The organism is Ruegeria sp. CDSA221 (genome assembly GCF_059611825.1).
The window spans coordinates 1-56,799 of the sequence record NZ_JBXWPK010000007.1 but is presented as its reverse complement, the minus strand read 5'-3'; the positions used below and the strand labels follow the sequence as shown (position 1 = coordinate 56,799).

Here is a 56,799-nt window from a genome sequence, read left to right as displayed (position 1 = left end):
AACTGCGATAACGCCTACGACACCGAACACGAGCAGGCCCCAGGTTCTTAGGAAGGCATAGATTGTCACGGCGCGGTGTGGGCCAAAAATGGCAGACAGTATGTTCAGCATCAGAGTCTCGTCAAAAAAGCCCCGGCCAGTTTGACCGGGGCTGTCTGCGTATCAGAAACGCGGATCGCTTTCGTCTTCATCCTCGGCCTCGCCTTTGGGCAAGTTGAAGAAACTGTCGGCGTCGATGATCGGCTCTTCTTTCTCCTCGGGGGAGTCATCAGACAACGAGAAGGTCTCGAGACCCTCGATCGCCGTTGGAATTTTGGGCGCTGCGTCCATTTCCAGTGACTGCTCGGTCGAAACCAGCTTGCGGCGTTCATCATCGCTCATGACGCCACCTTCAGCAGCTTTCTTGGCGGCGGCTTTCTGCACGATTGCGTCCAGCTCGGACTGTTTACACAAGCCCAGAGCGACGGGGTCAATCGGTTGCATGTTCGAGATGTTCCAGTGCGTCCGTTCGCGGATCGACTGGATGGTCGGCTTGGTGGTGCCAACCAGCTTGGCAATCTGACCGTCGCTGAGTTCGGGGTGGAACTTGACCAGCCACAGGATCGAGTTCGGACGGTCCTGACGCTTGGACAGCGGGGTATAGCGCGGGCCACGACGTTTTTCCTCGCCACTGGCAGCGGGGTTGAACTTGAGCTTCAGCTTGTGCAGCGGGTTGCCCTGCGCCACGTCAATCTCTTCCTGCGTAAGCTGGTTGTTGGCGATCGGGTCGAACCCTTTGACGCCAGCGGCCACATCGCCATCGGCGATGCCCTGCACTTCCAACTCGTGCATTCCTACGAAATCCGCGATCTGCTTGAAGCTGATCGTTGTGTTGTCTACTAGCCATACGGCTGTTGCCTTGGCCATAAGCGGTTTTGCCATCAGCCCGTCTCCTATGCATACATCTTTCCCGTCGCCGGAATTCGGCGGCCCCGTGATCTTGGGGCAGGTTTCCGTTGTCGGGGAACTTGGGCTGTATATAGTCGCGGCAGGGCAAGAAGGGAAGAGGCGAATGCGCTGGCTGGTTCTATGGGTTTTTAGTGCAATGACGGCGCTGGCCGAGGGTGAAAAACCGGGCGCGTTCGACTACTATGTCCTGGCGCTGAGCTGGTCGCCGAACTGGTGCGCGCGCGAAGGCGACGCGCGTGGGTCGGATCAGTGTGATGTACGGCATGATCACGGCTGGATTCTACACGGGCTTTGGCCGCAATTCCATCAGGGCTGGCCATCTTATTGCCGCACGGCCGAGGCCTCGCCGACGCGGACTATGACCCGTGAAATGGAAGATATTCAAGGCAGTTCCGGCCTTGCCTGGCATCAATGGAAGAAGCACGGCACCTGCTCGGGCCTAAGCGCTTCGGACTATTACACCTTGTCGCGGCAGGCCTATGGGTCGGTCGAGCGTCCAAAGGTGTTCCGCCAGTTGGACGCATCTGTGAAACTGCCCGCATCTGTCGTGGAAGAAGCGTTTCTAAAGGTCAATCCGGGGCTGGAGCGCGACATGATCACCGTCACCTGCAAACAAGGCTATATCGAAGAGGTGCGCCTGTGCCTGTCCCGCGATCTTGAACCGGTGCCTTGTGGCCGGGATGTGATCAAGGACTGCGCGGCCAAAGACGCGCTTTTTGATCCGATTCGTTAGAGGGTCCGGATGGCAGTCGCGGTACCAAAGCTGCACGTCTTGAAAACAGGGTCACGTCCAGCGTGTCATAACCGCTGAGCACCGCCGAAGGGCCCAGATGCACAGTCCGGGTCAGGTACATGTTGTCGAGCGTGGGGACCATTTTGAGGTTCCTGACGTTGAGATCGCCCTAGTCGTTACGTTCCTGCAAATTGCGGCGGTTGAAGGTCCAAATTCATGAAAATGTTGCTGACTATATTTCTGAGCTTAGTTGCCTACGCGACTACGGCAAAGCTGTTGTTTGGAAGCTCACTCCAGCCAATTGCCCTGATAACGCTCTGGAACGACAGGCTTGGCGCACCGTTTTGGCCGATATTGCTGTAGTTCGGTACCGCGACGAGCTATTTGGTTGCCGCCTTCTTAGCAAAGAAGGGCTTGAAGGAACTTCTCTCGGTTCCGATTTTTTTGGCCTTGTCGATGAGTTTTTCTACGGTGTTTGTTGCAACATATGCTGAGTTGTTGCGCGCAATAGCCACCAGAAGCTTTAATGCAGATGTGGAAATTCAGAACTCATTCTACCAATCACTTAAACATGCGCTCCAAGAGGGGCAGTTCTTTTTGCACGGCGCGGCTCTTAAAGATTGCGTTCCATTTGCGTGGAGCTATAGGCGGGTGTCGTATTTTCAATTGCCTAACAACGTTGCAGTGAATGTCCTTCCATCGGAATGGTTGGTAAGCTGCAATATCATCGGAGATTGAGTTTCGAACTCCTTTTGAAGCGCGTCATGGGCTACACTACAGCTCTTTCCGCGCCCTAAGCGCCGCTGTGATCGTCCCGTCATCCAAATAGTCCAGCTCGCCGCCAATCGGCACACCTTGCGCCAGCGAGGTCAGGCGCACCTGCCCGTCCAGTTGATCGGCGATATAGTGCGCGGTGGTCTGGCCATCGACGGTGGCGTTCAGGGCCAGAATGACCTCGGTGATCTCCTCTGCGGTGACCCGGTCCTTGAGGCGGGGGATGCGCAGCTCATCCGGGCCTATCCCGTCCAGAGCCGACAAGGTGCCGCCCAGTACGTGATAGCGGCCTTTGAAAACTGCGGCGCGTTCCATCGCCCAAAGGTCGGCGACGTCTTCGACGACGCACAGCTCTCCGGTCGCGCGGACTTCGCTATCGCAGATGTCGCAGATATCCGAAGTGCCTACATTGCCGCAATTCAGGCACTCACGGGCAGTGATGGCAACCTGTTGCATCGCGTCCGCAAGCGGTGTCAGCAGAAGGGCGCGTTTGCGGATCAAATGCAGCACTGCGCGACGGGCCGAACGTGGGCCGAGGCCCGGCAGTTTGGCCATCAGGTCGATCAGATTGTCGATATCGCTGTTCGAACTCACTGCGCTTGCTCCTGCATAAGGGCCGGGCAGTTGGGCCCGGCCGGTATTTCGTCAGGAGTGCCTATCAGAACGGCAGCTTGATGTCTGCGGGCAGGCCCATGCCTTCGGTCAGCTTAGCCATCTCAGCCTGCGACCGTTCTGCGGCCTTGGCCTGAGCATCTTTGACGGCGGCCAGGATCAGATCTTCGACCACTTCCTTGTCGTCGCCGTTAAAGATTGACGGGTCGATATCGAGACCTTTCAGCTCTCCCTTGGCCGTGGCTGTTGCCTTGACCAGCCCTGCACCGGATTCGCCGACAACCATGATGGTATTCAGCTCTTCCTGCATATCCGTCATCTTGGTCTGTAGATCCTGTGCGGATTTCATCATCTTGGCCATGTCACCCAGGCCGCCGAGTCCTTTGAGCATCGGTATTCTCCTAATATCCGGTTTGACGCCTAAATACGGGCGCGGTCGGCGCGGCACAAGGGCCGAGCTGGCTCCTGCCCGTCGTCAAGGCCTTTGGCCAGACCTTTCCTCCCGTTGGGCGCGGGAGGTTTCCAGTTGGGTAAGATGGGACGGTTTCAGTCTTCCTCGAACGGGTCCCATTCGTCTTCGACCTCGGGCAGCGCCTCGGTTTCCACTTTGGCGGCACGTTCTTCCGGTGTTTCAATCCGCTTGATGCGTGCCTTCGGAAATTGCATGAGCACCGCCTGAACCAACGGGTGTTTCTCAGCCTCTGCTTTCAACGCCAGCTCGGCGGCGTCTCGAATCTCGGCGATGGTCGCAACCTCACCATCGGCCACAATCGACACAGCCCAGCGGTTGCCAGTCCATCGTTGCAGCGACGAACCCAGTCTCGCCGCCAGATCTGTGGGTGCGTTCTGTGTCGGGGTGAATTCGATCCGCCCCGGTTGGTAAGAAACCAGCCGCACCCCGTTTTCGACCTCGACCAGAAGTTTCACATCCCGATTGGTGCGGATCAATTCAACCACGTGGTCAAAACTCGGATACCGTGCCAGCGCCGATTGGATATCATGGGCCAGAGCGGCCGACGGCGCGCCGGCGGGGCTGCTGGTTGCGGACACGTAAGAAGATGATGCCGCTGGTACCGGAGCCTGAGAGGGCACGGCCATACCACCGCCCGGACCACCATTCGGAGGCGGTGGCGGGTTGTCCTGCAGGCGCTTGATCAGCTCTTCGGGGCTGGGCAAGTCGGCAACATGGGTCAGGCGGATAACGGCCATTTCAGCAGCCATCATGGCATTTGGCGCGGCCGATACCTCTTCCAGCGCTTTCAGCAACATCTGCCACATCCGGGTCAAAACGCGCATTGGCAGGGCCTCGGCCATTTGCTGACCACGAGCACGTTCATCAGGGGAAACCGTCGGGTCCTCGGCTGCGTCTGGCGTGATCTTTACAACCGAAACCCAGTGCGTGATTTCGGCCAGGTCACGCAGCACGGATAGCGGATCGGCCCCTTCGGCATATTGCCCGCCCAATTCAGTCAGCGCGCTTGCTGCATCCCCTCGCAGGATCATTTCCATCAAGTCCAATACCCGGCCCCGGTCGGCCAGACCCAGCATCGCGCGCACTTGATCTGCGCTGGTTTCACCGGCCCCATGGCTGATTGCCTGATCCAGCAGCGATGTTGCGTCGCGCGCCGACCCCTCGGCCGCGCGGGTGATCAGCGCCAGGGCATCATCCGCGATCTGTGCCTTCTCAGCCGCTGCGATCTTATTGAGCAGGCCAATCATGTCCTCGGGTTCGATCCGGCGCAGGTCAAATCGTTGGCACCGCGACAGAACAGTCACCGGGACTTTGCGGATTTCGGTCGTGGCAAAGATGAACTTCACATGCGCAGGAGGTTCTTCCAACGTCTTGAGCAGCGCGTTGAACGCGCTGGTCGAAAGCATGTGAACCTCGTCGATAATGTAGATCTTATAGCGTGCACTGGCGGCGCGGTATCGGACCGAGTCGATGATTTCGCGGATATCATTCACGCCGGTTCGGCTGGCGGCGTCCATTTCCATCACGTCGACATGGCGACCTTCCATGATGGCGACGCAATGTTCGCACTGGCCGCAAGGCTCGGTCGTGGGCTTGCCTTGCCCATCAGGACCGATGCAGTTCATGCCCTTGGCGATGATCCGGGCCGTGGTTGTCTTACCGGTGCCGCGGATGCCAGTCATGATGAAGGCTTGTGCAATCCGGTCGGCCTCGAACGCGTTTTTCAGCGTGCGCACCATTGCGTTCTGACCGACGAGGTCAGCAAAAGTTTCCGGGCGGTATTTCCGCGCGAGAACCTGATAGGCGGGGCTGGGCGTGTCGGTCATGTCTGCTCTGTTGGATTCGTGTCAGGTTTGCAGCGTAGAGACCCCCGCCGTCCGCGTCCACCGCGCGCGAAAAGGAATTTCGTTTTGGCAAGTTGTATCAGAGCCGGTAAATCATGAGGGGCTTTAGCCCCATGTGGTGATGCAGGAAAAGGAGCTGTGTTGGAGAGTTTTGCAATTCACCCTCTTGGATTGGGCAAAGGGCAGATCGCTCTGTGCCCACTGCCGGGTGTCACGGGCGATTATGCTGGGGATTTCGCAGTAATCCGGGATTGGGCGCCGGACCTAATCATCTCGATGACTACTCTGGATGAGTTCCAGCATTCCGGCGCGCGTTCATTCGAGGCGGACCTGCAGTGCGAACGGATTGCCTGGGTCCACCTTCCGGTCTCCGATTTCGGCGCCCCCACGCCTGAGGTTGAGGCGCTTTGGCCGCAAGCCAGCGCAGCCGTCCGACATGTCCTTGCCAGTGGCGGCAAGGTGCTGGTGCATTGCCGCGGTGGGTGCGGACGCTCGGGGATGGTTGTGATGCGGCTAATGGTGGAATGCGGCGAAGCGCCTGACCAAGCGCTTCGGCGGTTGCGTGCGGTTCGGCCCTGCGCGGTGGAAACCGACGCGCAAAAGGACTGGGCCGGGTTGCCGGCCCGAACCCTTCCCTGAATCAGGCAGACACTTGATACGGAATACTGTCGCTGCGCGGCGGCAGGGTCGAAACGTCGAGCATCGCACAGGGTGGTTCTGACAGAAAACCAGCGGATTTCTGGGTGAACTCCGGCCCGAACATCATGTCGCCATAGGCGTCCAGCTTTTCTGTCGGCGTGTCCGTGCTGGTGCCGCAATAGACTCTGATCTGTTCTGATTGTGCCCGAAAACGGGCCGTGCAGCCTTCGGTGCAATGGGTCAGATCGCTGGTACCTTCGACCTCGAATGTTTTGGATGTCGCAGGCCTTGCCGTCGCCATCGCCTCGGCCATGGCGCGTGCCATTCGGGCAAGGGCGGGGCAGGGTTTCCCGGTCCTCTGACAGACGGTTGCGGTGAATTCGTGTGTTTTTGTCTTCCAGATCATAATGCGCCCTCCGCGCGCAGGACGAAGGGTGAGGATCAGGTTTGACAGCGCGCTGACGACCTGCCCGGACACCCCGCCCGAGTTTCGGTTTCGATACGATGGCAGGTCTCCTGACTTGCGGGTCGTCGCTTTGCCGACCTTCCCAGCCCTGGGGCCAGTGGTATTTCGGCATTGCTCACCGCTTACAGTTGCGGGGGCAGTCGCGGAGTTGGCCCTTTCCGGCATCGCCGGGGCAGACCGCACCGTGTTCCCTTTTCATCCCGCCCCAATTCCGGGGCAAGAACCATCACCACATCGCTAGCGGCTATGCAAACCCCGAGTCAAGCCACCTGTTGGGGTGAAAACCGGACGTTTGGTCATCTTGATGAAATCTTGACTCTGGTGGCCGAAATCGGGCCGATTGTTGAGTGAACCGAGTAGTTCAGAATTTGTTGGAAGCGCCATGCTTGATACCACGCCCTGCGTCCAGACTAAGGACTTTGACTTTGCCTCAGGCTCTGCCAGCCTGTCGGCACGGCTGTATCTGCCTGCAACCGAGCCGAAGACCGCCGTGGTGATTCACAGCGCAACTGCAGTGCCGCGCGAATATTACCAGCATTTTGCCCGTTGGCTGGCCGCCGAACAGGGTATTGCCTGTCTGACCTATGACTACAGCGATTTCGGGCATTCGCTGCGCGACAAACTCAAAACCTCCGAGGTGACCATGGCGGATTGGGCCTTGGTCGACATGCCCGCCGCACGGGCTGAGATGCGCAGGCGGTTCCCGGACGCTTTGCAGTGGAGCATCGGTCATTCCCTTGGCGGCTTGCTGGGGCCGGTGCAGCCAGACATTGATCAGATCGACCGGATGATCTGTGTATGTTCGGGGCTGGTTACTCTGTCCGACCATCCCTGGCCCTATCGCGGGCTGGCGTGGTTGTTCTGGCACGGCCACGGGCGTCTGGCAGTGAATGCACTGGGGTATCTGCCGGGCAAAGCTGTGGGGATCGGTGCCGATTTGCCGGGCCCGGTCTATTGGCAATGGCGCAGCTGGTGCACGGCGCCGCAGAATTATGTGCCGCAGATCGGTGACGCTCTGCCCGAAGCGAGATGGGCGCAATCGAATACGCCGGTGGACCTGTTCGCCTTCGAGGACGACCAGATGGTGCCGCCAGACGCAGTCTGGCGGCTTGCCGATCTGTATGGGCCGAAGGCGCGGCGACATCTGTTGTCTCCGAATGAATTCGGAGCGCCTGAGATCGGTCATATTGGCGCTTTTGCCCGCAGAAACCGGGCGGTTTGGCCCCGGTTGATTGCCTGAAAACGAGGCGCCTTTTTGTCACGCTTAGTGTCTGCTGCGGGACTTTTTGTCGTGCATGACGGATCGCACCATTTTGCCAAAGGCTTTGTCACGTGCCCGTGACTGCGCGAGGGTCTCGGAATTCCTCTGATCTTCGCGCCGAAGCTTGTGCCAGCGCGCCAGCCGGTCGGGCTCAATCACGCCATTGGCAATCGCCTCCTGCACAGCGCAACCGGGTTCGGCCTGGTGCTGGCAATCTGAGAACCGGCACGTTGCAGCCAATTCCAGAAGGTCTGAGAAAACCTCATCCACGCCGTCTTGGGCATCCATCAAACGCAGGGCGCGCATTCCTGGCGTATCAATCAGCCACCCCCCGTTTTGCATCGGGTGAAGCGCACGGTGGGTCGTGGTGTGGCGACCCCGTGCGTCATCCTCGCGGATCCCCGCCGTTGTCCCGGCTTGACCAGTCATGGCGTTCGCCAATGTGGTTTTGCCAACACCGGATGAGCCGATCAAAGCCGCGGTTTGCCCGGCAGGGCACCAGGACAGGATCGGATCAATCTCTGACGGCTCCAGCGCGTTGACTGTCATTACGGTCAAAAACCGGGCCAGCGCACTGGCCTGACTGGCATAGCTCTCTGGGTCAGGGCAGCTGTCGGCCTTGGTCAGGACAACAACCGGATAGCATCCGGCCTGATGCGCCAGCGCCAGATAACGCTCAAGCCGTGCCAGATTGAAATCGGCATTGCAGGAACTGACGATATACAGCACGTCCACATTCGCCGCGATCAGCTGAACCTGCGCACCGGTGCCTGCGGCCCGGCGTTGCAAGAGGCTTTTGCGCTCCAAAAGATGCCGAATGCGGTTTTGATCATCCGCAAGGACCCAATCGCCAACCGCAAATTCGCCGGTTGATCGGTCAGGGGTCAGATCAGATGTGCCGCCAAGCGCATTCAGTCCGATCAGGCGATCACGATGGACGGCGTTGATGCGATGCGGTGTGCAGGTAGGGTTCACAGCATGTTGGGCTGCAAAATGAGAGGACCATCCCAGGTCCGAAAGTGTTTTGGACATTGTTCTGCCTGTGTTCAGATACAGGAAACCATCAGGGTGGCAGGCGCGCACCCATCGGTAACGTGTTCAGGCAAAAGCGGGGGTTAGTCCCGGAAACGCTCTGCCCGAAGGGTCATTGCTACAATCATAAAGTCCCTCCTGCGGCAGTCGTTGCGCGTAAGTGAGAGGTTGGACATCGACCCAAGCGGGGCTCGTTGTGGCTGCTTCCTTCCGGATCTGACCAGGTTGGCGAGGCGCTCGCCCGCGCCAACCTCTCGAGGGTGGATATAGGCAGTTGGCCGGAAAAACACAACCCGTCAGAAGGTCAGAAGAATCCGTAAAAAGCCATTTTCGTCGGTTCCAAGGACTTGTGGATCAAATTCCTGAATGTCCTGCAGATGTCGGTGGGCATTTGGACCGGTGCGTAAGATCGCCTGCGTACCCGTGTTACTGGTGATTCTGAAGGGTTCCTGGGCCTCTTCCAGCGGATCGCTGACCAAGGTGCCTGACAGATAATCCAGCAGGGCTTGCTGGACCGGCAGGATGGGCATGTCGATACGTTGCGCATTACCCGCAAATGGGAAATGCCCGCCCCCGCTGGCGCGATAATTGTTAAGCGCGACGGCAAATTGCTGATCCGGTGCAATGGGGGTGGCACCGACCAGAACCTCTGAAACACGCCGGTTTTCGGCATTGATCAAGGTGCCCATATCGTCGAAACGCGGAGGTTGTGTCAGATCAATTCTGCAGGACAGCCCGTATAGCACATCAAAGTTGTGACCCACCCGATTTTCGCAAATAAGTTCGGATGCAGATCCGGTCGAAATCTGGTTGAAAACAGCTGCGGACATCTCAAGCCAGTCCACGATTTGGTCACCGGATACAATGACACCCTGCAATTCGTTTGGAAAAACATGCAGGTCAACCACGTTACGCAGGAATATCTCGCCAGGCTTAACATCCGTATAGAATCGCGGCCCGGCCCGACCGCCGAATTTCGAAGGTGAAACCGCCGATAAAATCGGAATATCTGCCAGGTCGGTATCGGACATACACAGACGTAACGCGGCAGCCTGGGCGGCGGCGACCAGCCTCAGCCCACGGTCCTCGGTGCAAAAGCTGAAATAGCTGTGCAGATGGTGCGGGGTGCGGCCGACCGGCTGGCCCGCTCGCCTGCGGGTTTCGGCATGACCAGAGGAAAACAGATGCAACAATTCCGGATCTTCGGGCGCCAGTGATACCATTTCGTCGGGACGCCCCGCAGATATCGGTCGTAGCGCCGCCCGGGCTTCGCCAACGGTCCAGCCGCCGCGCTCTGCCGAGTGAAGTTTCAGGTCGACCACCCCCAGATGTGATCCGGCCGTTCCGGGTAAGACAACTGGTTTGCCATGCACCAGAGTGTTTTCAGAGCCGGCCTTGGCGGGATAGGTCAAATGGGAATGACCAGCAATTATTGCGTCGATACCTTCGATTTCGGCCAGCGGAATAATCGCGTTTTCCATATTCCGTTGTGACGTGTCCGGTCCGAAACCGGTATGGGCCAACGCGATGATCAGGTCGCAATTTTCGTCTTGGAGCTTTCTGACTTTGTTTGCCGCACAAGTCAGGATGTCCTGAGTGGTAAGGGTGTCGTGCAGCTTGTGCGCCTCCCATTGCGCTGTCTGAGGGGGGAGGACCGAAAAAACACCAATTTTCAAGGCCATAGGTGTCGGCGAGCCAGGGATCTCTTTGTGCAAAATGACATGATCTTGCCAGATCTGTGGCCCATTCGTGCGCAAGGCATTGCTGCTGAGCACAGGGCAGGGGGCGTCAGAGATAACGTGCTGTAAGAATTGAAGCCCGAATCCGAAGTCGTGGTTTCCCAGGCCAATCGCATCATATCCCAGGCTGCCGAAGGCCTGCATCAGGATGTGCGGCGCATTGGCGGGATCGGCAGCCCAATCCCCCAACGGTGTACCCTGCAGAGCGTCTCCGTTGTCGAAGAGCAAGACGATGTCTCCGTCTGCCTCGGCCTCGTTCCGCGCCTGCCGGATCAGGCTGGCCGTTCGGGTCAATCCGATCGTAGGTTCGTCTTGATCCGCGTAATAATCAAAACTGCACAGGTTCATGTGCAGATCGGTGGTCGCCAAAATCCGGATACCTACAGACTGATCAGACAAATGCGAAATTGTTTTCAATACTCTACTTTTGTCAGTTTTATGAATAACAACTTCAACAAAAAGCATAGTAAGTGCAAATTTTTTTATGCACTTGCGGTAATTTGACAGGATCGCCTCGGTTTTCGGTCGTGGAATTGTCGTTGCAACACCGAAGCTGTCATGGCAGCCCTGTGCAGGCGAACCAGAGGAATTTAAATGAAGAACGCGGAACAGGTAACGTTTGGTGGATCAGGGCTGGATCGTGCCGCACATCTTCGTGGAGACGTCGACGCGATGGCAGCAGCGCGAGCACATCCGAAAGCGAAATGCCTGTTGCTGTGGCGCGGAAAGCTGCTGGTTCAAGGAGAGGCCCTTGATCAACTCTGCTTGTTACCTGTCTTGCATGAGCTGATCGCAAATGGTCCCGGTGGGATCGTCCCAGCGCCAGTATTGCTTGGTCTCTCGGATGAGGTTCCGGTTTTTTCCTTTGATATATCCGATTGGATGCCCGAGGGCGTTGATCTGTCCGAGCTTGGGGCATTCTTTGACCGATCAGAGCAACAGCACCCGGATTTGCCTGAAGGTCAGGTTTTTGTCGAATTGCGCCGCCTCATGGCGCGCCTTTCCCCACGTGATGCCGAACTTTCAGCTTCCGCCAAGGCGGTAATCGCCTGGCATGAAACCCATAGGTTTTGCGCCCGTTGCGGCGCCGCCAGCGAGATGTCGCAAGCAGGATGGCAACGCAGTTGCCCGTCGTGTGGGGGGCAGCATTTCCCACGCACCGACCCGGTGGTCATCATGTTGATCACATATAGGAATTCGGTGCTGATGGGGCGATCCCCGGGATGGCCTGAAGGGATGTATTCGCTACTGGCCGGATTTGTCGAACCCGGAGAAACGCTGGAAGCGGCGGTGCGCAGAGAGGTGATGGAAGAGGCCGGTGTCCCCGTCGGGCAAGTAACCTATCTTTCCAGCCAGCCCTGGCCCTTTCCGGCGTCACTGATGTTTGGCTGTGCAGGCGAGGCATTGTCGCAAGAAATCACTATAGACCCGGTTGAAATCGAAGACGCGATATGGGTGAATAAGGCTGAAATGATGCAGGTCTTTGCTGGGGAACATCCCAGCCTTCTGCCAGCGCGCAAAGGCGCGATTGCGCATTTTCTGCTGCAAAACTGGCTTGCAGATACGCTCGACTGACAAAATACTGGGCGAATAGGCAAGAGAACGATAACCCACCATGCAATTCTCCGCACGTGAAGATATTCAGGCCCCCGTCAACGCAGTGTTCGAAATGTTTGCGGATTTCGAACGGTTCGAGCGGATGGCAATGCGCCGCGGGATCGAGGTCCGGCGTTTGTCAGGGCATATGGGCGTTGTGCCCGGTACATCCTGGGAGACCGAGTTCCGTATGCGCGGAAAGCCCCGGCGCGTGGAAATCAATATGGCCGAATGTGATCCACCGACCCATATGCGGTTCGAGGCGGCAAGCAAGGGAATGAATGGCTCAACCAGGGTCGAGTTTCTGGCCCTGTCGCAACGTAGAACCCGGCTGACCGTGGATATGTCGCTATCGGCCAAATCCCTGCCTGCACGGCTGTTGCTGCAATCGCTCAGATTGGGTCAGTCGCGGTTCCGGCGACAGTTTCAGGCCCGCCTCAGCGAATTCGCGCGGGAAATGGAAGAACGTCATCTGCACGGTTCTTGAGAATTCCGAGACAAGAGGCCCTGAATGTCTGATGTGATATTGCGCAGCGCTGTTGTGGATGACGCCAAAGGTATTTCCGAGGTCCTGCAAGAGATCGTGACCGCCGGTAAGCGCACCAAACCCAGCGATGAGGGTTTTGCCAAAGAGCATTACATCAGCCACCACGGCAGCATCCAATGCACCGTGGCGGTGCAGGGTTCACAGGTATTGGGCTTTCAGGCGCTGAAACTGGCCGTCGACGGAAACCCTTATGGCGTAACAGCCGGTTGGGGCATCATCGGAACACATATACGTCCATCAGCCGCGCGCATGGGGGTCGGGCGGGCCCTATTTCAGGAAACGCTGCTGGCGGCCCGCGTCGCAGGTCTGCCTGCAATAGACGCGACCATTGGCGCGCAAAATGCCGAAGGCCTGGCCTATTACGCGGCCATGGGATTTGTCGATTACCGCTCACATGAAGGGGCGATGTGCAAGAAATACCGGCTGGGTTGAGCTAGCCGCGCGGCTGGACTGCCGGATAGACGCCCAGAATCTCGACATTGGTGGTAAAATGTTCCAGCTCTTCCAGGGCCAGTTGCACATTGCGATCGTCCGGGTGCCCGACAATATCCGCATAGAACTGAGTGGCCGTGAACGACCCGTCGACCATATAGCTTTCCAGCTTGGTCATGTTGACACCATTGGTGGCGAACCCGCCCATCGCTTTATACAGCGCGGCCGGGATGTTGCGGACCTGAAACACAAAACTGGTGATCATCCCATGCGCCCCGCGCCGCGACAGATCCGCGTCGCGTGACATGATCAAAAAGCGCGTGGTGTTGTCGTCGCTGTCCTCGATATGGCGGGCCAGGACGTTCAGGTTATAGATCTCTCCGGCCAACTCGCTGGCCAGCGCAGCAGAATGCAGTTCGGCGGCCTCGGAAACCTCGCGCGCGGCACGTGCATTGTCCGGGCTCACGCGTCCCTGAATGCCGTGCTGCTTCAGGAACCCAGCGCATTGTGGCAGCAGCACCAGATGCGAATGCGCTTCGGTGATGTCGCTCAGCTTGGCGCCGGGGACGGCCAACAAATTGATGTGTACGCGAACAAAAGCTTCATCGATGATATGCAATCCGCTATGGGGCAGCAGGCGGTGAATATCGGCCACCCGCCCATAGGTCGTATTTTCGACCGGAAGCATCGCCAGGTCTGCTTTGCCGGACCGAACTGATTCGATCACATCCTCAAATGTGCGGCAGGGCAGGGCCTCCATATCGGGACGAGCGTTTCGGCATGCCTCGTGGCTATAGGCACCGGGTTCTCCCTGAAATGCGATACGTTTTGTCATTTGGTCGATTCCGTGCAACAAGTTCCAGAATTGGGCGTTTAGTCGCGGTGTCTATACCTTGCCTCTTGTAAGGGGAAGCCTTAGACACCCCGCAGACAGCTGAAATGGACTCGCGATCAATGTTCGACACGATGACAGTTACCAAGGCCGCAGCAGGCCTGTTTGGCACCTTCCTGGTGCTGCTTCTGGCCAAATGGGCCGCAGAAGAGCTTTACCACGCCGATGCCCATGGCGAGACGGCTTCGTACATCATCGAAACCGAAAGCGCAGGCGAAAGCGCCAACGGTGAAGAGGTAGTATTTGAAGAGCTTCTGGCCGCCGCCGACGTTGAAAAAGGCGCCAAAGTTTTCCGCAAGTGTACCGCGTGTCACAAGCTGGAAGACGGTGCAAACGGCACAGGCCCCTATCTGTATGGTGTCGTTGACCGCCCTGTCGCAACGGCCAGCGGTTTTACCGGCTATTCGCCACCGATGCAGGCCCATGGCGGCAACTGGACACCCGAAGCACTGGATGCCTTCCTGACCAAGCCAAGCAGCTATATCTCGGGCACATCCATGAGTTTTGCTGGCCTGAAAAAACCGCAGGACCGTGCCGATCTGATTGCCTATCTGCAGACAATCGGCAACTGATGCCAGACCGGCACATCTGAAATTCAAAGCCGCTGCCCCGTGCAGCGGCTTTTTTTGTATGAAGAAACCTTCACAATGCGCTCACGCATTCTAAACTTGAATCAGTCAACGCTGGACCTTTAGCTTCGTTCAGGCGCAAGACTATAAGAAGTGACGCAACAGGGGATGAGCCAAATGGAATCCAACCGACAGATTGTTCAGGCACGTGCATTGGATTTCAGAGGTTGGTTGACCATACCGATTACCGGCTTTTTGCTGCTTGCGCTCATGACCTCTCAACTGTTTGCCGAAGAGACCATCATCAAAAGCCACGGATTCTCGGAATTTGGCGATTTGAAATACCCTGAAGGGTTTGCCCATTTCGACTATGTAAATCCTGATGCGCCGCGCGGCGGAGAGTTGTCTTATGCAGCGCAAGGGACATTTGACAGTTTCAACCCCTACACGCGGCAGGGCCGCGCGGGTGCGCGTTCTGCGGATCAGTATGAATCCCTCATGGTCGCGTCCTATGATGAAACGGCCACTTACTACGGTCTGCTGGCAGAAAGCCTTGAATACCCGGAAAGCCAGGATTGGGTCATCTTCAACATGCGACCTGAGGCGCGGTTTTCCGATGGAACCCCGGTGACTGCCGAAGATGTTGTGTTTTCGCATAATCTGCTGCTGGAACAGGGGTTAAAATCCTATGCCGACGCCGTCCGCGAGATGATTCCGCGTGCCGAAGCGCTGGATGATCATCGGGTTAAATTCTACTTCGCACCGGATATCCCGCGCCGTGGCCTAATAAGTCAGGTTGCCGGGACATCTGTGTTTTCCAAGGCCTGGTTTGAGGCAGACCCCGAAAACCGGCGGCTCGACAAATCCCGGCTTGAGCCCGGTATCGGATCCGGACCTTATGTTTTGGACAGCTATGACATCAACCGGCGCATCGTCTACAAGCGCAACCCGGACTATTGGGGCGACCACGTTAATGTGAATGTTGGCCGCAACAACTATGACTCCATCCGGATCGAATATTTCGCGGACTCGATTGCTGCGATGGAAGGGTTCAAGGCGGGCACGTTCACACTGCGCCAGGAAAACAATTCAAAAAGCTGGGCAACGGCCTATGATTTTCCTGCCATAGCAAACGGGACAGTGGTTCGGGTAGAGCTGGAAGACGGGGATGTCCCCAACGCTTCGGGCTTTGTCATGAACCTGGACCGACCGCAATTTCAGGATCCCAAGGTGCGCGAAGCCGTCCAGTTAGGGTTCAACTTCGAATGGACGAATGAAAGCTTGCAATATGGCCTGTTTCAGCAGCGCAACTCATTCTGGCAGGGAACTCACCTAGAAGCGACGGGGCTGCCCGAGGGGCGTGAACTGGAGGTTCTGCAAAGCCTGGGCGATGCGCTGGACCCTGCGGTACTGACCGACCAACCGGTCGTTGCCCATGAATCCCGCGCCGAGCGTCAGAATGATCGCCGCAATCTGCGCGCCGCGATGAAGCTGCTGGATGAGGCGGGTTGGCAGGTGGGCGAAGACGGTATCCGCCGCAATCAAAACGGTGAAGTACTGGCCATAGAATTTCTGTCAGACCAGCCGACTCTTGATCGTATCATCCAGCCATTTGTCGCTAACCTGAGGACGATGGGCATAGATGCGACCTACAATCGTGTAGACAATGCGCAATTCACCCTGCGCCGCCGTGACCGGGATTTCGACATGATTTTCGGCGGGTACCCAAGTTCGCTGCAACCTTCGACGGGACTGTACCAGCAATTCGGAACCGAGGCGGCCTCGTATTCCGTATTCAACCCGTCCGGTGCGTATGGCCCGGATATTGAACCGCTGATCGACAACATCGTAGCAGCGACCAACAGCGAAGAGTTGTTTGCCAATGTTCGCGCCCTGGACCGTGTTTTGCGGGCCAAGCGGATCATGGTGCCCACTTGGTATTTGGGCAAATACTGGGTTGCCTATTGGGACATGTATGAATACCCGGAAAACCTGCCGCCTTATTCATTGGGTGTCGAAGACCTGTGGTGGATCAACGCCGAGCAGGAAGCCCAGTTGAAATCCTCCGGCGCCTTGAGGTAATCCGCCCAAATGGGAGCATATATTCTAAGACGCCTGCTGCTGGTCATTCCCACACTGCTGGGAATCATGATCGTCAACTTCACCCTTGTGCAGTTTGTGCCAGGCGGCCCGATTGAACAGATCATCGCCCAGATGGAGGGTGGTGGAGATGTATTTGAAGGTATCGCTGGCGGTGGTGGCGATATCGAACAGCAGACCGGCGGCACAAATGACCGCTATATCGGCGGGCGTGGCTTGCCGCCTGAATTCATCGAAGAACTGGAAAAAGAATTCGGGTTCGACAAACCGCCCTTGGAACGGTTTCTGAATATGATGGGTAATTACCTGACTCTGGATTTTGGCGAGAGCTATTTCCGGTCGATCAGTGTGACCGATCTGGTGCTGGAAAAGATGCCGGTGTCTATTTCGCTAGGGCTTTGGTCGACGCTGATTGCCTATCTGGTGTCGATCCCTCTGGGTATTCGCAAGGCGATCAGGGACGGATCAAGCTTTGACACCTGGACCAGTGGTGCCATCATCGTGGCCTACGCCATCCCGGGATTTCTGTTCGCCATTTTGCTGCTGGTGCTATTTGCCGGTGGGTCCTATTGGCAGATCTTTCCGCTGCGGGGGCTTACCTCGGACAACTGGGACAGCCTGAGTGTATTTGGCAAGATTGCCGATTACTTCTGGCATATCGCGTTGCCGATCCTGGCGCTGACCATCTCTGCCTTCGCAACGCTCACCTTGCTGACCAAAAACTCGTTTCTGGACGAGATTAAAAAGCAATATGTCATGACCGCCCGCGCCAAGGGCCTGAGCGAAAGCCGGGTGCTGTACGGCCACGTATTCCGCAATGCGATGCTGATCGTAATCGCGGGTTTTCCGGCCGTCTTCATCGGTGTGTTTTTCGGAGGGTCAATCATCATCGAAACCATCTTTTCGCTGGATGGATTGGGCCGGTTGGGCTTCGAGGCCGCCGTGGCGCGGGATTACCCGGTTATTTTCGGGACCCTGTTTATCTTTGGCCTAATGGGTCTGGTGGTCGGCATCATCAGTGATCTGATGTATGTGTTGGTTGATCCGCGCATCGACTTTGAAAAGCGGGAGGGGTAAATGGCGCTTTCCCCCCTGAATCAGCGCCGGTGGCGCAACTTCCGTCGCAATGGCCGGGCGTTCTGGTCGCTGATCATCTTCTCGATCCTGTTCGGCCTGTCGCTATTTGCTGAATTTATCGCAAATGACAAACCGATCCTCGTGAAATACCGCGGTGAGCTTTATACGCCGATCTTCAATTTCTACCCAGAGACCGAGTTTGGCGGTGATTTCCAAACCGAAGCAATCTATCGCGACCCCGAAGTGCGTTGTCTGATAGACAGTGGCGGTTTGGATCAGTGCTTTGACGATCCTGACGGCATTATCGAGCAGATCGAGGCCGGATCCTTTGCCGCCGACGGGTTCGAGCGCGGCTGGGCCATCTGGCCGCTGATCCCATACTCTTTCAAAACCAGCGTTGATCGGCCGGGCGCCGCCCCGCTGCCGCCCAATGGTCAGAACCTGTTGGGCACCGATGACACCAAGCGCGATGTGCTTGCACGGGTGATCTATGGGTTCCGTCTGTCCATTCTGTTCACGCTGATGGTCACAGGTGTTGCCAGCCTGATCGGTATCTTCGCAGGCGCCATTCAGGGCTTTTTTGGCGGCTGGCTGGATTTGATCTTTCAACGGATCATCGAGATTTGGTCGGCCACCCCATCGCTTTATGTGATCATCATCATGTTCGCTATTCTAGGGCGCAGTTTCTGGTTGCTGGTGTTGCTTATGATCCTGTTCAGCTGGACCGGATTGGTTGGCGTTGTCCGAGCTGAGTTCCTGCGGGCGCGAAACCTTGAATATGTCCGGGCCGCGCGGGCGTTGGGCGTCAGCAACAGGACGATCATGTTCCGCCACATGCTGCCCAATGCAATGGTCGCCACGCTGACCTTCATGCCCTTCATCGTCACCGGCACGATTGGCGGACTTGCCTCGCTGGATTTTCTGGGCTTCGGCCTGCCGTCCTCGGCCCCGTCACTTGGCGAGCTGACCTTGCAGGCAAAACAGAACTTGCAGGCCCCTTGGCTGGCCTTTACCGCCTTTTTCACCTTTGCCATCATGCTGTCGCTTCTGGTCTTCATTTTCGAAGGCGTCCGCGATGCGTTTGATCCCAGAAAGACCTTCTCATGAGCCTGCTGGATGTAAACAACCTCAAGGTTTCGTTCCGGCAGGACGGGCAGGTCAGTGCGGCGGTCAAGGGCGTGTCCTTCGCCGTGGATCGTGGGGAAACCGTGGCTTTGGTAGGGGAATCCGGGTCCGGAAAATCTGTGACCGCCTTGTCGACCGTCTCGCTGTTGGGCGACAGCGCGATTGTCGAAGGTTCGGTGAAATATGACGGGCAAGAGATGATCGGGACGTCCGAGCAACATCTGATGGATGTGCGCGGCAACGACATCAGCTTCATCTTTCAAGAACCGATGACATCGTTGAACCCGTTGCACACGATCCAGAAGCAGATGGCAGAGTCGCTGGCGCTGCATCAGGGGGTGGTGGGCGACGCGGCCCGTGATCGGATTGTCGAGTTGCTGACGAAGGTTGGTATCCGGGACCCGAAGGATCGGTTGGACAGCTATCCGCACCAACTTTCGGGCGGACAACGGCAGCGCGTCATGATCGCCATGGCGCTTGCCAATAAGCCGGACATACTGATCGCAGATGAACCGACCACGGCGCTGGACGTGACCATTCAGGCACAGATACTCGAGTTGCTGGCAGACCTGCAGAAAGCCGAAAACATGGGGATGCTGTTCATCACCCATGACCTTGGCATCGTGCGCCGGATCGCCGATCGAGTTTGCGTCATGAAGGACGGAGAGATTGTCGAAGCCGGTGCAACCGCGGACATCTTCGAGAACCCTCAGCATCCCTATACCCGGAAATTGCTGGCGGCCGAACCGTCGGGCCAACCCGATCCGGTCGCCGCGGATGCAGAAGAGGTCGCCCGCACTGATCATCTGAAAGTCTGGTTCCCGATCCAGCGCGGCTTTCTCAAGCGAACTGTCGGCCATGTTAAGGCGGTGAATGACGCCAGCCTCAGCGTGCGCGCCGGCGAAACCGTGGGGATCGTGGGCGAAAGCGGGTCGGGCAAGACCACGTTGGCGCTGGCCATCATGCGGCTGATCGCGTCCGAGGGTGGTATCACCTTTCGCGACCAGGATGTGCGCCGTTGGTCCACACGCGAATTGCGCCGTTTGCGCAAGGATATGCAGATTGTGTTTCAGGACCCGTTTGGCAGCCTGAGCCCGCGCATGACCTGTATGCAAATCATCGCCGAGGGTCTGGCAATCCACAAGGTTGATCCACACCGCTCCCCGCGTGATCTGGTGGCGGATGTGATGACCGAAGTGGGGTTGGACCCGGCGTCGATGGACCGGTATCCGCACGAGTTCTCGGGCGGGCAGCGGCAGCGTATCGCCATCGCACGGGCGATGGTGCTCCGTCCCAAACTTCTGGTGCTGGATGAGCCGACAAGCGCGCTGGACATGACGGTTCAGGTGCAGATCGTAGACTTGCTGCGAGATCTGCAGCGGAAATACGGGTTGGCATATCTGTTCATCAGCCATGACCTAAAAGTGGTCCGGGCGATGTCACATAATGTCATCGTTATGCGGAACGGTGACGTGATTGAAATGGGCGCTGCCGAAGACCTGTTCGAAAACGCGCAGACAGATTACACCCGCGAATTGATTGCGGCAGCGGGCTGAAGCCCGCTCGCCGTGTTTTTCACGCGTTTGCGGTTTCCCGTGTTGCCGCTTTCGGTATCGGGCCGCGCAGTTCTTCATAGTGATCAAAGCTTAACTTTACCCAACCGGTGCCGCGCGTGGCGCTGGCCAGGGTGCGATGCAACTCATCCTCGGCCACGGCAGGAAGTTGGGCTTTGAAAATCTCCCAGCCCGAAGCGTTGGGGTTGCCTTCGAATCCCAGCACTTGACCCTGTAAGGAACTGATCGTGGGGACAAGGTCGCCGACGAAATCGGATGGCAGGTGAATCTCTGCGTTCAGAATGGGTTGCAGGACCACCGGTTTGGCCTGAGGCAGCGCCTCGCGTACGGCGTTCTTGCCTGCGGTTCGGAAAGCATAGTCGGAACTGTCCACATTGTGGTGTTTGCCGTCACTCAGCGTGATTTTGACATCAACAACAGGGAAGCCCTCAGGCCCCTGCTCCAGCGCGTCCTTGGCCCCGTGTTCAACTGAGGGAATATAGTTGCGCGGCACCGAACCGCCTTTCACGATCTCTTCGAACTGAAACCCTGATCCTCGCGGCATGGGCGTGACCGAGATCACGACATCTGCAAACTGACCCGCACCACCGGATTGCTTGCGGTGACGGTGGCGGTGTTCGATGGGCGCACGGATGGTTTCTCGATAGGCGGTCTCGATCGGGTCGGCCACGATTTCGATCCCGAAATCTTCGGCCAGTTTGGCGGTGATCCGGCGCATGTGCTGCGGGCCTTGAGAGCCCAGCACCGCATGGCCGGTCAGCTCATCCTGTTCCAGATGGAGACCGGGGTCGATCTCGACCAGACGGGTCAGAGCGTTCGACAGGCGCACGTCATCTCGCTCATGCGCGGGTGATACGATCTGACGTTGGGCGACTGGATGTGATGATGCCCATTCCGGCAACGGAGATTCGGATTTGCTGTCGTAAATATTGCCGGGGATCAGGTGATCGGATTTCACGGCCAGCCCGATCTGACCTGCCTCCAGCCCGGAAATCTGGGTCTTGGCGTCAAGTGTCGTCAGATTGCCGACCGTCTCACCTCCCAAAGCTTCATGCGCATGCACGCCATCTCCCAGGCCACGAAGGACGATGATCTTGCCGATATGTTTCTTCACGTCCGCGAATCCCGCAATGGCGCGGGCAGTCTCGGTGGCCTCATCGCGGTTGGCGGCAATGTTGAACTCAGGGGCTTCGTGCCGCAGGGCTTTCATCAGGCGGGTCAGGCCATTGCCATGGCTGGCCGCGCCCAGACAGGCGGGGATCAACTGGTGGTTCTGCAAAACCTGCGCGGCCAGATCGTAGATCTCGGCACTTGCGGGCTGTTTGTCTTCGATCAGCTGCTCCAACAGGTGATCGTCAAAATCCGACAGCGTCTCTAGCAGCTCGGTGCGGGCTTCTTGTTCGCGGTCCTCGACCGAGTGCGGCAGTTCGATCAGGGCCGAGGGCTGGCCTTCCTGATATTTCCAAGCCCGCTCCGAGATCAGGTCGACCGCGCCGACTATTGTCTCACCGTCGCGAATAGGGACCTGACGTAGGGCGATGTGGTGGGTGCAGTAGGTCTGTAGCGCGGCGATGATATCCCGGATACGGCCATTTGGGGCATCCATCCGATTGATGAACAGGAAACAGGGAATGCCCGCCTCTTCAACCAGCCGCAGATAGGGCGCGCACAAGACAGCCGCGTCTGGGTCCGGCGGGACAACCACAACCGCCGCATCCGAAATCGCCATGGCTGGTCCGACATAACCCAGATTGTCGCTGCCCCCGTCCACATCGATCGCGCACCAGGGCTCGTCCAAGTAAGAAAAACCGTGCAATTGCACGGTTCCGGAGACATCGAATGTGGTGGGTCGGTTGTCGAGGCGGCTTATGGCCTCGACCAGGGTTGTCTTGCCAGATTGGCTGGGGCCGAGGACGGTGAATACGCGCATGAGTGATGTCCCTCTTTTCAGGTTGCAGTAATACCTGCACGAAAAGGGCCGACCCACACGGCTGCGTGGGCGAGGACTGACTGCGAATTCACCTGCCTCAGGGTTCGGATCGTTCCGCCCAAGTGTGAAGACAACCAGAGGCTCGCGTCAAGCCCCTGTACTGGTATCTAAGCGGCAGGCCGCACAACCGGGCCCACCTGTAAGCAATCAGATCGCTGAGCTGTGGCCTGCCTTGCTCAGGTCATAGGCGTCAAAGCTGCGGGCAATCATTCGGGTCAGCGGCCGGGCCTCGGGTGGGATGAAGAGGCCATCCTTGGTGACGTGTAGCAGATTGTTGAAGTCGGCATTGGCCCTCTGGTACATCTCGTTCAGCTCTTGGGCGGATATGTTGTGGTCACGCAGAATCTCTGCCGAATTGATTTGAAAATCACACATCAGCGCTTCGATCAGACGTGCGCGCAGAATGTCCTGCCCCTTGAACAAATGCCCGCGCGAGGTCGAAAAGCAGCCCTCGCGGATGGCCCTTGTATAGGCGGATGTCGCCGGGGCGTTCTGGGCATAGCCCTGCGGAAACCGCGAGATCGAGCTTGCGCCCACACCGATCAGCACCTCGGCCTGATCATCCGTATAGCCCTGAAAGTTCCGTTTCAGCCGCCCGGCCCTGAGCGCATGTGTCAGACCATCATCTTGCGTGGCAAAGTGGTCGATTCCAATCTCGGCGTAGTCATCCCAGAGGAACAGGCGACGGGCTGTATCGAACAGCTCCAGACGTTGCTCGGGCGTGGGCAATGCGTCCGAAGGAATCAACTGTTGCCGTTTGGCCATCCACGGCACGTGGGCGTATCCATACAGCGCAACGCGGTCGGGGTTCAGTGACAGCAGTTTCTGTACGCTTTCTGTCATCCTTGATTTGGTCTGATGCGGCAGACCGTACAGGATATCAGCGTTCAGGCTGGTAATGCCGCGGGCACGGATCATGTCCACAGCTGCGCGCGTGGTGTCATAGCTTTGGACGCGACCGATAGTTTTCTGAATCTCATCGTCGAAATCCTGCACGCCGATCGAGGCACGGTTCATGCCCGCTTCGGCCAACGCGTCCAGTCGGGCTTGGTCAATCTCGTTCGGGTCGATTTCGACCGAGAATTCAGCACCCGGGCCCAGCGGTACAACATCCAGAATGCGTGTGGCCAGATCCCGCATCAGATCGGGATTCAACAGCGTTGGTGTGCCACCGCCCCAGTGCAGACGCGACAGGGTGACGCCTTGAGGCAGGCGCGCGGCCAGCAGATCAAGCTCGGCCTTGAGGACGTCGACATAGGCGATGACCGGGTTGTCAGTTTGCGTCCCCTGTGTTCTGCAGGCACAAAACCAACACAGCCTGCGGCAGAAGGGCACGTGTATGTACAACGAGACGGAGCTGCCGGGTTTGATGCCGGTAATCCAGTCTTCGTAAAGGTTTACCCCCACATCATTGCTGAAGTGAGGGGCTGTTGGATAGCTTGTGTAGCGCGGTACTTTCGCGTCAAATAGTCCAAGCTTTGCAAGTTGTGGTTTAACTATCATGGCGATACCGTTAGAGGACGGCACGCCTAGCAACCTTGATAGAGATCAAGTGGGAACGCGCATGACACAGATTTTCAAAATCGATCATACAAACTGTGAAGATTGTCCAATCCGCCACAGAGCAGTCTGCGCGCATTGCGATGTTCATGAGCTGGAGCTTCTTGAAGGTATTAAATATTATCGCAGCTTCGAGGCTGGGCAGACAATCATCTGGTCCGGTGATCAGATGAATTTCGTGGGCTCGGTCGTGTCGGGGATCGCTTCTTTGACTCAGACCATGGAAGATGGGCGCACGCAGATGGTTGGCCTTTTGCTGCCCAGCGATTTCGTCGGTCGTCCCGGTCGAGATTCAGCGCCTTACGACGTCGTGGCAACGACTGACATTGTCATGTGCTGTTTCCGTAAGAAGCCGTTCGAAGAACTGATGGGTGCTACTCCGCATATCGCGCATCGTTTGCTTCAGATGACATTGGATGAGCTGGACGCTGCCCGTGAATGGATGCTTGTGCTGGGACGCAAGACTGCGCGCGAAAAAATCGCAAGCCTGTTGTCCATCATTGCGCGCCGGGATGCGTCGATTGGGCAGAACGGAAGTTCCAGCCCAATCGTTTTTGATCTTCCGCTGACGCGCGAGGCGATGGCAGACTACCTTGGCCTTACACTGGAAACCGTCAGCCGTCAGATATCCGCCTTGAAGAAAGACGAGATCATCTTGCTAGAAGGCAAGCGCCGTGTATCTGTTCCGGATATGGGCCGGTTGATGGAAGAGGCAGGCGACGATTCCGATGGCGGATATCTGGTGTGATTCACATACGGCGTGACCCGTTGTCTTAACCGTGGTTTAGTGGGACCAGTGAAACTGCGTCAGGAGTAAGTCATGGGATTCAGCAGCCTTTTGGCCATGCTGCTTATTGGTGCCATCGCGGGATGGTTGTCCGGAAAGATCATGGAAGGCCGGGGATTCGGCTTGATTGGTAACATCATCGTTGGCGTTGTCGGGGCATTTCTGGCCGGGCTAATTTTCCCAGCCCTTGGTTTTGCCGTTGGCGGCGGTCTGGTCTCGTCCATTATTTTCGCCACCATCGGGGCGATCATTCTGCTTTTCCTGATCGGCCTTGTGAAACGCGGGTAAAAGCCGCCCGCTGGGCGGCTCTGCCGTTTCAATGTGCCATGAACACCGGAACAGTCGATTGTTCCAGCATATTGCGTGTCGCGCCGCCCAGGATGGCTTCTCGGAATCGGGAATGCCCATAGGCGCCCATGACGATCATATCTGTTTCGGTATCCGTCGCATGGCGGTTCAGGATGTCCGATACACGCGACATTGTTTTGCTGAGCACGTCGATTTCGCACTTAACTCCGTGGCGTGACAGCATCTGGGACAACAACCCACCGGGGTCCGAGCGATCCGGCCCATGCGTTGGTGGGTCGATCACCACGATCCGCACCTGATCGGCCTCGATCAGGAAGGGTAGGGCGCAGCGAATGGCGCGCATGGCCTCGACGCTTTCGTTCCAGCCGACCAAGACAGTACCGGGCTTGTCAAAAGGCGTCGTGTTTTCGGGTATGACCAGAACCGGAGCGTGACCTTCGAACATGGCTGCCTCGACGATAGGCTCTGCTTCGACGCTGCGGTCTTTTCCGTAAGGTTGCGGCAAAATAACAAGGTCCGAGAACCGCGCCCGATGGGCAACGTGGCGACCAATATCGGCAATCTGGGCCACGCCGCTTTCCGCAGACCAGCGTACGCCGGAACTGTTCAGATAGGTCTCTGCATAGTGCAGGGTGTCCTCGGCCTCTGCTTTGGCGCGGGACAGGGTCTCCTGCAGAATCAGCGCGTTGGCGCCAGCATAGTAATAGCCGGTCTGACTGCGATCGACCCCCAGGCACAGGGCTTCGGCATGCGCATCCTGGGCTGTGGCCAGGGCTGCCATCTGTGCCAGCGCCGGGGCCGATTGTTCCGTTTCCGTTAGAACGGTGAGAAGGGACTTATACGCCATCTTAACCTCTTGCCTCCAGGGCCGTTCCGTCCGCGACATTCCGGCCAAATCATTTCTGTAGCCTTGTCATAATATTCGCTATTCTGTCTTGATACAGATCAAAGCAGTTTGGGCTGTCCTCGGACAAAACAACAACCAGTCAAATGGGTTCCGCGACAAAAAAGAATCGCGCGGAGCATGGCAAAGGGACGCAATATGTCAAATTACATCAAGCTGATCGTGCTTGGTCTGATCGTGCTGTTTGCAGCGATCGGGACCAATTATGCACGCGATTTGGCGTATCAGGTGCATGCAATTCTGGTGATGTTGATCGCCGCGGGATTGTTCATCTGGACGCTTAGAAACACGGATGAGCCAGATATCCTGATAGATCGTTCAGGCGAGTACATGGACGATGTGGTCCGTTACGGCGTAATCGCGACGGCCTTTTGGGGCGTGGTTGGTTTTCTTGCCGGGACATTCATCGCCTTTCAGCTGGCCTATCCGGTGCTGAACTTTGAATGGGCACAAGGATATCTGAATTTTGGCCGATTGCGTCCGCTGCATACATCGGCGGTTATCTTTGCCTTTGGCGGCAACGCACTAATCGCAACGTCCTTCTACGTCGTCCAGCGGACCAGCGCCGCGCGCCTGTGGGGCGGCAATCTGGCATGGTTCGTTTTCTGGGGCTATCAGCTGTTCATTGTGCTGGCTGCGACCGGGTATGTGCTGGGTGGAACCCAGTCCAAGGAATACGCCGAGCCGGAATGGTATGTTGACCTGTGGTTGACCATCGTCTGGGTGGCCTATCTGGCCGTGTTCCTTGGGACGATTGTCAGGCGGAAAGAGCCGCACATTTATGTGGCGAACTGGTTCTACCTGGCCTTTATCGTTACCGTCGCCATGCTGCATCTGGTCAACAACATGACTATCCCTGTCAGCATCTGGGGTTCGAAATCTGTCATCGTCTGGTCAGGCGTTCAGGACGCGATGATCCAGTGGTGGTACGGCCACAACGCTGTGGGCTTTTTCCTGACAGCCGGCTTTCTGGGCATGATGTACTATTTCATCCCGAAACAGGCCGAACGTCCGGTGTTCAGCTACAAGCTGTCGATCATCCACTTCTGGGCGCTGATCTTCCTGTATATCTGGGCTGGTCCGCACCATTTGCACTATACCGCGCTGCCCGACTGGGCCTCGACACTGGGCATGGTGTTCTCGATCGTGCTGTGGATGCCGTCCTGGGGTGGCATGATCAACGGCCTGATGACCCTATCGGGTGCGTGGGACAAGCTGCGTACGGACCCGGTGATCCGGATGATGGTGATTTCGGTCGGCTTCTATGGCATGTCCACTTTTGAGGGCCCGATGATGTCGATCCGAGCGGTTAACTCTTTGAGCCACTATACCGACTGGACCATTGGTCACGTGCATTCGGGTGCGCTGGGTTGGAACGGCATGATCACCTTTGGTGCGCTGTACTTCCTGGTTCCTGTCTTGTGGAAGCGTGAGCGTCTGTATTCGTTGCAAATGGTCAGCTGGCACTTCTGGCTCGCCACTATCGGCATCGTGCTCTACGCCGCGTCGATGTGGGTGACAGGTATCATGGAAGGCCTGATGTGGCGCGAAGTGGATGCCAACGGTTTCCTTGTGAACTCGTTCGCCGACACCGTGGCTGCCAAGTTCCCGATGTATGTGGTGCGAGCTCTGGGTGGGGTCATGTTCCTCGCTGGGGCGCTGATCATGTGCTACAACCTGTGGATGACTGTGCGGAAAGCGCCGGCCAAAGAGGCCAGCCTGACCGTCGCGGTCCCGGCTGAATAAGGAGGGCCGGAGCAATGGCAATTCTCGACAAACATAAGATCCTCGAGACCAACGCGACCCTCCTGCTGATCTTCAGCTTTCTGGTCGTGACCATCGGTGGCATCGTGCAGATCACCCCGCTGTTCTATCTTGAGAACACCATCGAAAAGGTGGAGGGCATGCGCCCTTACACCCCCTTGGAAATGGCGGGCCGTGACATCTATATCCGCGAAGGCTGCTATGTCTGCCACAGTCAGATGATCCGCCCGATGCGGGATGAGGTCGAGCGCTATGGCCACTACTCGCTGGCGGCTGAATCAATGTATGATCATCCGTTCCAGTGGGGGTCCAAACGCACCGGCCCTGATCTGGCCCGTGTCGGTGGTCGTTATTCTGACCAGTGGCATGTGGATCACCTGCGCAACCCGCAGTCGGTGGTGCCTGAATCTGTAATGCCGAAATACGGCTTCCTCGAGCATCGCAAGATTGACGGTAAGTATATCGGTGATGTCATGAAGGCGAATGCGCTGGTAGGCACGCCCTATACCGAAGAGATGCTGGAGAACGCCGTGGCGGATTTCCGGGCGCAGGCCGATCCCGACAGTGACTATGACGGCCTGCTGGAACGCTATGGTGACAAGGTCAGCGTGCGGAACTTCGATGGTCAGCCCGAGCTGACTGAAGCGGATGCGATGGTCGCTTATCTGCAGATGCTGGGAACGCTGGTCGATTTCTCGACCTTCACCCCAGACGCGAACCGGTAAAGGAGAGTGTGATGGAAGAATATACACTCTTACGGCAATTCGCGGATAGCTGGATGTTGCTGCTGCTCTTTGTTTTCTTTGTTGGGATCATAATCTGGGTTTTTCGCCCGGGTTCCAGCAAGGAATACAAGGACACCGCGAATATCCCGTTTCGGCATGATGATGCACCAGCGCCCCTGCGGGGCGACGACAATCCCGCCACATCCAAGGAGGCGCGGCAATGAGCAAGACACCTGAAAAACAGCCGGGTGATCCGAGTACAACCGGCCACAGCTGGGATGGTATCGAAGAATTCGAAAACCCGATGCCGCGCTGGTGGTTGTGGACATTCTACGCCACCATCTTCTGGGCGGTGATCTATACGATCATGTATCCCGCATGGCCCTTGGTTCAATCCGCCACTGCTGGCGTTTTGGGCTGGTCCTCTCGCGCTCTGGTACAAGAAGAGATGATTGCGTTTGAAGAGGCGAATGCCCCTTGGAACGCCAAGCTTGTGGAAACATCGCTTGAAGATATCTCGGCAGATCCCGAACTGCAGCAATACGCGGCGAATGCCGGGGGCGCGGTGTTCCGTACCTGGTGTGCGCAATGCCACGGCTCAGGCGCGCAGGGTGCACCAGGATTCCCGAACCTGCTGGATGACGCCTGGCTGTGGGGCGGTTCGCTTGAGGATATCGAGACCACAATCGCCTATGGCATTCGCAACGAGGAAAGCGACGATGCGCGCTATTCCGAAATGCCTGCATTTGGCGAAATCCTGGAACATGACGAGATCACCCAAGTGGTTCAATACGTGATGTCCCTGACCAATGCGCAGACTGATGACGTAGCTGCGCAGGCAGGCAAGGTCGTCTTCGAAGATAACTGTTCGTCCTGTCATGGCGAGGATGGCACTGGTGACGTCTTTCAGGGCGCACCCAACCTGACCGATGCGATCTGGCTCTATGGTGGCGACGCAGAGGCATTGACTGAGACCGTGACCAATAGCCGTTTCGGTGTAATGCCTGCTTGGGAAAACCGCCTTACCGACGCGCAGATCCGCGCTGTGACGGCCTATGTCCACCAGTTGGGTGGCGGTCAGTAAGGCCAAAAGAATACCTTCGGACGGTTCGCCGCCCGAAGGTTAAGGCACCGGCTGTTCTCTCTGTTCGCGCGTTTCCTGAACAGCCGGTGCTACTATTTTCAGACTACAGGCCCCCATTGGTGCAGTCCAGATGCGCCTTTTCGCGCGGGCCAGACTTTTCAATCCACCAGTGATGGTCCGGCAGCCAACTGCCGCGCGCAAGGTCACGGCTATCTGTGCCAGTGCCTTTGCCGTTAGCCTCTGTTTTGGTGGCTACCATGAAACTTCGTGCCAGTATCGCAAGCATCTGATCCCTCCTGGATTGTGTTGCCGCTGTTATCAGGATTGATCTTTAGCCTGATAAATGCGACTCAATTACCATTCCAATATGTAAGTAGGACTTACAGATGAACTGGATGGATATGCCGCCGCTTGCGGCTTTGCGCGCCTTTTCTGCCTTTGCTGAGACTGGAAATGTTGTTCAGGCAGGGGCGTCGCTGAATGTCAGTCACGCAGCGATCAGCCAACAACTGCGTGCGCTTGAAAAACACCTGGATCTGGCCCTTCTGGACCGATCCGGTAAATCCATGACCCTGACGGCCGAGGGCAAGGTTCTGGCGCGTGCCCTGCATTTGGGATTTGGGGCCATAGGTGCGGCGGTCACTGACCTGAAGCGTGCAACCGAGGATCGCCCGGTCCACGTATCGCTGACGGCCTCTTTCGCAGCTTCATGGCTTATGCCGCGCTTGCCCGCATTTCAGGCCGAGCATCCAGGCATTCACCTTGCGCTGGATCCCTCGCCCCGGTTGGTCGATCTGCGCCCGGGCGGCGTGGATCTGGCGATCAGATATGGGGCAGGGGACTGGCCCGATGTGACGGCCGAACTGCTGTTGCAAAGTCCGATCGTGATTGTCGCCGCGCCATCCCTGTTGACTGGGCGGGCACCTGTGACACCTAAAGCACTCAGCCGTCTGCCCTGGCTTGAGGAGTTCGGCACAACGGAGGCAACGCAATGGCTGGCCCGTCACGGCGTGGACCACAGCCCCGGCGCTGGCCGCATCGCCTTGCCGGGAAACCTGCTGCTTGAGGGAGTGCGCGCCGGGCAGGGTGTAACAGCCACCGTGCGGCATTTTGTCGAAGCGGATATCATTGCGGGTCGATTGGTCGAACTGTTCCGCGAACCCGACGGGCGCGGATACCATATTGTCACCGGTAATATGCCGCTTCGTCCAGGGGTGAAGATATTTATCAGGTGGCTCAGGCGGCAAGCTGGTAAGATGTGACAAAAGGTGTCTTTACGATGCGCTTTTGACCCATGTCAAAGTGGCTGCCCGTATGATCTGGAAGAAGACGCCGTAGAACAGCTACATCTGGAGCCAGCCCGTGAGCGATTCCGACCCCGCCCCCAGCCTATACGCAGCGCGCGAACCGATCTTTCCCCGCCGCGTGTCCGGCCCGTTTCGCAACCTGAAATGGTTCATCATGGCGGTAACGCTGGGGATCTATTACGTCACACCCTGGATCAGATGGGATCGCGGTCCCAGCCTTCCGGACCAGGCGGTGCTGCTGGATCTGGCCAACCGGCGCTTTTACTTTTTCTGGATCGAGATCTGGCCGCACGAGTTCTATTTCGTGGCCGGGTTGCTGATCATGGCCGGTCTGGGCCTGTTTCTGTTTACATCGGCGCTGGGGCGCGTGTGGTGCGGCTATGCCTGCCCGCAGACCGTCTGGACTGATTTGTATATCTTGGTCGAGCGCTGGATCGAAGGTGATCGAAACGCCCGTCTGCGCCTGCATCGTCAGAAAAAGATGGATTTCCACAAAGCAAGGCTGCGCGTCACCAAATGGGTCGCCTGGCTGTTTATTGGTCTGGCAACGGGTGGTGCGTGGGTGTTCTATTTCGCTGATGCGCCAACGCTGGTCCGTGATCTAGTGACCGGAAATGCACATCCGGTCGCCTATACAACCATATTGATCCTGACGGGGACGACCTTTTTGTTCGGTGGGTTCGCACGCGAGCAGATCTGTATTTACGCCTGTCCCTGGCCGCGCATTCAGGCCGCGATGATGGACGAGGATACTCTGGTGGTTGGGTATCGCGAATGGCGCGGTGAACCGCGCGGCAAAGGCAAGCGGACCGCGGATTCCGATCTTGGGGACTGCATTGATTGCATGGCCTGTGTGAATGTCTGCCCTGTCGGTATCGACATCCGCGACGGTCAGCAGCTTGAATGTATCACCTGTGCGCTGTGCATCGACGCCTGCGATGACATGATGGCCAAAATTGGCAAGCCGCGTGGCTTGATCGACTACATGGCGTTGAGCGACGAATCGAGTGAACGCGCCGGTGATCCGCCCAAGAATGTCTGGAAACACATCCTGCGGCCTCGGACCATCATGTATACGGGTATGTGGTCTGCGGTTGGCTTCGCGCTTTTGTTCGCCCTGTTCATCCGGTCTGACATTGATCTGACCGTAGCGCCGGTGCGAAACCCGACATTTGTAACCCTTTCTGACGGCACTATTCGTAACACTTATGATGTACGACTGCGGAACAAACATGGCGAGGACCGCCCATTCCAACTGACCCTGTCCGGTGATCCGGCCCTGAAGATACAGATCGAGGGGGTTGAAGGTGAGACTGTCAATGTGACGGCGGACACGGCACAGTTGACCCGTGTTTACATCGTCGCATCGGGCGACACCGGGCCAGCAACTTTGGATACGACGCCGGTCCGCATCTGGGTCGAAGACCTGCAGAGCGGTGAGCGCGCCTATAAGGACACCACGTTTAACGGACGAGGGAACTGAACATGGCTGAACGTAAATTCACCGGCAAACATGCGCTGGCTGTGTTCGTTGCATCCTTTGGCGTGATCATCACGGTGAACCTGGTTCTGGCCTATAGCGCGGTGAAGACCTTTCCGGGGCTCGAGGTCAAGAATTCCTATGTCGCCAGCCAGGAATTCAACGAACGCCTGAAGGAACATCAGGCGCTGGGCTGGTTTATCCGCGCCGAGATGTCGGGCGGCTTGCTGATCCTGCATATAACCGATCAGACGGGCGCACCGGTCAAGGTGGCTGACCTGCAGGCCGTTGTGGGCCGCGCGACCCATGTCAAAGATGATTTTGCTCCTGATTTCACATTCGACGGGACTGCATATGCGACTCCGGCATCGCTGGGTCCGGGCAACTGGAACATTCGGCTGGTTGCCAAAGATCACAGCGGGGCCGAGTTTGCACAGCGCGTGCCGCTTTATGTGAAGGGCTAGGGGATGTCTGCGCAGATGTCCTCTGGCACCGCAGCTTGCCCCGGCTGTATCGCCGCCCCGGCAGAGCCCGCAAGGCCGATCCCGCAGGATGTGCAGATCGCGCTGTCATTGCCGGGAATTCACTGCTCGGCCTGTATTGCCACGGTCGAGCGTGAATTGAATGCCCAGCCCGGGGTCGAGGACGCGCGCGTGAACCTGACCTTGAAACGCGCGATGGTCAAAGCCGCGCCCGATCTGCGGGCCGCCGATCTGATCCCGGTGCTTGAACGCGTAGGCTTTGAGGCGCACGAGCTGGACCCTGGATCCCTGTCTGCCACGCAGTCCGACAAAGCTGGTCGCGACCTGTTGATGCGGTTGGCGGTGGCTGGTTTTGCCTCGATGAATGTAATGTTGCTGTCTGTCTCTGTCTGGTCAGGGGCAACCGATGCAACGCGCGACATGTTCCACTGGATTTCGGCAGCGATTGCTTTGCCTGCGATCGCGTTTTCGGCGCAGCCCTTCTTTGCCAATGCCTGGAGCGCCTTGCGCGTCGGTCGCCTGAATATGGATGTGCCGATCGTGTTGGCAATCCTGTTGGCATTGGCCACATCGCTGTGGGAAACCGCGCTGAGTGGTGAGCACGCCTATTTTGACGCCGCCCTGACCCTGACGTTCTTTCTGCTGGCCGGTCGCTATCTGGATTACCGTACCCGCGCCGCCGCCCGATCCGCAGCCGAGGAGTTGACCGCGTTGGAAGTTCCGCGCGCGATCAGGCTGGCCGATGGTCAAGAAGTTGAGGTGCCCGTCGCAACGCTGAGCGTGGGTGATCTGATCCTGGTACGTCCCGGAGGCCGAATGCCGGTGGATGGCGAAATCGTTTCCGGGCAATCCGAGCTCGACCGATCGCTGCTGACGGGTGAAACCTTGCCGGTATTTGCGGAAACCGGTCTGACGGTCAGTGCTGGCGAGGTAAATTTAACGGGTCCATTGACCGTACGGGCGACAGCCGTGGGTGAGGATACCTCGCTGCACCGCATGGCCGATCTTGTGGCCATCGCGGAATCTGGGCGGTCGCGTTATACTTCGCTGGCGGATAAGGCAGCCAAGCTTTATGCACCGGGCGTGCATATCCTGTCGGCGCTGAGCTTTCTGGGCTGGTATATCTATTCCGGCGATATCCGCACCGCGCTGAATATCGCAGCAGCGGTGCTGATCATCACCTGCCCCTGTGCGCTGGGTCTGGCCGTACCGGCGGTGACGACGGCGGCCTCGGGCCGGTTGTTCCGCAAGGGGATGCTGATCAAACACGCCACAGCGCTGGAACGCCTCGCCGAGGTGGATACGGTTGTGTTCGACAAGACGGGAACACTGACCTCGGGAACGCCGGAGCTGACCAATCTTGCGGATCATGCGCCCGGCGATCTGGAAATTGCACTGGCACTGGCCGAGGCCTCGTCGCACCCGCTCTCTGTTGCGCTGGCGCAGGCTGCCCGTCAAGCGGGGGTCACGCCTGCAAATGTAGAGGGGATCTCTGAAGTTCCGGGGTACGGCACCGAAGGCATCTTTCAGGACCATCCCGTGCGTCTGGGACGCGCCGAATGGACCGGTGGGCAAGAGGCTGAACAAACTGCGGCCTGGCTGTCGTTAGCAGGGCGGGCGCCTTCAGTGTTCTTGTTCTCGGACACATTGCGCGCCGGTGCGGCTGAGGCGGTTCAGGCGTTTCGCGATGAGGGGAAAAAGGTCATTTTGATCTCGGGCGATACGCAAGGCGCGGTTGAGGCGCTGGCCGGTAAGCTGGGGATTGAGACATGGATTGCGCAGGCCCTGCCGCAGGACAAGGCAACCCATGTGCAAAGCCTGCGGGATCAAGGCTGCCACGTCCTGATGGTTGGTGACGGGCTGAACGACACGGCGGCGCTGGCCGCGGCGCATGTGTCGATTTCACCGGCCTCGGCGCTAGATGCTGCGCGCGTGGCATCCGATATCGTGCTGTTGGGTAACGACCTGTCGCCGATTGCGGGTGCCTGCGATACCGCGGTTAAGGCAACGAAACGGATTCGCGAGAACTTCCGTATTGCAACCATCTATAATATCATTGCAGTGCCACTGGCGGTTGCGGGCCTAGCCACGCCGCTGATCGCGGCATTGGCAATGTCGACCTCGTCCATTACCGTTTCTCTGAACGCGCTGCGGCTAAGGTGATCTGAATGGAAGTTCTGGCCTATCTCATACCGATTTCCCTGCTTTTGGGAGGGGTTGGCCTGTTTGCGTTCATCTATACCGTTCGGTCGAACCAGTATGACGACCCTGAAGGCGATGCGCGCCGCATTCTAAGCGACGAATGGGACGATAAGCCCAAGCCCTGACGGCCCCCTTGAAATTGCCTCAATGCCCGGTTATGTCCGGCCCATCCGCTAGCAGAGAGAACAAAGCCAAATGGCAACTATGAATCCGATCCAGTTTATTCAGCAGGTCCGTGCCGAGGTTTCAAAGGTCGTCTGGCCAACCCGCCGCGAGGTGTTGCTGACCACGGTCATGGTGTTCATCATGGCAGCACTGACGGCTGTGTTCTTTGCGCTGGTCGATCTTGGTATTCGTGGTGGCCTGCAGCTGATTCTGGGCATGTTCGGTTAAACCGGGCCGGGCAGGTCGGAAACGTCGCTGCCCCCTTGCACAGCTTGCGATGTCAGAGTAGGTGACGCGGTACTATTCGGAATGGGCGTGCGGCGATTCGGGCTGTGCGCCGCTTTTTATTCCGGGTGACGCGACAGATTTTCAATAACGGCTTTTCCGGTACATGGAATGCAGCCGAAGGCAAACAAGGACGACAGGTTCATGGCGAAACGGTGGTACTCGGTCAGCGTTCTTTCGAATTTCGAAAAGAAGATCGCAGAGCAGATCCGCACGTCGGTGGCCGAGCAGGGCCTTGAGGATGACATTGACGAAGTTCTGGTGCCCACCGAAGAGGTGATCGAAGTGCGCCGGGGCAAGAAAGTCACAACCGAACGTCGCTTTATGCCGGGTTACGTGCTGGTACATATGGAAATGTCGGATCAAGGGTATCACCTGGTCAACTCGATCAACCGGGTCACTGGTTTTCTGGGTCCGCAAGGCCGCCCGATGCCGATGCGCGATGCCGAGGTGAACCAGATCCTCAACCGTGTCCAGGAGGGCGAAGAAGCGCCCAAGCTGATGATCTCGTTCGAAATTGGCGAGAAGGTCAAGGTGAATGACGGTCCGTTCGAAGATTTCGACGGCATGGTCGAAGGTGTGGATGACGATAACCAGAAGCTGAAGGTTTCGGTCTCGATCTTTGGTCGGGAAACCCCGGTCGAGCTGGACTTCACTCAGGTCACCAAGCAAAGCTAATTTCCAATTAGCGAAATTTGACAACGCCGCGTTGCCCTGGGCACTGCGGCGTTTCTTGTTTTGGAGCCTTCAGCCCGTTATCAGACCCGGGCAAATCAGGGCGGAACTGATCTGTCGAAATCGGGATAATCTTTGTCGTAACCAATCGGGATGGGACCCGGCCGCCTGGCATATTTGGACAACCATGTAAGGCAAGTGGGCAGGTAGATGAAATTCATACATATCACAGATATCCACCTTGTTGACCAAGACGGGCACCTGAATGGTGGCGTTCCTTCGACCCAATTTGCCCGTTGCCTTGAGGATATCGCCAAATGGCATTCGGATGCAGCGTTTTGCGTGATATCCGGCGACCTGGCCGAGTTTGGAAGGGCTGAAGCCTATCAGGTGCTCAAGTCACATCTGGACGGTTTCCCGCTTCCTTGTCACCTGATGATCGGCAACCATGATGATCGTAAGGTTTTCAGAACGGTCTTTACGGATGACCCTGTGGATTCAAATGGCTTTGTTCAGCAAAGCATCGAGACCGACGCGGGAAAGTTTATCTTTCTGGATACGACAAAAGACGGTGCGGATATGCATGAAGGCCAGCTGTGCACCTTGCGCTTGAATTGGCTGAAAGAACAGCTGATCTCGGCGGGGGATAAGCCCTGCTATTTGTTCATGCACCACCCGCCTTTTGACATCGGCATTCCCTATGTGGACGACATCCGCCTGGTCGAAGCCGAAGTGTTTTTTGAAACACTCGGTCACGGGCGTAACATTCGCCACGTCTTCTATGGGCATGTCCATCGTATGACCTATGTGAACTGGCGTGGCATCCCGTTCACCAGCCTGCCCAGCCTCAATCACCAAATCCCTCTGACTGCCGACAGTGTTGACGGGGAATTCTGTGATGAACCGCCAGCCTATGGTGTTGTGCAGATCGCGGACGACCAGATGACTGTGCACTATAACACCTTTCTGCAGCGCAATCCGCTTCATCAGACCTGAGATATGGAACTTGGCCTGATTGTTCTTGTTCTGATTTCGGCGGCGACACATCCGCTGCGGGATCTGTTGTTGAAAGACACGGCGCATCCGGTGTCCTGTTATGTCGGTGTAGCGCTGACCTGGGTCATTCTTGCGGCGCTTCACGCTCGACTGGTTGGCCAGCCCCTGACCCTCAGCCGCGAGGTCTGGCCTCTGGTGCTGGTTTCTTCCCTAGGGTTGAGTTTTTATTACTATGGCACGCTTTCGGCCCTGCGCCGGGGCAACCTTTCGGTGTATTATCCGATCATCCGGTCCTCGCCGATTGCCATCGTTGCCTTTAGCTGGCTTGCGCTGGATCAACAGTATTCGTGGCTCATCCTTGTGGGGATTTCGCTGGTCCTGATGGGCAGCCTGATGATCCAGAAATCGCCGGGCGGGTTGCTGCATGATCACAAGGCTTTTGCGCTGGCTGTCATGGCGATGTTGGGCTCGGCCGCCTATTCGCTGAGCGATGCGAGCGCTATGCAAAAAACAACCCCCGCGCCTTTCCTGTTCTACTGTTATATCCTGGTGACATTGACCCTTGCCGGCATCCGGGCCTGGGAAGATCGCCATATGTCGACCCCATTTCTGGGCGTGGTACGAGGCTGGACACACGCCCCGTGGCGGATCGTATTCGCAGGGATTGCATCCTATCTATCTTATCTTTTTATCCTGAGAGCTTTCCAGTTAGGCGCCGAGGCCGCTCCTGTCAGCGCAGTCCGGCAGGCCTCGATTCCGGTATCCGTAGTCCTTGCCGCGCTCGTCCTGAAAGAGCCGCGCTTTCTTCACCGCATCGGCTGGGCCTGCCTGATCGCGCTTGGGATATTGGCAATCACACAGTCCTGATTAGCCTTTGCGCGACAACTGGCAAGCAAGGCAGAGTTGCACCAGGTTTTCTACATCACTCGGCGAGGTGGCGAAGCGCCCAAACTGATGATCTCGTTCGAAATCGGCGAGAAGGTCACGGCCTATTCTGGTCCATTCGTGGATTTTGACGGGATGGTCGAGGGCGTGGATGACCAGAGGCAGGAGGCATAATTTATTCGGTGGATTTTGAGGGGCCGCATTGCCCTAGCCAGTGCGGCATCTTGGCTGGCTGAACGTTTACATTGATGATCTGGGTTGGTACATAACTGCCCTATTGATTTGACCGAATGTTTTTTCCGAAAAGTGACCACAAGGCGTTTTTCATGCGTGCGTTCATCTATTTTGTTTTCTTGATTTTGGCTGCGTGTACCGCTGATGTTTTGTCACCCGAAGTGTTGTCCTCGAAAGTAGCGCGCGCATCGTCCGCAGAGCTGTGTTCCGCATATCGGCTCCCAAGTACGACATTGCGGGGGAAACTGATGATCGAAGCAGAGCTGGCTGCTCGAAAAGTAAACCAATGTGGTTATAGCAATTATGGTCAGTACAGCCTGTCTACAGCTGGGACCAAATCTACGAGCGACCGTTTTCATCCGAGGCAGCAGGGGGTGACTATGATTGTGATGACTTTCCGAATGGCGCAGCAGCGCAAAGGTTCTTCTTAGCGTCTGGTGGACCTCTATCTGATCCACATAATTTGGATCTTGATGGCGATGGTCTCGCGTGTGAGTGGGGTGCTCAGATCAGGAAAGTATCTTCGTACCGCCGACCGGTTGCCAGCATTAGGCGCGTGACCTCACGATGCTACACGGGTCCAAGAGGCGGAACCTACACAATCACGGCGAGTGGAAACAAGAACTATGGCGGCTGCTAAGTTGCTCTGATAGCCCGCAAGGTTGTGCATGTAGCCTGTGCAATATCATTGGGCGATGACAGATGCTGTTTTGCTGTTGCTTAGCTTTGGAGCGAGGGTCAGTTTGGGTTCGATGTGGCTGCTTCAGGCCGTGATTCAAACCCTTGCCAATACTTCCGTTCCCCTGTACATGCCGCCTCTATCGTCTTTGGGCGAGATTCTCTCGTGGGAGATTACCGGGATCGCGATCCCGGATCGAACCACGCAACATAATCTGGGTGAAACGCGTTTCACCTTAGTTGAAAGGAAAACCAAATGGCCAAGAAGCTTGCTGGTACAATGAAACTGCAGGTTCCTGCAGGTCAGGCGAACCCGTCGCCGCCAGTTGGTCCGGCGCTGGGTCAGCGCGGCATCAACATCATGGAATTCTGCAAGGCGTTCAACGCCAAGACCGCAGACATGGAGCAAGGCGCGCCTTGCCCGACCGTGATCACCTATTATCAGGACAAGTCCTTCACCATGGACATCAAGACGCCGCCTGCGTCTTATTACCTGAAAAAAGCAGCTGGCCTGAAGCCGGTTGGCAAGCGTAACCGCCCCCGTGGCGCGGAAAACCCAGGTCGTGAGACTGTGGCATCCGTGACCTCGAAGCAGGTTCGTGAAATCGCCGAAGCAAAAATGAAAGATCTCAACGCCAACGACGTCGAAGGCGCAATGCAGATCATCCTGGGCTCGGCCCGCTCTATGGGCATCGAGGTGAAGTAAGATGGCAAAACTCGGTAAACGTACCCGCGCTGCGCGCGAAGCTGTCGCTGGCAAGGAAAACCTGTCGGTCGAAGAAGCAGTTGCCCTGGTCAAAGCCAACGCAACTTCGAAATTCGATGAGACCATCGAAATCGCTCTGAACCTGGGCGTTGACACCCGTCACGCGGACCAGATGGTTCGTGGCGTTGTTGGCCTGCCGAATGGCACCGGTAAAACAATGCGCGTTGCTGTATTCGCTCGTGGCCCCAAGGCTGACGAAGCGAAAGAAGCAGGCGCGGATATCATTGGTGCAGAAGACCTGATGGAAACCATTCAGGGCGGCACCATTGAATTCGATCGTTGCATAGCAACCCCGGACATGATGCCCATCGTTGGTCGTCTTGGAAAAGTTCTGGGCCCCCGCAACCTGATGCCGAACCCCAAGGTTGGCACTGTGACCATGGACGTGAAAGCGGCCGTAGAAGCAGCCAAAGGCGGCGAAGTTCAGTTCAAAGCTGAAAAAGGCGGCGTTGTGCACGCTGGTGTTGGCAAAGCGTCCTTCGACGAAGCCAAACTGGCAGAAAACGTTCGTGCATTTGTGACCGCTGTTGCCAAAGCCAAGCCAACAGGCGCCAAAGGCACTTACATGAAGAAAATCGCGCTGAGCTCGACCATGGGCCCAGGCGTGACTCTGGATGTGGCTGCTGCTGCGGGCGAGTAAGCCCCTAGCTTACAGCTAAAATGATTAGACCCGAACGGTGAAGGCTGTTCGGGTCTTTCTTTTTCAGCCCTCACTCATACACGGCTTGCAGGCGCAGGTTCAGGCGGTCTCTGCGAAAGCTCTCGTATTCGCTGCAGGATCTGTCCAATCGCCATAAGTCCAGCCAATCCATCACCAGACGTGCGCGCATGCACATTTCCAGAACGTCCATCTGAATTGGATGGCGATATTTGCGAAAGAACATGTCTTTGTTTTTTTTCAGGATGCCGCTTTGATCAACCTGATCATCAGTGCCATCGCGAAAGATATCGGATTTCAGAAAGTCGACGATATCGTAAACTGCCAGCTTTTCGCGTGCTTCGGTAAAATCCAGACCGATCATCTCACCTTGCCCGACGATCAGGTTTTGGCTGTGAAAATCTCCGTGCGCATGGATCAGCAGGTCAGGGATGCCCTTTAGCTGTGAGGCCTCATGGGTCAGATGCTGGACCATCTTCTGCCCCCAAGGCTGCACTGTATCCGGGACAAGGCCTAGCAAAGCCTGAAGCCTGTCGATCATCCAGCTGGGGCGGAAACTATAGGGTTTGCCGGGCTGAAAGCTGTGCAGGTCGTTCAGCCACGATCCGGCACGGCGATAGATGCGGCCGATCTGGTCGTCATCCGGGCTGTTATGGATCAGATCCGCAGCGGTGGGGCGGTCAATAAACTGCGTCACAAAAAACGCCTCACCCGGTGATATGTAAACCGGGTCGACAACCCCCGCAGATTCGTATCGCCCAAAATGGGCGGTCAGCTTTCCGAGCATGTCAAACTCATCGCGCAAACGTCCTGTCCCGGGCGATTCCGTATCGACCTTTAGGGCATAGTCCCGGCGCGCACCCCGGACCCTGAGCACTATACGCGAGCCCGCAAAATCATGAGAACGATAGACGCATTCGAAACCCGCCGGTCCATCCTCGGGCGTTTGATCCAGGAACTCCTGAACAAAGCCGCGCGCGCGTTCGTATTCGTCTGTGGTGAGGGTCAGCATTCAGGGATGGATACCTAAGAAGAAAGGGGCTTAACCAGACTGGACCTCAGCGCATGGAACATGTCAATCTAGGACACTGTTCCGGTGCCAGCTGCGCTGCTCGATCATTTCCGGTTTCTGCCCAATTTACCCCTTGGAAACCCGGCGTAACTGCCATAAAGAGAGCTGCGAAGTAAAGCGTGCGATTCGTCGTGCGCTTTATTTTGTTTCGTCCAAGACGGTGGGTGGTGTCATCTGGCCCCTTAATTCCCTGCCTGAGACGGGTAAGACCAAAGAATTCTGAGGGCTTCGATCCTCGGGCGAATTTTGGCTAATCCCGTAACAACGGACCTGAACGCCGGAGCGTAAGCTGCGGCAAATATGAGCCGGGGTGAGATATCATCCCTAACTTGGAGAAAACTGTGGATAGAGCCCAGAAAGAGAAAGTGGTCGACGAGCTCGGCCAAATCTTCGAAAGCTCTGGCGTCGTAGTGGTTGCACACTACGCCGGTCTGACAGTTGCCGAGATGCAGGACCTTCGCGCACGTGCTCGTGACGCGGGTGGTGCCGTGCGTGTTGCCAAGAACAGGCTCGCCAAAATCGCCCTCGACGGAAAGCCATGTGAAAGCATTGCCGACCTGCTGACGGGGATGACCGTTCTGACCTATTCTGAGGACCCTGTGGCAGCAGCCAAAGTGGCCCAGGACTACGCCAAAGAGAACCAAAAGTTCGAAATTCTTGGCGGTGCAATGGGTGAGAACGCTCTGGATCGTGCCGGCGTTGAAGCCGTGTCCAAAATGCCTTCGCGCGAGGAGCTTATTGCTACTATCGCGGGCATGCTGGGCGCACCTGCTTCGAACATCGCTGGCGCAATTGGCGCACCTGCAAGCAACATCGCAAGCATCCTTTCCACCATCGAAGAGAAGGCGGAAGCTGCGTAAGCGGTTGGCACTGAATGATCTGCGTAGGGTAGTCACCCTGACGTTGGAACACACACTGTAAACGGAAAGAGCTGATAAAATGGCTGATCTGAAAGCACTCGCAGAAAGCATCGTGGGTCTGACCCTGCTGGAAGCACAAGAACTGAAAACCATCCTCAAAGACGAATATGGCATCGAGCCCGCAGCTGGCGGCGCGGTTGTCATGGCAGCCGGTGGCGACGCCGGTGGCGCAGCTGAGGAAGAAAAAACCGAATTCGACGTCGTTCTGAAGAATGCCGGCGCTTCGAAAATCAACGTGATCAAAGAAGTTCGCGGCATCACAGGTCTGGGCCTGAAAGAAGCCAAAGAGCTGGTCGAAGCTGGCGGCAAGATCAAAGAAGCTGTGTCGAAAGACGAAGCCGAAGACATCAAAGGCAAGCTGGAAGCAGCTGGCGCCGAGGTCGAACTGGCCTAAGTCAGTCTTTTGGTGCATCGCAGATGCGCCGGAAATTTGGCTGGTCCCGGAGAAATCCGGGTCCAGCCGAACCTGTCTTAGAAAGGACCTCATGGATTGGGGTGTTTTCTAAGACGCGGTTCATGGATCGGGAGGCCGCCATTCGGGACGGTGGCCACGAATTGATCCGGACGTGTTGTCTCTAATGTGCAAGGCACCGGGGCCCGACGGTGTCTTTGTCCGCTGAGAACATCGAAAGGTGACATCTGACATGGCTCAATCGTTCCTTGGCCAGAAACGTCTTCGGAAATATTACGGCAAAATCCGCGAAGTGCTGGAGATGCCGAACCTCATTGAGGTGCAAAAATCTTCTTATGATCTATTCCTGCGCTCCGGCGATGCAGATGTGCCGACAGACGGCGAAGGCATCAAAGGCGTGTTCCAGTCGGTTTTCCCGATCAAGGATTTCAACGAAACCTCCGTTCTGGAGTTCGTGAAATACGATTTGGAAAAACCCAAATACGACGTCGAAGAGTGCATGCAGCGCGACATGACCTACAGCGCGCCGCTGAAAGTCACTCTGCGTCTGATCGTGTTTGATGTCGACGAGGACACTGGCGCCAAGTCGGTCAAAGACATCAAGGAACAGGACGTGTTCATGGGGGATATGCCCCTGATGACACCAAACGGGACGTTCATTGTGAACGGTACCGAGCGTGTGATCGTGTCCCAAATGCACCGTTCGCCCGGTGTGTTCTTTGACCACGACAAGGGCAAGACCCATTCCTCGGGCAAGCTGTTGTTTGCCTGCCGCATCATCCCGTATCGCGGCAGCTGGCTGGACTTTGAGTTCGACGCCAAGGACATCGTGTTCGCCCGTATCGACCGTCGCCGCAAACTGCCTGTGACAACCCTGCTGTATGCGCTGGGTCTGGATCAAGAAGCGATCATGGACGCCTATTACAACACGGTGTCGTACAAGCTGGACAAGAAGAAGGGCTGGATTGCACCGTTCTTCCCCGAGCGTGCACGCGGTACGCGTCCGACCTATGACCTGATCGACGCCAAATCCGGTGAAGTGATTGCCGAAGCGGGCAAGAAAGTCACCCCGCGCGCGGTCAAGAAGCTGATCGATGAAGGCAACGTCACCGAGCTGTTGGTTCCGTTCGATCACATCGTCGGGAAGTTTGTCGCCAAGGACATCATCAACGAAGAAACCGGCGCGATCTATGTCGAAGCTGGTGATGAGCTGACGCTGGAATACGACAAAGACGGAGAGCTGATCGGAGGCACCGCGAAAGAGCTGATCGACGCGGGCGTCACCGATATTCCGGTTCTGGATATCGACAACATCAATGTCGGCCCCTACATGCGTAACACCATGGCGGCAGACAAGAACATGGGCCGCGACACAGCGCTGATGGACATCTATCGCGTCATGCGCCCGGGTGAGCCGCCCACCGTCGAAGCGGCCTCGGCGCTGTTCGAAACGCTGTTCTTTGACAGCGAGCGCTATGACCTGTCCGCCGTTGGCCGTGTAAAGATGAACATGCGTCTGGCTCTGGATGCGCCCGATACGCTGCGCACCCTGCGCCGCGAAGACATCGTGGCCTGCATCAAGGCTCTGGTTGAACTGCGTGACGGCAAAGGGGACATCGACGATATCGACCACCTCGGCAACCGTCGTGTGCGTTCAGTCGGCGAACTGATGGAAAACCAGTACCGCGTTGGCCTGCTGCGCATGGAGCGCGCGATCAAAGAGCGTATGTCGTCGGTCGAGATCGACACAGTCATGCCGCAGGACCTGATCAATGCGAAACCGGCTGCTGCTGCTGTCCGCGAATTCTTCGGTTCGTCGCAGCTGTCGCAGTTCATGGACCAGACCAACCCGCTGTCGGAAGTCACCCACAAACGCCGTCTCTCGGCGCTTGGCCCCGGTGGTCTGACACGCGAGCGTGCGGGCTTTGAGGTGCGCGACGTTCATCCGACACACTATGGCCGGATGTGCCCGATTGAAACGCCGGAAGGCCCGAACATCGGTCTGATCAACTCGCTGGCCACCTTTGCCCGTGTGAACAAGTATGGCTTCATCGAAACACCGTACCGCGTCGTCAAAGACGCTGAGGTGACTGATGAGGTTCACTACATGTCCGCGACCGAGGAAATGCGTCACACAGTGGCACAGGCGAACGCGACACTGGATACGGATGGCAAGTTCATCAACGATCTGGTTTCGACCCGCCAGTCAGGTGACTACACTCTGGCCCCGCGCGAGAATGTGGACCTGATCGACGTCAGCCCAAAACAGCTGGTATCGGTTGCTGCATCGCTGATCCCGTTCCTTGAAAATGACGACGCCAACCGCGCTCTGATGGGCTCGAACATGCAACGTCAGGCGGTTCCACTGCTGCGGGCCGAGGCGCCGCTGATTGGCACCGGGATCGAGGAAAAGGTTGCGATTGACTCAGGCGCTGCAATTCAGGCGAAACGCGCCGGTATCATCGACCAGGTCGATGCCCAGCGTATCGTTATCCGCGCGACTGAGGATCTGGAACTGGGCGACGCTGGCGTTGACATCTATCGTCTGCGCAAATTCCAGCGGTCGAACCAGAACACCTGCATCAACCAGCGTCCGCTGATCAAGGTGGGTGACACCGTCCAGAAGGGCGAGGTCATTGCCGATGGTCCGTCGACTGATATGGGTGAACTGGCCCTGGGTAAGAACGTGGTCGTCGCGTTCATGCCGTGGAACGGTTACAACTACGAAGACTCGATTCTGATCTCGGAACGTATTGCGCGTGACGACGTCTTTACCTCGGTCCATATCGAGGAATTTGAAGTCGCCGCCCGTGACACCAAGCTGGGTCCGGAAGAGATCACCCGCGACATTCCGAACGTCGGTGAAGAAGCGCTGCGCAACCTCGACGAGGCGGGCATCGTTTACATCGGCGCGGATGTTGAACCGGGCGATATTCTGGTCGGCAAGATCACTCCGAAGGGCGAAAGCCCGATGACCCCGGAAGAAAAGCTGCTGCGCGCCATCTTTGGCGAAAAAGCATCTGACGTGCGCGACACTTCGCTGCGCGTGAAGCCGGGCGATTACGGTACGGTCGTTGAGGTCCGCGTCTTCAACCGTCACGGCGTCGAGAAAGACGAGCGTGCGCTGCAGATCGAGCGGGAAGAAGTCGAACGTCTGGCCCGTGACCGGGACGATGAGCTGGCGATCCTGGACCGCAACATCTATGCGCGCCTGCAAGGCCTGATCATGGGTAAAACCGCGGTCAAAGGCCCGAAAGGCGTCAAGCCAGGGTCGGTGATCACCGAGGACCTGTTGGAAACCCTGACCCGTGGTCAGTGGTGGCAGCTGGCGCTGGAAGATGAGCAGGACGCACAGATCGTTGAGGCTCTGAATGAGCAGTACGAAGTGCAAAAGCGTGCTCTGGACGCCCGTTTCGAAGACAAGGTCGAGAAGGTTCGTCGCGGCGACGACCTGCCGCCGGGTGTGATGAAGATGGTCAAAGTCTTCATCGCCGTGAAGCGCAAGCTGCAGCCGGGCGATAAGATGGCCGGTCGTCACGGGAACAAAGGTGTAATTTCCAAGGTTGTTCCGATGGAAGACATGCCGTTCCTGGCCGATGGTACACCGGTTGACTTCTGTCTGAACCCGCTAGGTGTTCCTTCGCGTATGAACGTTGGTCAGATCCTTGAAACCCACATGGGTTGGGCCGCGCGCGGTCTGGGTCTGAACATCGACGACGCGCTGGGTGAATATCGCCGCTCTGGCGACCTTACCCCGGTTCGCGAAGCAATGAAGCTGGCCTATGGCGACGATGTCTATGAAGAAGGCATCACTGGCATGGACGAGGGTCACCTGATCGAGGCTGCGGGCAACGTGACCCGTGGTGTTCCGATCGCGACTCCGGTCTTTGATGGCGCCAAAGAGGCAGACGTCAATGACGCTCTGGTGCGCGCGGGCTTCTCGCAAAGCGGTCAGTCGGTTCTGTTCGACGGTCGTACGGGTGAGCAGTTTGCACGTCCGGTGACCGTGGGTATCAAGTACCTGCTGAAACTGCACCACCTTGTGGATGACAAAATCCACGCGCGTTCAACCGGGCCGTACAGCCTGGTTACCCAGCAGCCGCTGGGTGGTAAGGCGCAGTTCGGTGGTCAGCGCTTTGGTGAGATGGAAGTCTGGGCTCTGGAAGCTTATGGCGCCGCCTACACCCTGCAGGAAATGCTCACCGTGAAATCGGATGACGTCGCCGGCCGGACCAAAGTGTACGAGTCGATCGTCAAGGGCGAGGATAACTTTGAAGCGGGCGTACCGGAATCGTTTAACGTTCTGGTGAAAGAAGTCCGTGGCCTCGGCCTGAATATGGAACTCCTGGATGCGGAGGAAGAGTAGGGGCGGCAACGCCCCAAACTCATCCCATCCCAATTTGTAAGGACGCAAAATGAACCAGGAAATTACCAATAACCCGTTCAACCCGCTGACGCCGCCTAAGGTCTTTGACGAGATCAAGGTCTCATTGGCCAGCCCGGAACGGATCCTCTCTTGGTCTTATGGCGAGATCAAGAAACCCGAGACCATCAACTACCGGACGTTCAAACCCGAACGTGACGGTCTGTTCTGCGCGCGTATCTTTGGCCCGATCAAAGATTACGAATGTCTGTGCGGTAAATATAAGCGGATGAAATATCGCGGCGTTGTCTGCGAGAAATGCGGTGTGGAAGTCACCCTGCAGAAAGTCCGCCGCGAGCGTATGGGTCATATCGAGCTGGCCGCGCCCGTCGCACACATTTGGTTCCTGAAATCGCTGCCGTCCCGCATCGGTCTGATGCTGGACATGACGCTGCGCGATCTGGAACGCGTTCTGTACTTTGAAAACTATGTCGTCATCGAGCCCGGTCTGACCGACCTCTCCTATGGTCAGATGCTGACCGAAGAAGAGTTCATGGACGCGCAGGATGCCTATGGCATGGACGCGTTCACCGCGAACATCGGTGCCGAAGCTATCCGTGAGATGCTGGCCCAGATCGATCTGGAAGCCGAAGCCGAACAGCTGCGTGCTGATCTGGCCGAAGCAACTGGTGAACTGAAGCCCAAGAAGATCATCAAGCGTCTGAAGGTTGTTGAATCCTTCCTTGAGTCGGGCAACCGGCCTGAGTGGATGGTGATGACCGTGATCCCGGTGATTCCGCCGGAACTGCGTCCGCTGGTTCCGCTGGATGGTGGCCGTTTCGCGACCTCGGATCTGAACGATCTGTATCGCCGCGTCATCAACCGGAACAACCGTCTGAAGCGTCTGATCGAACTGCGCGCACCTGATATCATCGTCCGCAACGAAAAGCGGATGCTGCAGGAATCCGTCGATGCTCTGTTCGACAATGGCCGTCGTGGTCGCGTGATCACTGGTGCCAATAAGCGTCCACTGAAATCGCTTTCGGACATGCTGAAGGGTAAGCAGGGTCGCTTCCGTCAAAACCTTCTTGGTAAGCGCGTCGACTTCTCGGGCCGTTCGGTCATCGTGACCGGTCCGGAACTCAAGCTGCACCAGTGTGGTCTGCCCAAAAAGATGGCGCTGGAACTGTTCAAGCCGTTCATCTATTCGCGCCTTGAAGCCAAGGGTCTGTCTTCGACCGTGAAACAGGCGAAGAAACTGGTCGAGAAAGAGCGTCCCGAAGTGTGGGATATCCTCGACGAGGTGATCCGCGAACACCCTGTCATGCTGAACCGTGCGCCAACACTGCACCGTCTTGGCATTCAGGCGTTTGAACCGGTTCTGATCGAAGGTAAAGCCATCCAGCTGCACCCGTTGGTCTGTTCGGCCTTTAACGCCGACTTCGACGGGGACCAGATGGCCGTTCACGTGCCGCTGAGCCTTGAGGCCCAGCTGGAAGCCCGCGTTCTGATGATGTCGACAAACAACGTTCTGTCGCCAGCAAACGGCGCGCCGATCATCGTTCCGTCGCAGGATATGATCCTGGGTCTGTACTATGTGACGCTGGAACGCGAAGGTATGCCAGGCGAAGGCAAGGTCTTTGGCTCGATCGACGAAGTTCAGCACGCGCTGGACGCCGGTGAAGTGCATCTGCACACTAAGATCACTGCGCGGATTACTCAGATCGACAGTGAAGGCAATGAAGTTCAACAGCGGTTTGAAACCACTCCGGGCCGAGTGCGCCTGGGTGCTCTGCTGCCGATGAACAACAAGGCGCCGTTCGAACTGGTCAACCGTTTGCTGCGGAAGAAAGAAGTGCAGCAAGTGATCGACACCGTCTACCGTTACTGCGGTCAGAAAGAGTCGGTCATCTTCTGTGACCAGATCATGTCGATGGGCTTCAAGGAAGCGTTCCGCGCCGGTATCTCGTTCGGTAAGGACGACATGGTGATCCCGGATGACAAATGGGGCATCGTGGATGAAACCCGTAGTCAGGTGAAGGATTTTGAACAGCAGTACATGGACGGCCTGATCACTCAGGGTGAAAAGTACAACAAAGTTGTTGATGCTTGGTCGAAGTGTAACGATCGTGTAACCGAAGCGATGATGAGCACGATCTCTTCTTCGGATCGGGCAGAGGACGGGTCTGAAAAGGAACCGAACTCGGTCTACATGATGGCCCACTCGGGCGCGCGTGGCTCGGTGACTCAGATGAAACAGCTGGGCGGTATGCGCGGCCTGATGGCCAAACCAAACGGTGACATCATCGAGACGCCGATCATCTCGAACTTCAAGGAAGGTCTGACCGTTCTTGAATACTTCAACTCGACTCACGGCGCCCGTAAGGGTCTGTCGGATACCGCTCTGAAAACGGCGAACTCGGGTTACCTGACCCGTCGTCTGGTGGACGTGGCACAGGACTGCATCGTGCGTGAGCTCGATTGTGGAACCGAGCGCGCGATCACTGCGGAAGCCGCGGTAAACGACGGTGAAGTTGTTGCTTCGCTAGCCGAACGTGTGCTGGGCCGTGTCTCTGCCGATGACGTTCTGCGTCCCGGCACCGATGAGGTTCTGGTCGCAGCGGGTCAGTTGATCGACGAACGTATGGCCGACATCATTGATGAGGCCGCTGTTGCGTCTATGCGCATCCGTTCGCCTCTGACCTGTGAGTCCGAGGAAGGCGTCTGTGCAACCTGCTACGGTCGTGACCTTGCACGCGGTACTATGGTCAACACGGGTGAGGCTGTCGGCATTATCGCCGCCCAGTCCATCGGTGAACCCGGTACGCAGCTGACAATGCGGACCTTCCACATCGGTGGTGTTGCGCAAGGTGGTCAGCAGTCGTTCCAGGAAGCCAGCCACGACGGTGTCGTTTCGTTCGAGAACCCGCAGATCCTGGTCAATTCCGCGGGCGAAAGCCTGGTCATGGGCCGGAACATGAAGATGGTGATCAAAGACGAACATGGCGAAGAGCGTGCCAACCACAAGTTGGGTTATGGCTCGAAGCTGTTCGTCAAGGATGGCACCAAGGTGAACCGTGGCGACAAGCTGTTCGAATGGGATCCTTACACCCTGCCGATCATCGCCGAAAAGTCCGGTACCGCGAAATATGTTGATCTGGTTTCGGGCATTGCTGTCCGCGACGTGACCGACGATGCAACCGGTATGACCCAGAAGATCGTGATCGACTGGCGCGCGGCCCCCAAAGGCAGCGACCTCAAGCCTGAGATCATTCTGGTTGGCGAAGATGGCGAACCAGTCCGTAACGATGCGGGCAACCCGGTTCACTATCCGATGTCGGTGGACGCGATCCTGTCGATCGAAGACGGTCAGCAGATCGAAGCTGGTGAAGTTGTCGCGCGTATCCCGCGTGAAGGTGCCAAGACCAAGGACATCACCGGTGGTCTGCCGCGTGTTGCCGAACTGTTCGAAGCCCGTCGCCCGAAAGATCACGCGATCATCGCAGAAGCCGATGGTTACGTGCGCTTTGGTCGCGACTACAAGAACAAGCGTCGCATCAGCATCGAACCGGCTGACGAGTCCATGGAGACCATCGAGTATATGGTGCCCAAGGGTAAGCACATCCCGGTTGCAGAAGGCGACTTCATCCAGAAGGGTGAATACCTGATGGACGGTAACCCGGCCCCGCATGACATCCTGTCCATCATGGGTGTCGAAGCGCTGGCGGATTACATGATCGACGAAGTGCAGGATGTTTATCGTCTGCAGGGCGTGAAGATCAACGACAAGCACATCGAAGTGATCGTGCGCCAGATGCTGCAGAAGTGGGAGATCCTGGATTCAGGTGACACCACCCTGCTGAAAGGCGAACATGTCGACAAGCAGGAGTTCGACGCGGCCAACGAGAAGACCCTCGCCCGCGGTGGACGTCCGGCTCAGGGCGAGCCGATCCTCTTGGGGATTACCAAAGCCTCGCTGCAGACGCGTTCGTTCATCTCGGCGGCGTCGTTCCAGGAAACCACACGGGTTCTGACCGAGGCTTCGGTTCAGGGCAAGAAAGACAAGCTGGTTGGCCTGAAAGAGAACGTCATCGTCGGTCGTCTAATCCCTGCCGGTACCGGTGGCGCAACGCAAAGCGTACAGCGCGTCGCGCAGTCGCGTGACAACGTTGTCATCGAAGCCCGCCGGGAAGAGGCCGAAGCCGCCGCTGCTCTGGCTGCGCCGATGATGGATGACGATATGGTCGGGGATGAGCTGGATGTTCTGGTGGAAACACCGGAAAGCCGCGAATAAGCGATCCTACATTCCAAAGATCAGGCCCCGCGATTTCGCGGGGCCTTTTCATTTCAGGCTCGGGTGGGGCGCTGCATGAAGCGCCATTGGAAATGTCATGCTAGTAGAGCATTGGCGGGCGGAGCCATATTGACATCTCTTTCTTGAACGCCGCCAAATGCACTTCGTGGCCAAATGCGGAGTTCAAAAAGAGTGACGCCGAATTTCAGGGGTGCTTTGCTGATGATGGGCAGCATGGCTGCCTTCACCATCAATGACACTTTGATCAAGGCCGCCGGAGCCCAGATACCGCTGTTTCAGATGGTTGCCATCCGCGGGGTTTTGGCGACCATTCTGGTGTATCTTCTGGCACGGTACTATGGGGCGTTGCATCTGAACTTTCCGCGGCATGACAAGTGGTTGGTCGCGGCACGTTGTCTCGCCGAATTGTTGGCGACAATTTTCTTTTTGGTCGCGCTGCTTCATATGCCGTTGGCAAACGTGACTGCCATTCTGCTGGCCTTGCCATTAACCGTAACACTTGGAGCCGCGTTGTTTTTTCAAGAGTATATCGGTTGGCGTCGGATTCTTGCCATCGTTTTCGGGTTCGCCGGTATGTTGCTGATCGTTCGCCCGGGCACGGATGGTTTCAGCATCTACGCGATATATGCTTTGATCGCAGTTGCTTCGGTAACTGCCCGGGATTTGATTACGCGACGCATGTCGGTGCATGTGCCATCACTTGCAGTAACGCTGGCAACAACCGCGACGATTACATTGACGGCGGTTCTTGTCACCTCTGTCTCGGGCTGGGTTCCGGTTCCGGCAGCCGCCGGTTCGATGGTAGCGTTTGCTGCGGTCTTTGTTCTGACAGGATATTTGTTCAGCGTCATTGTCATGCGCGCTGGTGAGATCGGCTTTATCGCGCCGTTTCGTTATTCCAGTCTGATCTGGGCGTTGGGTTTGGGCTGGGCCGTATTTGGGGACTGGCCCGACAGGATTACGATGGCGGGCGCGGCGCTGGTGGTTGGGGCCGGGATGTTCACGCTGTTTCGCGAACGAACCCGTCAGCCCGCCGAATGAATGCGGCGAACGGCGTCCTGATCGATGGCAAACCGTGCGATGAACTCGCCTTCTTGCTCGGGCGTTAGGGGGGACAGCTCGGCCTTGCTGTTGCGCGCGTGCGGGGAATCGTTGAACTGGTTCAAAGTACGGACCCACATTGGCGCATCCGGATAGCTGATAACGGGCATGAAGTTCCCGATCCGATGGTGGCCGAAATTCATGATCGTCAGCTCACACCCACCGGCGGAGTACATCGCAAAGCCCACCCCCAACAAAGGTTGATACACCTGTGCGGCCCGAATACCGCCCGCATCGAAACGGGCCAGGAACCCCTGATTGTAGTCAATCGCAACGGTTCTGTGGTTCCGCATTAAGCCCTGACCCTCATCTGCGGCGATGCGCAAGCGCTCAACGAAATCGACCGAAACCGCATCGTCGTCGTCATGGCGGAATTGGATGCAGGGGGCGGCCGGGTCAATGCGCGCGGAATTCAGAACCTCTTTCATCAGCCTGCGATGCCGCTTCGGTTCGCGCGCGATGATCTGCACCTGCGGCATGTCGGCCGTTAAATCGTGAAGACGTTCGCGTGCCGCGTTTGGCAGGCATGTCCCGATCACGATGAGAAACTGAAAATCCTCGTCGGTTTGTTCCTTTATGCAGGGCAGAGAGGTGGTTTCAAACAGGCGGAACCGCTCTTCCAGCCGGTCAGGCTGATACAGATAGGCGCGTCGGTCCTCGATCGTTTCATGCTCGACCTGAAAACCGCCATGGGCAGGATAGGAAAAACGACACAGGCCAAGTATTTGCATGATTCATCCGTGGTCCAGATCAATGGGTTGACTATGCCTGCAGGGACGTGTTCCTGCAACGGGCGGTGCGGATGGATGTGCTTGAGTTTCAGCGCGAACCAGCCCGATGCGGATCAGATCAGCTGTGCTGTTGACACTGGCGCCGACTCCCCCTATTACGCGCCACATCTCGGTACCGGGGGCCGCCCCAAATCCGATTTCAGTAATGAACTGGTCAAGGCCCGAACTCTTTTATCGTTCGCGCCCTCTGATAACAAACCGCGACGTTCACCTCGGAATGGGAACGCTCGCGGGTTTTGCGCTTGTGGACGCACGAACGCAGCGAATTTAACCGCACGCATCACGCGTGCATGTCATGTGTGTTGCAAAACGGGGATATAACCGGAATGCCAACGATCCAACAGCTGATCCGCAAGCCGCGGCAGCCGAAAGTAAAACGCTCGAAGTCCATGCACCTGGAGCAGTGCCCGCAGAAACGCGGCGTCTGCACACGTGTTTACACAACCACACCGAAAAAGCCGAACTCGGCGATGCGTAAGGTTGCCAAGGTGCGCCTGACAAACGGGTTCGAGGTCATCTCGTACATCCCCGGTGAAAGCCACAACCTGCAGGAACACTCGGTTGTTCTGATCCGTGGCGGTCGTGTAAAAGACCTTCCCGGTGTCCGGTACCACATCCTGCGCGGTGTTCTGGATACCCAAGGCGTCAAAGACCGTAAGCAACGTCGTTCGAAGTACGGCGCGAAGCGTCCCAAATAAGAAGGAGAGGCTGATATGTCACGTCGTCACGCCGCCGAAAAACGCGAAGTCCTGCCTGACGCCAAATTTGGCGACAAGGTACTGACCAAATTCATGAACAACCTGATGATCGACGGTAAAAAGTCGGTTGCAGAGCGCATCGTCTACAACGCATTTGACCGCGTTGAAGGCAAGATCAAGCGCGCACCTGTCGAAGTGTTCCACGAAGCACTCGACAACATCAAACCGTCGGTCGAGGTTCGCTCGCGCCGGGTTGGTGGTGCAACTTATCAGGTTCCGGTCGAAGTGCGCCCTGAGCGCCGCGAAGCACTGGCCATCCGCTGGCTGATCACTGCTGCGCGTGGCCGTAACGAAAACACCATGGAAGAACGCCTCGCCGGCGAACTGCTGGACGCCGTACAGTCCCGCGGTACCGCCGTTAAGAAGCGTGAAGACACCCACAAGATGGCCGAGGCGAACAAAGCCTTCAGCCACTACCGTTGGTAATTCCAGAGGCTTATTGAAATGGCACGCGAATATACACTCAACCATTACCGTAACTTCGGTATCATGGCGCATATTGATGCGGGTAAGACGACCTGCTCGGAACGCATCCTGTACTACACCGGCAAATCCCACAACATCGGTGAGGTGCACGACGGTGCAGCCACCATGGACTGGATGGAGCAGGAGCAGGAACGCGGAATCACTATCACTTCGGCTGCGACCACCACTTTCTGGGAACGCACTGAAGACGGTGAAACTGCTGACTCGCCCAAGCACCGCCTGAACATCATCGACACCCCCGGCCACGTTGACTTCACCATTGAAGTTGAGCGTTCGCTGGCGGTTCTCGACGGTGCCGTCTGCGTTCTTGACGCAAACGCCGGTGTTGAACCTCAGACCGAAACCGTGTGGCGTCAGGCTGACCGCTATAAGGTTCCACGGATGGTGTTCGTCAACAAGATGGACAAGATCGGCGCGGACTTCTTCAACTGCGTTGCAATGATCGAAGACCGTACCGGCGCACGCGCTGTTCCGGTTGGTATTCCGATCGGCGCAGAGACCGAGTTGGAAGGCCTGATCGACCTGGTCACCATGGAAGAATGGCTGTGGCAGGGCGAAGACCTGGGCGCAAGCTGGGTCAAAGCACCGATCCGCGACAGCCTGAAGGACATGGCTGACGAATGGCGCGGTAAAATGGTCGAAGCGGCCGTCGAAATGGACGACGACGCGATGATGGAATACCTGGAAGGCAATGAGCCCGACGTTCCGACCCTGCGCGCCCTGTTGCGCAAAGGTACTCTGGAAATCGCGTTTGTTCCGGTTCTGGGTGGTTCGGCGTTCAAAAACAAAGGTGTTCAGCCACTGCTGAACGCTGTGATCGACTATCTGCCCAGCCCGCTGGACGTTGTCGATTACATGGGCTTCAAACCCGGTGACGAAGAAGAAACCCGTAACATCGCCCGCCGTGCGGATGATGATATGGCGTTCTCGGGTCTGGCGTTCAAAATCATGAACGACCCCTTTGTTGGCTCGCTGACCTTTACCCGCATCTACTCGGGCACTCTGTCCAAGGGCGACACGCTTCTGAACTCGACCAAGGGTAAGAAAGAGCGTATCGGCCGGATGATGATGATGCACTCGAACGAACGTGAGGAAATCACCGAAGCGTTCGCGGGCGACATCATTGCGCTGGCAGGTCTGAAAGACACCACCACGGGCGACACTCTGTGTTCGACCGGCGATCCGGTGGTTCTGGAAACCATGACCTTCCCCGATCCGGTGATCGAGATCGCGGTTGAGCCGAAAACCAAGGCTGACCAGGAAAAAATGAGCCAGGGTCTGGGCCGTTTGGCCGCCGAAGACCCGTCCTTCCGTGTGGAAACTGATCTGGAATCGGGTCAGACCATCATGAAGGGCATGGGCGAACTTCACCTGGACATCCTGATTGACCGTCTCAAGCGTGAATTCAAGGTTGAAGCGAATATTGGTGCGCCGCAGGTGGCCTATCGCGAAACCATCGGTCACGAAGCCGAGATCGTTTACACCCACAAGAAACAGTCGGGTGGTTCGGGTCAGTTCGCTGAGGTGAAGATGATCATCACACCGACAGAGCCGGGCGAAGGTTATTCGTTCGAATCTCGTGTTGTTGGTGGTTCGGTGCCCAAGGAATACATCCCGGGCGTTGAAAAAGGCATCAGATCCGTCATGGATAGCGGCCCGCTGGCTGGCTTCCCCGTGATCGACTTCAAGGTTGCCCTGATCGAAGGTAAATACCACGACGTGGACTCTTCGGTTCTCGCCTTTGAGATCGCGGCGCGTATGGGTATGCGTGAAGGCATGCGCAAAGCGGGTGCGAAACTGCTTGAGCCGATCATGAAGGTCGAAGTGATCACTCCGGAAGAATATACCGGCGGTATCATTGGTGACCTGACATCGCGTCGGGGACAGGTTTCTGGGCAGGAAAACCGTGGCAACGCCATCGCGATTGACGCGTTTGTGCCGCTGGCCAACATGTTCGGTTACATCAACACTCTGCGTTCGATGTCGTCGGGCCGCGCCCAGTTCACCATGCAGTTCGACCACTACGATCCGGTTCCGCAGAACATCTCGGACGAGATCCAGGCGAAATACGCATAAGCGAAGATTTGAGGGAGCTCGATTAGCGGGCTCCCTTCATTACCGATAAAGGAGGCCATCATGGCAAAGGAAAAGTTTGAGCGTAATAAGCCGCACGTCAACATTGGCACGATTGGGCACGTTGACCACGGCAAGAC

The 56,799-nt window shown here is 57.2% G+C and carries 55 protein-coding genes, 1 other RNA gene, 1 pseudogene and 1 riboswitch (1 of these 58 only partly in view); of the genes and pseudogenes, 41 read left to right on the top strand and 16 right to left on the bottom strand.

All coding sequences use genetic code 11. The features are described from left to right. Together AC2FJ5_RS12455 and AC2FJ5_RS12450 are read right to left on the bottom strand one after the other, a co-directional pair. Positions 1-111: the start of a hypothetical protein gene (locus tag AC2FJ5_RS12455; RefSeq protein ID WP_142636997.1), read on the bottom strand. Its footprint begins 279 nt before the window's first position; only the first 111 of its 390 coding nucleotides appear in the window; its start codon is at positions 109-111; its stop codon lies beyond the left edge, outside the window. A 51-nt stretch (positions 112-162) separates the two neighbouring features. Then, positions 163-921 carry a DUF1013 domain-containing protein gene (locus AC2FJ5_RS12450; protein ID WP_142636995.1) on the bottom strand — a complete coding sequence of 253 codons (759 nt, stop codon included), beginning with the start codon at positions 919-921 and terminating at the stop codon, positions 163-165. A gap of 130 nt (positions 922-1,051) precedes the next feature. Here AC2FJ5_RS12450 and AC2FJ5_RS12445 point away from each other — a divergent pair, with 130 nt between their 5' ends. Next, positions 1,052-1,681, top strand: a complete 630-nt coding sequence (locus AC2FJ5_RS12445; RefSeq protein ID WP_496789760.1) for a ribonuclease T2 family protein — start codon at positions 1,052-1,054, stop codon at positions 1,679-1,681. 384 nt (positions 1,682-2,065) lie between these two features. Continuing rightward, a complete protein-coding gene (locus AC2FJ5_RS12440) occupies positions 2,066-2,419 on the top strand; it encodes a hypothetical protein (protein ID WP_271949739.1) in 354 nt (117 codons plus the stop codon). 36 nt (positions 2,420-2,455) lie between these two features. Here AC2FJ5_RS12440 and recR read toward each other — a convergent pair whose 3' ends face one another. From recR to AC2FJ5_RS12425, 3 genes are all read right to left on the bottom strand, one after another. After that, entirely contained in the window at positions 2,456-3,049 is a 594-nt protein-coding gene (gene recR / locus AC2FJ5_RS12435; protein WP_496789739.1) for a recombination mediator RecR, read from the bottom strand. A gap of 64 nt (positions 3,050-3,113) precedes the next feature. Beyond that, on the bottom strand, positions 3,114-3,458 hold the full coding sequence (locus AC2FJ5_RS12430) for a YbaB/EbfC family nucleoid-associated protein (RefSeq protein ID WP_142636987.1): 345 nt from the start codon (positions 3,456-3,458) through the stop codon (positions 3,114-3,116). Positions 3,459-3,613: 155 nt separating this feature from the next. Next, positions 3,614-5,365, bottom strand: coding sequence for a DNA polymerase III subunit gamma/tau (locus AC2FJ5_RS12425; RefSeq protein ID WP_496689908.1), 1,752 nt, complete (start codon positions 5,363-5,365; stop codon positions 3,614-3,616). A 156-nt stretch (positions 5,366-5,521) separates the two neighbouring features. On the opposite strand from AC2FJ5_RS12425, the gene AC2FJ5_RS12420 reads away from it, so the two are divergent. Continuing rightward, the gene (locus AC2FJ5_RS12420) at positions 5,522-6,022 is read left to right on the top strand and encodes a protein-tyrosine phosphatase family protein (RefSeq protein ID WP_496793527.1); all 501 of its coding nucleotides are present in this window, start codon (positions 5,522-5,524) and stop codon (positions 6,020-6,022) included. A gap of 1 nt (position 6,023) precedes the next feature. Here the strand turns inward: AC2FJ5_RS12420 and AC2FJ5_RS12415 are convergent, their stop codons facing one another. Continuing rightward, positions 6,024-6,428 carry a hypothetical protein gene (locus AC2FJ5_RS12415; protein ID WP_496709402.1) on the bottom strand — a complete coding sequence of 135 codons (405 nt, stop codon included), beginning with the start codon at positions 6,426-6,428 and terminating at the stop codon, positions 6,024-6,026. Positions 6,429-6,511: 83 nt separating this feature from the next. Then, a riboswitch (cobalamin riboswitch) is annotated at positions 6,512-6,731 on the bottom strand. Between the two features lie 139 nt (positions 6,732-6,870). Here AC2FJ5_RS12415 and AC2FJ5_RS12410 point away from each other — a divergent pair. After that, a complete protein-coding gene (locus tag AC2FJ5_RS12410; RefSeq protein ID WP_496793526.1) occupies positions 6,871-7,728 on the top strand; it encodes an alpha/beta hydrolase family protein in 858 nt (285 codons plus the stop codon). A 24-nt stretch (positions 7,729-7,752) separates the two neighbouring features. Here AC2FJ5_RS12410 and rsgA read toward each other — a convergent pair whose 3' ends face one another. The 3 genes from rsgA to AC2FJ5_RS12395 form a co-directional block, all read right to left on the bottom strand. Further along, positions 7,753-8,781, bottom strand: a complete 1,029-nt coding sequence (gene rsgA, locus AC2FJ5_RS12405; RefSeq protein ID WP_496793525.1) for a ribosome small subunit-dependent GTPase A — start codon at positions 8,779-8,781, stop codon at positions 7,753-7,755. 158 nt (positions 8,782-8,939) lie between these two features. Beyond that, positions 8,940-9,038: signal recognition particle sRNA small type (gene ffs / locus AC2FJ5_RS12400), an RNA gene on the bottom strand. A 39-nt stretch (positions 9,039-9,077) separates the two neighbouring features. Then, positions 9,078-10,919 (bottom strand): 5'-nucleotidase C-terminal domain-containing protein, encoded by a 1,842-nt coding sequence (locus AC2FJ5_RS12395; protein WP_496793523.1) that lies wholly within the window; start codon positions 10,917-10,919, stop codon positions 9,078-9,080. A 195-nt stretch (positions 10,920-11,114) separates the two neighbouring features. On the opposite strand from AC2FJ5_RS12395, the gene nudC reads away from it, so the two are divergent. From nudC to AC2FJ5_RS12380, 3 genes are read left to right on the top strand one after another with little or no spacing between them, the layout of a single operon-like run. Beyond that, a complete protein-coding gene (nudC, locus tag AC2FJ5_RS12390) occupies positions 11,115-12,095 on the top strand; it encodes an NAD(+) diphosphatase (RefSeq protein WP_496793522.1) in 981 nt (326 codons plus the stop codon). 40 nt (positions 12,096-12,135) lie between these two features. Next, positions 12,136-12,603: an SRPBCC family protein gene (locus tag AC2FJ5_RS12385; protein ID WP_142636970.1), complete on the top strand. Its 468-nt coding sequence runs from the start codon at positions 12,136-12,138 to the stop codon at positions 12,601-12,603. 24 nt (positions 12,604-12,627) lie between these two features. Further along, a complete protein-coding gene (locus AC2FJ5_RS12380; RefSeq protein ID WP_496793521.1) occupies positions 12,628-13,095 on the top strand; it encodes a GNAT family N-acetyltransferase in 468 nt (155 codons plus the stop codon). A gap of 1 nt (position 13,096) precedes the next feature. Here AC2FJ5_RS12380 and AC2FJ5_RS12375 read toward each other — a convergent pair whose 3' ends face one another. After that, the gene (locus AC2FJ5_RS12375; RefSeq protein WP_142636966.1) at positions 13,097-13,930 is read right to left on the bottom strand and encodes a prephenate dehydratase; all 834 of its coding nucleotides are present in this window, start codon (positions 13,928-13,930) and stop codon (positions 13,097-13,099) included. Positions 13,931-14,049: 119 nt separating this feature from the next. Between AC2FJ5_RS12375 and AC2FJ5_RS12370 the strand changes: the two genes are divergently transcribed. The 5 genes from AC2FJ5_RS12370 to AC2FJ5_RS12350 all read left to right on the top strand — a co-directional run bounded on the left by AC2FJ5_RS12370 (position 14,050) and on the right by AC2FJ5_RS12350 (position 20,414). Next, complete coding sequence (locus AC2FJ5_RS12370) at positions 14,050-14,559, top strand: c-type cytochrome (protein WP_281973121.1); 510 nt, start codon at positions 14,050-14,052, stop codon at positions 14,557-14,559. Between the two features lie 174 nt (positions 14,560-14,733). Further along, a complete protein-coding gene (locus AC2FJ5_RS12365; protein WP_496793519.1) occupies positions 14,734-16,638 on the top strand; it encodes an extracellular solute-binding protein in 1,905 nt (634 codons plus the stop codon). 9 nt (positions 16,639-16,647) lie between these two features. Further along, on the top strand, positions 16,648-17,733 hold the full coding sequence (locus tag AC2FJ5_RS12360; RefSeq protein ID WP_142636962.1) for a microcin C ABC transporter permease YejB: 1,086 nt from the start codon (positions 16,648-16,650) through the stop codon (positions 17,731-17,733). Further along, on the top strand, positions 17,734-18,840 hold the full coding sequence (locus AC2FJ5_RS12355; protein ID WP_142636960.1) for an ABC transporter permease: 1,107 nt from the start codon (positions 17,734-17,736) through the stop codon (positions 18,838-18,840). Continuing rightward, complete coding sequence (locus tag AC2FJ5_RS12350; RefSeq protein WP_496793518.1) at positions 18,837-20,414, top strand: ABC transporter ATP-binding protein; 1,578 nt, start codon at positions 18,837-18,839, stop codon at positions 20,412-20,414. Before AC2FJ5_RS12355 ends, AC2FJ5_RS12350 begins: the two co-directional genes overlap by 4 nt. A gap of 19 nt (positions 20,415-20,433) precedes the next feature. On the opposite strand, the gene AC2FJ5_RS12345 is transcribed toward AC2FJ5_RS12350, so the two are convergent. Together AC2FJ5_RS12345 and hemN are read right to left on the bottom strand one after the other, a co-directional pair. Continuing rightward, complete coding sequence (locus AC2FJ5_RS12345; RefSeq protein ID WP_496793517.1) at positions 20,434-22,362, bottom strand: elongation factor G; 1,929 nt, start codon at positions 22,360-22,362, stop codon at positions 20,434-20,436. A gap of 207 nt (positions 22,363-22,569) precedes the next feature. Continuing rightward, a complete protein-coding gene (hemN, locus tag AC2FJ5_RS12340) occupies positions 22,570-23,925 on the bottom strand; it encodes an oxygen-independent coproporphyrinogen III oxidase (RefSeq protein WP_496793516.1) in 1,356 nt (451 codons plus the stop codon). 61 nt (positions 23,926-23,986) lie between these two features. On the opposite strand from hemN, the gene fnrL reads away from it, so the two are divergent. After that, entirely contained in the window at positions 23,987-24,730 is a 744-nt protein-coding gene (fnrL, locus tag AC2FJ5_RS12335) for a transcriptional regulator FnrL (RefSeq protein ID WP_281973102.1), read from the top strand. A gap of 72 nt (positions 24,731-24,802) precedes the next feature. Continuing rightward, positions 24,803-25,057: a GlsB/YeaQ/YmgE family stress response membrane protein gene (locus tag AC2FJ5_RS12330; protein ID WP_142636950.1), complete on the top strand. Its 255-nt coding sequence runs from the start codon at positions 24,803-24,805 to the stop codon at positions 25,055-25,057. Between the two features lie 28 nt (positions 25,058-25,085). Here AC2FJ5_RS12330 and AC2FJ5_RS12325 read toward each other — a convergent pair whose 3' ends face one another. Then, positions 25,086-25,925: a universal stress protein gene (locus tag AC2FJ5_RS12325; protein WP_271949806.1), complete on the bottom strand. Its 840-nt coding sequence runs from the start codon at positions 25,923-25,925 to the stop codon at positions 25,086-25,088. Between the two features lie 195 nt (positions 25,926-26,120). On the opposite strand from AC2FJ5_RS12325, the gene ccoN reads away from it, so the two are divergent. Genes ccoN through ccoP form a run of 4 tightly spaced genes read left to right on the top strand, consistent with a single transcriptional unit; the run spans position 26,121 to position 29,555 of the window. Further along, complete coding sequence (gene ccoN / locus AC2FJ5_RS12320; RefSeq protein ID WP_142636945.1) at positions 26,121-27,728, top strand: cytochrome-c oxidase, cbb3-type subunit I; 1,608 nt, start codon at positions 26,121-26,123, stop codon at positions 27,726-27,728. Positions 27,729-27,742: 14 nt separating this feature from the next. Further along, the gene (gene ccoO, locus AC2FJ5_RS12315) at positions 27,743-28,471 is read left to right on the top strand and encodes a cytochrome-c oxidase, cbb3-type subunit II (protein ID WP_142636943.1); all 729 of its coding nucleotides are present in this window, start codon (positions 27,743-27,745) and stop codon (positions 28,469-28,471) included. Positions 28,472-28,482: 11 nt separating this feature from the next. After that, complete coding sequence (locus AC2FJ5_RS12310) at positions 28,483-28,695, top strand: cbb3-type cytochrome oxidase subunit 3 (protein WP_142636941.1); 213 nt, start codon at positions 28,483-28,485, stop codon at positions 28,693-28,695. After that, positions 28,692-29,555: a cytochrome-c oxidase, cbb3-type subunit III gene (gene ccoP, locus AC2FJ5_RS12305; RefSeq protein WP_142636939.1), complete on the top strand. Its 864-nt coding sequence runs from the start codon at positions 28,692-28,694 to the stop codon at positions 29,553-29,555. Before AC2FJ5_RS12310 ends, ccoP begins: the two co-directional genes overlap by 4 nt. 103 nt (positions 29,556-29,658) lie before the next feature. On the opposite strand, the gene AC2FJ5_RS12300 is transcribed toward ccoP, so the two are convergent. Further along, positions 29,659-29,841: a hypothetical protein gene (locus tag AC2FJ5_RS12300; RefSeq protein WP_142636937.1), complete on the bottom strand. Its 183-nt coding sequence runs from the start codon at positions 29,839-29,841 to the stop codon at positions 29,659-29,661. A gap of 100 nt (positions 29,842-29,941) precedes the next feature. On the opposite strand from AC2FJ5_RS12300, the gene AC2FJ5_RS12295 reads away from it, so the two are divergent. From AC2FJ5_RS12295 to rplA, 15 genes and pseudogenes are all read left to right on the top strand, one after another. Further along, positions 29,942-30,817 (top strand): LysR family transcriptional regulator, encoded by an 876-nt coding sequence (locus AC2FJ5_RS12295; RefSeq protein WP_496709410.1) that lies wholly within the window; start codon positions 29,942-29,944, stop codon positions 30,815-30,817. A 100-nt stretch (positions 30,818-30,917) separates the two neighbouring features. After that, positions 30,918-32,345, top strand: a complete 1,428-nt coding sequence (gene ccoG, locus AC2FJ5_RS12290) for a cytochrome c oxidase accessory protein CcoG (protein ID WP_496706749.1) — start codon at positions 30,918-30,920, stop codon at positions 32,343-32,345. Between the two features lie 2 nt (positions 32,346-32,347). Beyond that, on the top strand, positions 32,348-32,806 hold the full coding sequence (locus AC2FJ5_RS12285) for a FixH family protein (protein WP_281973106.1): 459 nt from the start codon (positions 32,348-32,350) through the stop codon (positions 32,804-32,806). A gap of 3 nt (positions 32,807-32,809) precedes the next feature. Further along, positions 32,810-34,987, top strand: a complete 2,178-nt coding sequence (locus AC2FJ5_RS12280; RefSeq protein ID WP_496793515.1) for a heavy metal translocating P-type ATPase — start codon at positions 32,810-32,812, stop codon at positions 34,985-34,987. Positions 34,988-34,992: 5 nt separating this feature from the next. After that, positions 34,993-35,151, top strand: a complete 159-nt coding sequence (gene ccoS, locus AC2FJ5_RS12275; RefSeq protein WP_142636927.1) for a cbb3-type cytochrome oxidase assembly protein CcoS — start codon at positions 34,993-34,995, stop codon at positions 35,149-35,151. Between the two features lie 70 nt (positions 35,152-35,221). Beyond that, entirely contained in the window at positions 35,222-35,419 is a 198-nt protein-coding gene (gene secE, locus AC2FJ5_RS12270; RefSeq protein WP_142636925.1) for a preprotein translocase subunit SecE, read from the top strand. Positions 35,420-35,620: 201 nt separating this feature from the next. Further along, positions 35,621-36,154, top strand: a complete 534-nt coding sequence (gene nusG, locus AC2FJ5_RS12265; RefSeq protein WP_142637254.1) for a transcription termination/antitermination protein NusG — start codon at positions 35,621-35,623, stop codon at positions 36,152-36,154. A 207-nt stretch (positions 36,155-36,361) separates the two neighbouring features. Continuing rightward, a complete protein-coding gene (locus AC2FJ5_RS12260; protein WP_496793514.1) occupies positions 36,362-37,147 on the top strand; it encodes a phosphodiesterase in 786 nt (261 codons plus the stop codon). Positions 37,148-37,150: 3 nt separating this feature from the next. Beyond that, positions 37,151-38,014 (top strand): EamA family transporter, encoded by an 864-nt coding sequence (locus AC2FJ5_RS12255; RefSeq protein ID WP_496793513.1) that lies wholly within the window; start codon positions 37,151-37,153, stop codon positions 38,012-38,014. 66 nt (positions 38,015-38,080) lie between these two features. Continuing rightward, positions 38,081-38,200: pseudogene (locus AC2FJ5_RS12250) on the top strand (transcription termination/antitermination protein NusG); the annotation flags it as partial. Between the two features lie 158 nt (positions 38,201-38,358). Next, positions 38,359-38,697: a hypothetical protein gene (locus AC2FJ5_RS12245; RefSeq protein ID WP_496793512.1), complete on the top strand. Its 339-nt coding sequence runs from the start codon at positions 38,359-38,361 to the stop codon at positions 38,695-38,697. Then, positions 38,604-38,906 carry an excalibur calcium-binding domain-containing protein gene (locus AC2FJ5_RS12240; RefSeq protein WP_496793614.1) on the top strand — a complete coding sequence of 101 codons (303 nt, stop codon included), beginning with the start codon at positions 38,604-38,606 and terminating at the stop codon, positions 38,904-38,906. The genes AC2FJ5_RS12245 and AC2FJ5_RS12240 overlap by 94 nt, the downstream gene beginning before the upstream one ends. A gap of 55 nt (positions 38,907-38,961) precedes the next feature. After that, the gene (locus AC2FJ5_RS12235) at positions 38,962-39,228 is read left to right on the top strand and encodes a hypothetical protein (protein WP_496702620.1); all 267 of its coding nucleotides are present in this window, start codon (positions 38,962-38,964) and stop codon (positions 39,226-39,228) included. After that, the gene (gene rplK, locus AC2FJ5_RS12230) at positions 39,201-39,650 is read left to right on the top strand and encodes a 50S ribosomal protein L11 (protein WP_085823307.1); all 450 of its coding nucleotides are present in this window, start codon (positions 39,201-39,203) and stop codon (positions 39,648-39,650) included. The genes AC2FJ5_RS12235 and rplK overlap by 28 nt, the downstream gene beginning before the upstream one ends. A gap of 1 nt (position 39,651) precedes the next feature. Continuing rightward, positions 39,652-40,350, top strand: a complete 699-nt coding sequence (gene rplA, locus AC2FJ5_RS12225; protein ID WP_142636917.1) for a 50S ribosomal protein L1 — start codon at positions 39,652-39,654, stop codon at positions 40,348-40,350. Between the two features lie 70 nt (positions 40,351-40,420). Here rplA and AC2FJ5_RS12220 read toward each other — a convergent pair whose 3' ends face one another. Continuing rightward, positions 40,421-41,380 (bottom strand): phosphotransferase, encoded by a 960-nt coding sequence (locus tag AC2FJ5_RS12220; RefSeq protein ID WP_496793511.1) that lies wholly within the window; start codon positions 41,378-41,380, stop codon positions 40,421-40,423. Between the two features lie 401 nt (positions 41,381-41,781). On the opposite strand from AC2FJ5_RS12220, the gene rplJ reads away from it, so the two are divergent. The 5 genes from rplJ to AC2FJ5_RS12195 all read left to right on the top strand — a co-directional run bounded on the left by rplJ (position 41,782) and on the right by AC2FJ5_RS12195 (position 52,491). Then, positions 41,782-42,300, top strand: a complete 519-nt coding sequence (rplJ, locus tag AC2FJ5_RS12215) for a 50S ribosomal protein L10 (RefSeq protein WP_142636913.1) — start codon at positions 41,782-41,784, stop codon at positions 42,298-42,300. A gap of 79 nt (positions 42,301-42,379) precedes the next feature. Then, positions 42,380-42,754, top strand: coding sequence for a 50S ribosomal protein L7/L12 (gene rplL, locus AC2FJ5_RS12210; protein WP_142636911.1), 375 nt, complete (start codon positions 42,380-42,382; stop codon positions 42,752-42,754). 250 nt (positions 42,755-43,004) lie between these two features. Beyond that, a complete protein-coding gene (rpoB, locus tag AC2FJ5_RS12205; RefSeq protein ID WP_271949830.1) occupies positions 43,005-47,138 on the top strand; it encodes a DNA-directed RNA polymerase subunit beta in 4,134 nt (1,377 codons plus the stop codon). A gap of 49 nt (positions 47,139-47,187) precedes the next feature. Next, positions 47,188-51,429, top strand: coding sequence for a DNA-directed RNA polymerase subunit beta' (gene rpoC, locus AC2FJ5_RS12200; RefSeq protein WP_271949832.1), 4,242 nt, complete (start codon positions 47,188-47,190; stop codon positions 51,427-51,429). A 174-nt stretch (positions 51,430-51,603) separates the two neighbouring features. Further along, complete coding sequence (locus AC2FJ5_RS12195) at positions 51,604-52,491, top strand: DMT family transporter (protein ID WP_496793509.1); 888 nt, start codon at positions 51,604-51,606, stop codon at positions 52,489-52,491. Here AC2FJ5_RS12195 and AC2FJ5_RS12190 read toward each other — a convergent pair. Beyond that, positions 52,476-53,282, bottom strand: coding sequence for a putative rhamnosyl transferase (locus tag AC2FJ5_RS12190; RefSeq protein ID WP_496793508.1), 807 nt, complete (start codon positions 53,280-53,282; stop codon positions 52,476-52,478). The two genes, AC2FJ5_RS12195 and AC2FJ5_RS12190, sit on opposite strands and share 16 nt — an antisense overlap. Before the next feature lie 386 nt (positions 53,283-53,668). On the opposite strand from AC2FJ5_RS12190, the gene rpsL reads away from it, so the two are divergent. Genes rpsL through fusA form a run of 3 tightly spaced genes read left to right on the top strand, consistent with a single transcriptional unit; the run spans position 53,669 to position 56,662 of the window. Continuing rightward, on the top strand, positions 53,669-54,040 hold the full coding sequence (gene rpsL / locus AC2FJ5_RS12185) for a 30S ribosomal protein S12 (RefSeq protein ID WP_005621086.1): 372 nt from the start codon (positions 53,669-53,671) through the stop codon (positions 54,038-54,040). 15 nt (positions 54,041-54,055) lie between these two features. Beyond that, positions 54,056-54,526, top strand: a complete 471-nt coding sequence (gene rpsG, locus AC2FJ5_RS12180) for a 30S ribosomal protein S7 (protein WP_008756926.1) — start codon at positions 54,056-54,058, stop codon at positions 54,524-54,526. 18 nt (positions 54,527-54,544) lie between these two features. After that, positions 54,545-56,662 (top strand): elongation factor G, encoded by a 2,118-nt coding sequence (gene fusA, locus AC2FJ5_RS12175; protein WP_496692464.1) that lies wholly within the window; start codon positions 54,545-54,547, stop codon positions 56,660-56,662. The last annotated feature ends 137 nt before the right edge of the window (positions 56,663-56,799 follow it).

Coding starts and splice junctions, on each gene's coding strand:
- rpsG (WP_008756926.1), top strand. CDS start 54,056: ATGTCACGTCGTCACGCCGCCGAAAAACGCGAAGTCCTGCCTGACGCC.
- AC2FJ5_RS12255 (WP_496793513.1), top strand. CDS start 37,151: ATGGAACTTGGCCTGATTGTTCTTGTTCTGATTTCGGCGGCGACACAT.
- AC2FJ5_RS12235 (WP_496702620.1), top strand. CDS start 38,962: ATGACAGATGCTGTTTTGCTGTTGCTTAGCTTTGGAGCGAGGGTCAGT.
- AC2FJ5_RS12410 (WP_496793526.1), top strand. CDS start 6,871: ATGCTTGATACCACGCCCTGCGTCCAGACTAAGGACTTTGACTTTGCC.
- AC2FJ5_RS12260 (WP_496793514.1), top strand. CDS start 36,362: ATGAAATTCATACATATCACAGATATCCACCTTGTTGACCAAGACGGG.
- AC2FJ5_RS12350 (WP_496793518.1), top strand. CDS start 18,837: ATGAGCCTGCTGGATGTAAACAACCTCAAGGTTTCGTTCCGGCAGGAC.
- AC2FJ5_RS12360 (WP_142636962.1), top strand. CDS start 16,648: ATGGGAGCATATATTCTAAGACGCCTGCTGCTGGTCATTCCCACACTG.
- rpoB (WP_271949830.1), top strand. CDS start 43,005: ATGGCTCAATCGTTCCTTGGCCAGAAACGTCTTCGGAAATATTACGGC.
- AC2FJ5_RS12220 (WP_496793511.1), bottom strand. CDS start 41,380: ATGCTGACCCTCACCACAGACGAATACGAACGCGCGCGCGGCTTTGTT.
- rplK (WP_085823307.1), top strand. CDS start 39,201: ATGGCCAAGAAGCTTGCTGGTACAATGAAACTGCAGGTTCCTGCAGGT.
- AC2FJ5_RS12195 (WP_496793509.1), top strand. CDS start 51,604: ATGCGGAGTTCAAAAAGAGTGACGCCGAATTTCAGGGGTGCTTTGCTG.
- nudC (WP_496793522.1), top strand. CDS start 11,115: ATGAAGAACGCGGAACAGGTAACGTTTGGTGGATCAGGGCTGGATCGT.
- AC2FJ5_RS12310 (WP_142636941.1), top strand. CDS start 28,483: ATGGAAGAATATACACTCTTACGGCAATTCGCGGATAGCTGGATGTTG.
- AC2FJ5_RS12385 (WP_142636970.1), top strand. CDS start 12,136: ATGCAATTCTCCGCACGTGAAGATATTCAGGCCCCCGTCAACGCAGTG.
- AC2FJ5_RS12430 (WP_142636987.1), bottom strand. CDS start 3,458: ATGCTCAAAGGACTCGGCGGCCTGGGTGACATGGCCAAGATGATGAAA.
- rpoC (WP_271949832.1), top strand. CDS start 47,188: ATGAACCAGGAAATTACCAATAACCCGTTCAACCCGCTGACGCCGCCT.
- AC2FJ5_RS12380 (WP_496793521.1), top strand. CDS start 12,628: ATGTCTGATGTGATATTGCGCAGCGCTGTTGTGGATGACGCCAAAGGT.
- secE (WP_142636925.1), top strand. CDS start 35,222: ATGGCAACTATGAATCCGATCCAGTTTATTCAGCAGGTCCGTGCCGAG.
- ccoS (WP_142636927.1), top strand. CDS start 34,993: ATGGAAGTTCTGGCCTATCTCATACCGATTTCCCTGCTTTTGGGAGGG.
- rpsL (WP_005621086.1), top strand. CDS start 53,669: ATGCCAACGATCCAACAGCTGATCCGCAAGCCGCGGCAGCCGAAAGTA.
- AC2FJ5_RS12325 (WP_271949806.1), bottom strand. CDS start 25,925: ATGGCGTATAAGTCCCTTCTCACCGTTCTAACGGAAACGGAACAATCG.
- AC2FJ5_RS12330 (WP_142636950.1), top strand. CDS start 24,803: ATGGGATTCAGCAGCCTTTTGGCCATGCTGCTTATTGGTGCCATCGCG.
- AC2FJ5_RS12365 (WP_496793519.1), top strand. CDS start 14,734: ATGGAATCCAACCGACAGATTGTTCAGGCACGTGCATTGGATTTCAGA.
- AC2FJ5_RS12295 (WP_496709410.1), top strand. CDS start 29,942: ATGAACTGGATGGATATGCCGCCGCTTGCGGCTTTGCGCGCCTTTTCT.
- AC2FJ5_RS12355 (WP_142636960.1), top strand. CDS start 17,734: ATGGCGCTTTCCCCCCTGAATCAGCGCCGGTGGCGCAACTTCCGTCGC.
- AC2FJ5_RS12285 (WP_281973106.1), top strand. CDS start 32,348: ATGGCTGAACGTAAATTCACCGGCAAACATGCGCTGGCTGTGTTCGTT.
- ccoP (WP_142636939.1), top strand. CDS start 28,692: ATGAGCAAGACACCTGAAAAACAGCCGGGTGATCCGAGTACAACCGGC.
- AC2FJ5_RS12345 (WP_496793517.1), bottom strand. CDS start 22,362: ATGCGCGTATTCACCGTCCTCGGCCCCAGCCAATCTGGCAAGACAACC.
- AC2FJ5_RS12370 (WP_281973121.1), top strand. CDS start 14,050: ATGTTCGACACGATGACAGTTACCAAGGCCGCAGCAGGCCTGTTTGGC.
- AC2FJ5_RS12245 (WP_496793512.1), top strand. CDS start 38,359: ATGCGTGCGTTCATCTATTTTGTTTTCTTGATTTTGGCTGCGTGTACC.
- AC2FJ5_RS12445 (WP_496789760.1), top strand. CDS start 1,052: ATGCGCTGGCTGGTTCTATGGGTTTTTAGTGCAATGACGGCGCTGGCC.
- rplA (WP_142636917.1), top strand. CDS start 39,652: ATGGCAAAACTCGGTAAACGTACCCGCGCTGCGCGCGAAGCTGTCGCT.
- ccoO (WP_142636943.1), top strand. CDS start 27,743: ATGGCAATTCTCGACAAACATAAGATCCTCGAGACCAACGCGACCCTC.
- hemN (WP_496793516.1), bottom strand. CDS start 23,925: ATGATAGTTAAACCACAACTTGCAAAGCTTGGACTATTTGACGCGAAA.
- ccoN (WP_142636945.1), top strand. CDS start 26,121: ATGTCAAATTACATCAAGCTGATCGTGCTTGGTCTGATCGTGCTGTTT.
- AC2FJ5_RS12280 (WP_496793515.1), top strand. CDS start 32,810: ATGTCTGCGCAGATGTCCTCTGGCACCGCAGCTTGCCCCGGCTGTATC.
- AC2FJ5_RS12425 (WP_496689908.1), bottom strand. CDS start 5,365: ATGACCGACACGCCCAGCCCCGCCTATCAGGTTCTCGCGCGGAAATAC.
- AC2FJ5_RS12375 (WP_142636966.1), bottom strand. CDS start 13,930: ATGACAAAACGTATCGCATTTCAGGGAGAACCCGGTGCCTATAGCCAC.
- AC2FJ5_RS12415 (WP_496709402.1), bottom strand. CDS start 6,428: ATGATCTGGAAGACAAAAACACACGAATTCACCGCAACCGTCTGTCAG.
- rplL (WP_142636911.1), top strand. CDS start 42,380: ATGGCTGATCTGAAAGCACTCGCAGAAAGCATCGTGGGTCTGACCCTG.
- AC2FJ5_RS12190 (WP_496793508.1), bottom strand. CDS start 53,282: ATGCAAATACTTGGCCTGTGTCGTTTTTCCTATCCTGCCCATGGCGGT.
- nusG (WP_142637254.1), top strand. CDS start 35,621: ATGGCGAAACGGTGGTACTCGGTCAGCGTTCTTTCGAATTTCGAAAAG.
- fnrL (WP_281973102.1), top strand. CDS start 23,987: ATGACACAGATTTTCAAAATCGATCATACAAACTGTGAAGATTGTCCA.
- AC2FJ5_RS12300 (WP_142636937.1), bottom strand. CDS start 29,841: ATGCTTGCGATACTGGCACGAAGTTTCATGGTAGCCACCAAAACAGAG.
- fusA (WP_496692464.1), top strand. CDS start 54,545: ATGGCACGCGAATATACACTCAACCATTACCGTAACTTCGGTATCATG.
- AC2FJ5_RS12450 (WP_142636995.1), bottom strand. CDS start 921: ATGGCAAAACCGCTTATGGCCAAGGCAACAGCCGTATGGCTAGTAGAC.
- rsgA (WP_496793525.1), bottom strand. CDS start 8,781: ATGTCCAAAACACTTTCGGACCTGGGATGGTCCTCTCATTTTGCAGCC.